This is a genomic window from Methylobacterium sp. J-026, from assembly GCF_022829585.1.
GTDB lineage: Bacteria > Pseudomonadota > Alphaproteobacteria > Rhizobiales > Beijerinckiaceae > Methylobacterium.
The window spans coordinates 1-56346 of sequence record NZ_JAKSYC010000110.1 but is presented as its reverse complement, the minus strand read 5'-3'; the positions used below and the strand labels follow the sequence as shown (position 1 = coordinate 56346).

Genomic DNA, 56346 nt, shown 5'->3' with positions numbered 1-56346 from the left:
CTGCGGTCGCGCACCGACGAGATGGCGCGCATCGTGGCCGACGGCCACCGCGGCCTCGTGGAGATGCTCGATGGGCGCACCTCCGGGCTCGGGCAGGACATCGCCCGGCACACGGGCGAGATCGCCCGCCGGATCGAGGAGAGTGCCGGCCACTTCGATGCCGGCGTGATCGGCCGCCTGCAGGCGATCGCCGACACGCTCGACGAGCGCGCCCGCCTCGTGGACGAGAGCTTCGGCGTCCAGGCCTTCGAGGCGATCCGCCTCATCGAGGCGCGTACCCGCGCGGTGGACGAGGAACTGGCCGGCCGGACCCGCGACCTCGTGGCGATGGTCGCGGACCGGACCGGCGGCCTCGACGGCGCCATGGCCGAGCGCGTCCGCGCTCTGACCGCCACGATCGAGGCGGCCACCACGGGCCTCGAGGCGTCGCTGTCGGGCCGCGCCGAGGCCCTCGTGCGGCTGGTGGACGAGCGCACCGAGAGCGCCGACGCGACGCTGGCCGCCCGCACCGAGGCCGTGCGCGCCGCCTTCGCGGAGCGCGCCGATCTGCTCGGCCGCCTCATCGACGAGCGCATCGCCGCCGTGTCGGGCGAGCTCGACGAGAAGGGCCGGGCGGTGTTCGGGGCGATCGGCGGCCGGATCACCGAACTGGCCCGCCTGCTCGACCGCGGCGGCACGTCGCTGGCCGAACTGATCGACCAGCGCGGCGAGAGCGTCCTGGCCAAGCTCCAGCAGACCATCGCGGATGCCGAGCGCATGCTCGATGCCGGCGAGGGCCGCCTGGGCCACACCCTGTCGAGCCGCACCGCCGACATCAGCGGCCTGCTCGACGACGGCGTGCGCACGGTCCACACCCTGCTCGACGACCGCACCAACCAGATCCGCGTGATGCTGGACGATCACGCCGGCACCCTGGCCGCCACCCTCGACGGCCGCATGGGCCCGATCAACGCGGCGCTGGACGGCCGCGGGCAGGCCCTGGTCGCCGCCCTGGACGGTGCGTTCGGCACCGCGACCGGGGCCCTGGACGACCGGACCCGGCAGCTCGGCAGCCTGTTCGACGAGCGGCTGGGCCACCTCGAGACCCTGGTCGAGGGGCGCGGCAACCGCCTCGCCGACACCCTCGGCGAGCGGGCCCAGTCCCTCAAAACCCTGTTCCAGGAGGCCCAGTCGGCCCTCGACGCCGTGGTAGAGGACGGCGGTGGCCGCTTCACCGCCTCGGTCGACGCGCGCATCCAGTCCCTGCGCAGCGTGCTGGAGGAGGCCCCCGCCGCCGTCTCGGCGCTGGTGGAGACCCGCGAGCGCCAGCTCGCCGCCACCCTCGATTCCCGCACGCAGCGCCTCCAGACCCTGTTCGAGGAGGCCCAGACCGGCCTGCGCGACCTCGTGGACGGGCGTGGACAGGAGGTCGCCGACGCCATCGCGACCCGGACCGAGGGTCTGCGCACGATCCTCGACACGGCGCCCGGCCAGCTGGCGGACCTGCTGGATAACCGGCTCTCGGACCTCCAGGGCCTGTTCGAGCGGGCGCAGGGCGAGATCGACCGCCTCGTGGAGACCCGCGGCCGCCAGATCGCCGGCACGATCGAGCACCGGACGCAGGCGCTCCAGGCGACCATCGAGAAGGTCAATCCCGCCATCGCCGGCCTGCTGGAGACCCGCGAGGGCCAGCTCGCCGAGCTCCTCAAGGAGCGGACCGGCGAATTGCAGCTCTTGTTCGAGCGGGTGCAGGGCCGCCTCGGCGCGATCGTCGAGGGGACCGGCCGCGACGTGTCCGAGCGGGTGGATACGCGGATCGAGGCCCTGCGGACGACCTTCGAGGAGGCGCGCGCGGCGATCGAGGGGCTGCTCGACGAGCGCAGCCGGACCCTGATCGACGCCGCCCAGGGCCGCACCGGCGCACTGGTCGAGGTGTTCGACACCCGGCTGCGCGACCTCGACGGGGTCGTGGAGGGCCGCGCGGCGGCCCTGGCGCAGGCCGTGGAGGCGCACAGCGAGGCCCTGGCCCGCGGTGTCGATGCCCGCGCCGACGCCTTCACCCAGCGGATCGACAGCCGCATGCGGCTGTTCGCGACCCTGGTGGCGCAGCGCGCCGACACGCTGGCCAACGCCTTCGACGACCGCCACGAGGCCTTCGCGGGCCTGATCGACGAGCGCACCGCGACTCTCGTGGCAGCCCTCGACGAGCGGGCGCGGGCCCATGCCGAGCAGGTCGACGCCCACAACGCGGCGCTGGCCGAGACGCTGAGCCGCCGCGAGGCGACCCTGGCGGGCCTGATCGACGACCGCACGGAGGCCCTCGGGGCCGGATTCGAGCGGCGGATCAACGCCCTGGGCACCCTCGTGGACGCCCGCGGCGAGGCCCTGTCCCGCCGCCTCGCCGAGAGCGCCGAGGTCCTGGTGCGCGCCATCGAGGAGCGGGGCGGTGCCCTCCTCGCCGGCCTCGACGACAGCGGACGCGCGGTCGGCGACACCCTGGAGGGGCATGTCGAGCGCCTGCGGGCCGCCATCGACGGGCCGATGCTCGACCTGTCCCATGCCCTGGCCGATCGGGCCGACGCCATTGAGCGGGCCCTCGCCGAGACCGGCCTGCCCCTGGCCGAGAGCCTGCGGGAGCGGACCGAGGAGCTGGCCGTGCAGTCGCGGGCCTCGGCCGAGCTGCTGCGCGCCGCCGTCGAGGACGGGGCGGGCCGCACCCTGTCGGAGCTGTTCGAGACCAACGACCGGATGGGCCGGGAACTCGGCACCCTGCTCCAGCGGATCGAGACCGCCAACGCGGCGCTCGGCGAGCTGGTCGCCGGGGCCGACACGAATCTCGGCGCGGTCGAGCGGAGCCTCGCGGACCGGATCGAGCAGGTTCAGGGGGCGCTGCAGCGCATCGCCGCCGAGACCGGAAGAGCCAGCGCGGGTGTCTCCGCGCAGGTCGAGGCCCTGCGCGGCGCCGCCGACGGGGCCCTGAGCGAGGCGTCCCGCCTGGCCGAGACCCTCGACGACCGGGGCCGCTCGCTCGGGGAGCAGACCGTCACCCATGTGGCCACCCTCGACCGGGCGGCGGCCTCGCTCGCCGCCATCGAGGAGCGGCTGGGTTCGGCCCTGTCGGGCCGCGAGACGGCGCTCACGGAGGCGCTGGCCACCTTCGAGGCCCGCGCCGCCGCCCTGGAGCAGAACGGCAACGCCCTGGCGCAGACGATCGAGCGCACGCTGCGCGCCGCCGAGGAGCGCGCCCGCAGCGTGGGCGAGACCCTGACCCGGACGGCGCAGGGCGCCGGCGCCTCGGTGACGAGCGCCTTCGCCGACCTGAAGGACAGCGCCAGCGCCGAGGGCGAGAAGGCCGCCCACGGCGTGCGGCAGGCCATCGAGGAGGCGTCCCGGGAGATGCGCAGCGGCTTCCAGGAGGCCCAGGCCAGCTTCGGCGACTCCTTCTCGGCGCTGCGCGAGATGGCGGGCTCGATCCGCGGCGAACTCGACGCGACCCGCGCCGAACTCGCCAAGGGCGTGCTCGACCTGCCCCGCGAGACGCAGGACGCCACGGGCGAGATGCGCCGGGTGGTGGCGGACCAGATCAAGGCGCTCAACGAGCTCTCGACCCTGGTCTCCCGCTCCGGCCGCTCCGTGGACGTCGCCCAGCCGCAGGCCCAGCGGCGGGTCGCCGAGGGCGGCGGCCGGGCCGCCGTGGTGCCTGCGGCCGCCCAGGCCGCGACCCAGGCCGCGATCCAGGCTCCTGCACCGGCTCCGTCCTTCGCGTCGGCACCCCCCGCCATGCCACCCCTGACGCTGCCTGCTCCCCAGGCGCGGTCGCGGCCCGCGGCGGCCGGTCAGGCGGCCCGGATCGAGGCACCGCGCACGGCCGCCCCGGCCCGCCCCGCCGGCCCTGCGCAGGCCGGGGACAAGCGGGGCTGGCTGTCCGACCTGCTGACCCGCGCCTCGCTGGACGACGATCAGGAGGCCGAACCGGGCGCCGAGGCGCTGGCCGCCGCCGCGCCGTCGGGACGGCGGACCCCGGTGGCCGCCGCCGAGACCGGGCGGATCGCCCTCGACACGATCTCGACCGACATCGCCAAGATGATCGAGCACCGGACCGCCGTCGACCTGTGGGAGCGCTACCGGCGCGGCGAGCCGAACCTGTTCGATCCGCGGATCTACACGCCCCAGGGCCGGACGACCTTCACGGAGATTCAGCGCCGCTACCGGGCGGATGCGGAGTTCCGCCGGAGCGTCGACCGCTACGTCAGCGAGTTCGAGCGCCTGCTCGGCGACGTGGTCAAGAACGACAGCGACGCCAAGCGGACCGACGCCTATCTCACCTCCGAGACCGGCAAGGTCTACACGATACTGGCCCATGCCAGCGGGCGCTTCGACGGGGCGTAGCGTGCTGTCCGCCGCAGTGGATGCCGGTTCGGCTTAGGAGAGCCCGTTCGAACAAGGAGCCAGAGCCGGTCCCCTTCGCAGCGCGACCGGGACCGGCTCTGGAAGCAGCCCTTTCAAGGTGTTTGGGCTGGGTGCATGGATCACGATCCATGGCTGTAACATCGTGAAAAAGCCGCGTGTTTCCCCTCCGCCTTTCGGGTTTGCGGCTTCACGGATCGAGCCGGGCTACTCGGGCACAGGACGGGGCGCGGGTCCCTTCTGCCGTGCGGGCTACGATGTTCACCGCGTTTCCCTCCCCCCTCTGCGGGGGAGGGTGGCCCCCGAAGGGGGGCGGGAGAGGGGAGCGACGGTGCAGAATGGGACTGTGCGCGTCATGCCGGTCGCGCCCTTTTTCGGAATCCGGGGTTCCCCTCTCCCGACCCCTGCTGACGCAGGGGCCACCCTCCCCCGCAGCGGGGGGAGGGAGGGTGTGTGGCAACGCTGGACCGGCACACCCGTCGACCGGGCGATGATACCGAACGCGAAGCGTGAATTCGCTGGTCCGCCACAGGAGAGGGGGGCTGTCGCGCCTTCCCGAGCCAATGTGTGAACATCGTAGCGATGGTGAGGAGGATCCCGCGCCTGGTCGGTGTCCCGGCACCTCCGGACACATCTTGAAAGGGCCGGGTTCTGTGACGCGTCCCGCCGGCCTGCCCCGGGATGGGCGGCGCCGTCACAGCAAGCCGAGGCCGACCAGCTCCCGCCGCAGGGCTTCGGGCATCTCGGCGAGGTCGCCCGCCGCCGCCGCGCCGAGGTCGGCCGGCGCATCGTGGGCCGTGAGGTAGCGCCAGCCCTGGAACGGGCGGCAGGGCCGGGGGGCCACCGGGACGAGGCTTGGATCGAAGACCAGGCGGCAGCGCGGGATGCCGTCCTCGCCCGTCACCGGCTCGATCGCGGTGATCGCCTGCCGGCAGGAGAGGGTCCCGCGGATCACCCAGTAGATCGAGCCCTGGCCGCTGATCTCGCGGTGCCGCTTGGGCAGGGTCCGGGTGACGTGGGACGGCGCGGCCGCCCGCCCCTCCCGGAGCGCCTCGGCCAGGACCCGCGCCTGCCGCGCTTCGAGATCGGCGATCGAGGCGGGGCCGACGCAGAGCTTGATCAGGTGCAGGGCCACGGGCGCGCGGTCTCGGTTGTCTCGGCGGGGGCCCCTGATAGAGCATGATCGGGCGAAGGGGGACCGGGTCTTCCGGACCACCTGCGCGCCGGCGGATGCCCCATCCGGGGCGCCGCCGGCCCGTTCACGATGCGGCGCGCCGGTCAGGCGAACAGGGCGAGCCGCTGCTCCGGCGACAGGGCGTCGATCTCGGCCAGGCTCAGCGCCGCCTCCCCCTGCCCTGCCTCCGTCCGCATCCCGCCCGGCGCGGGGGCGGCCGCGACGATCCCGGCCCAGTCGAGTTCGTGCGCGTCCCGGGCCGGCTCGCTGTCCGCGTCGGCCCCGATCTGGGCGCCGTCCGAGACCGGCAGGAACACGAGATCCTCGTGCAGCGCCGGGCTCCCCGGCCGGGCCACGAGGGCGGCCGCCGTCACCGCCGGGACCTCCATGCTGATGTAGCGGTCGATGTCGCTCTGGCAGAGATCGCCCGCCTCGGCCTCCCCGGCGCCGGCCCGCGCGCCTGTCCCGGCGCCGGGCGGGGACGGCACCCGCGCGGCCCTGTCGCCCCAGATCGCGATCATCGCCGACAGGCGGTCTTCGAGGTAGCGCAGGGTGTAGACGATCCGGGCGGTGCGCTGCGCCGTGAGGTCCTGGAACGAGCAGGCCGTGTAGATCGCGGTCGCGTGCAGATCGAGGGCGTCGCAGGCCGCCGCATCGGCGCCCCGCTCGCGCAGCGTCCAGGCGGATTCCTGGATCGCCTCGGCCGAGCCGAGGATGTCCGACGTCGCCCGCTCGGTCTCGCGCACGATCCCGTCGAGGGCCAGCGACGCCTGCGTCAGACGGGTCTGCTGGTGGTCCGCGGCGCTGATCGCCGCGATCTCGCTCTTGGTCCGGCTGATCGCTTCGGCCATCTCGACGAGGTTGCCGCGCATCTGTCCGAACGCCTCGTGGCCGCGGTCGGCGACGACGTTCCGCTCCAGACGGGCGATCGCCCCGAGCAGCGTCTCGGTCTCGGCCCCCCGGTTGCGGCGGGCATGCTCGGCCAGGAACCAGCGCCCGCGCTCGGAGGCGGCGATCGTCGCCGCGATGGCGTCGTACTCGGCCGGCGCGTTCGGGCTCGGGGTGGCGGGACTGGACATGAGCTTCCCTGAACGCCCGCGGCGAGCGCGACACCGCGGCAATTTGACAGGATCCGTTTAACGGGCACTTACGGGGCGGCCCGCCGCCGGGCCTCCCCGAAAGCCCCCGAGCCCGTCTTGCCCCGCCCGTCCGGCCCGGCGCGCCTGTCGCTGCTCTACGCCGTGGTCTTCACCGAGATCGGCATCGCCATGCCGTTCATGCCGGTCTGGCTCGACGCCCTCGGGCTCGATGCCGGGGTGATCGGCGTGCTGCTGGCGCTGCCGATCGCCACCCGGATCGCCGCGACCGCGCCGCTGATGAGCCTGCTCGACCGCGGGCTCGGGCCCCGCCGGATGATCCTGCTCGGCAGCCTCGCGCTCAGCCTGACCTACGCGCTGATGCCGACCGCCGCGGCGATCGCCTGGCCCTGGCTCGCCGCGCTGATCGTGCTCAACGCGGTCGCCGGCGCACCGCTCGTGCCCTGCATCGACTACCTGACGCTCGCGGCCGTGCGCCGGGACGCCCGCCTCGCCTATTCCCGGATCCGGATGGCGGGCTCCGTCGCCTTCCTGCTGGCGAACCTCGCCGGCGGGCTCCTGCTCTCGGCGCTGGGCGGCCGGCTGGCGGTGCCGCTGCTGCTCACCGGCCTCGCCCTCGGGGCAGCCCTGGTGGCGTGGCGCAGCCGCGCGGTGGCGGCCCTGCCGCAGCCCGCCGCCGGCGCCGGACGGCCGCGCCTGCCGCCGATCCTGTGGCTCTGCATCGGCGCCGCCGCGGCGATCCAGGCGAGCCACGGCGCGATCTACGGGTTCGGCAGCATCTACTGGATTGATCGCGGCATCCCGGCGGCCTGGGTCGGATCGCTCTGGGCGACCGGGGTGCTGGCCGAGATCGCGCTGTTCGCCGCCCTGCCCGCCCTGCCGGCGGCGTGGCGCAGCCCGGTGCGGCTCCTGGCCCTCGGCGGGGGTGCCGCCATCCTGCGGGCGATCGGGATGTTCCTGCTCGGCGACCGCCTGGCCGCCCTGGTGCCGCTGCAGGCCCTCCACGGCCTGACCTTCGGGGCGACGCAGCTCGGCGCCATGGCGGCGGTCTCGGCCTACGCCCCGGAGGGCGCCCGCGGACGCGCGCAGGGCACGCTCAGCGCGGTCAATGCCGGCATCTCCGTGGTCGCCACCCTGGTGAGCGGCCTCGCCTACCGGGCCGGCGGCCCCCTCGCCTTCCTGCTGATGGCGCCGCTGGCCGCCGCGGGCCTCGGGCTCGCCCTCGCCGCCCGCCCTGCGGCAGGGGTGAGGGCGGACACGGATCGTCAACCGTAATGTCGACATAACCGCCCGGCAGGGTGGTGCCTCGATCGAGGAGTGAAGTCTTGCTGAGCGAGGGCATTGTTCCCGCCGCCTTGGCGGGCGCATCGGTGCGGGACCGGACGTCGGACGGCCGGCTGGCGCTCGACGGCCGCTGGACCGCCGACCAGGCGCCCGCCGTCGAGGCCGCGGCCGCGCGCATCGCGGCGGCCGGCCGGGCCGGGCCTGTGGCCCTCGACCTGGCGGGGATCGAGCGCCTCGACACCCTGGGCGCCTGGGTCCTGGAGCGCACCCGCGCCGAGATCGAGCGGGCCGGGGGCGGCCTTACCTATCTCGGCGTGCGGTCCGAGCACCGCACCCTGCTGGGCGAGGTCCGCCTGCGCGAGCCCGAGGCGCCGCCGCCGCGGCGCCACGGCCGGATCGTGGGATGGCTCGATGCCACCGGGCGCCGGACCGTGCGCGGGGGGCAGGAATTCGTCACCGCCCTCGCCTTCCTGGGCGAGCTGATCGCCGCCTGCGGCCGCGTCGCCCTGCGGCCCGGCACCTTCCGGGGCACGGCCCTGGTCAACCAGATCGAGCAGGTGGCCCTCAACGGCACGCCGATCATCGTGCTGATCTCGTTCCTGGTGGGCGGCATCGTCGCCCAGCAGGGCATCTTCCAGCTCCAGCGCTTCGGCGCCCAGACCTTCGTGGTCAACCTGATCGGCCTGCTGATCCTGCGCGAACTCGGCGTGCTCCTGACCTCGATCATGGTGGCCGGCCGCTCGGGCTCGGCGATCACCGCCGAGATCGGCTCCATGCGCATGCGCGAGGAGGTCGATGCGCTCCGGGTCATGGGCCTCGACCCGGTCGAGATCCTGATCGTGCCCCGGGTGCTGGCCCTGATGATCGGCCTGCCGATGCTGACGCTGATCGGCGACATCGCGGCGCTCGCCGGCGGCGGCCTCACCGCGATGCTCTACGGCGGGCTGACCCTCGACCAGTTCCTGGCCCGGCTCCAGGCGGCGGTGGGCATCCACCACGTCATGGTCGGCCTGATCAAGGCGCCGTTCATGGCGCTGACCATCGGCATCATCGCGACCATCGAGGGCTTCGCCGTGGAGGGCTCGGCGGAATCGCTGGGACGCCACGTCACCGCCTCCGTCGTGAAGGCCATCTTCATGGTCATCGTCCTCGATGGCCTGTTCGCGGTGTTCTTCGCCGCGATCGACTTCTGAGGCCGCCCCGATGGATGCCTCGATGACCGCCCCCGCCCCGATCATCCGCGTGCGCGACCTCGTGGTCGGCTTCCGCGACCGCGACATCCTGAAAGGCCTGAACCTCGACATCCGGGCCGGGGAGATCCTGGGCTTCGTCGGGCCCTCGGGGCAGGGCAAGTCGGTGCTGACCCGGACGATCCTGGGCCTCAACCCGAAGCGGGCCGGCACGATCGAGGTGTTCGGCCGCGACGTGGACGACCTGACCTACGCCGAGCGGCGGCGGATGGAGCAGCGCTGGGGCGTTCTGTTCCAGCAGGGTGCCCTGTTCTCGTCGCTCACCGTCAAGCAGAACATCCAGGTGCCGATGCGCGAGCACCTGAACCTGTCCGAGCGCCTGCTCGACGAGTTCGCCCGCCTCAAGATCGAGATGGTCGGCCTGAAGCCCGACGCCGCCGACAAGCTGCCCTCGGAACTGTCGGGCGGCATGATCAAGCGCGCGGCTCTGGCCCGCTCCCTGGCGCTCGACCCCGAGATCCTGTTCCTGGACGAGCCGACCTCGGGCCTCGATCCGATCGGCGCGGGCGAGTTCGACGACCTCGTCTCGACCCTGAAGGAGACGCTGGGGCTCACCGTCTTCATGGTCACCCACGACCTCGACAGCCTCTACACCGCCTGCGACCGCATCGCGGCGCTCGGCGACGGCCAGATCATCGCGGCCGGCACCATCGACGAGATGCTGGCGAGCGACCATCCCTGGCTGCGCGCCTATTTCCACGGCAAGCGCGCCCGGGCCATCGCCACGGGCGGTGCGGCGGCCCATGCCTGACCGCTTCCCCATCCCGATCCCGCCCCGCTCCTGTCCGGGAGTTGAGGCCCGACGCCCGGACGGGTCCCGTCCGCCAGGCAGAAGAACAGGCTGAGCGCATGGAAACCCGCGCGAACTACGCCCTCATCGGGGCCTTCACCATCGCCGTCATCCTGGCGGGCTTCGGCACCGTGCTGTGGCTCTCCGGCGGCTCGTCGCGGCAGGTCAGCCAGACGGTGCGGATCGTCTTCTCCGGCTCGGTCGGGGGACTGTCGCGCGGGTCCAGCGTGAACTTCAACGGCATCAAGGTCGGCGAGGTCACCGATATCCGCCTCGCCCCGCAGGATCCGCGCCGGGTGCTCGCCCAGATCAAGGTCGAGCCCGCGACGCCGCTGCGGGCCGACACCCGCGCCCGCCTCGATTCCGCGATGCTCACCGGGGTCTCGGTGATCTCGCTGTCGGGCGGCAACGCCGATGCGCCGGCGCTGACCCCGATGGCCAACGGCGAGCCGCCGACGATCTTCGCCGATTCCTCCGACATGCAGGACATGATGGCGCTCGCCCGCCAGGTGGCGCAGCGGGCCGACGACATGCTGGCCCGCCTCGACCGGCTGGTCTCGGCCAACGAGGGCGCGATCAACCGCTCGCTCACCAACGTCGAGACCTTCTCCAAGACGCTGGCCGATGCCGGGCCGAACATCTCGGCCCTGGTCAAGGCGGTGGACGGCGCCAAGCTCGGCCACGTGATCGACAACGCCGACCGCTTCTCGGAGGCCCTGTCCAAGGCCAGCCCCGACATCGAGGGGAGCCTGCACGACGCCCGGTCGCTCGCCGCCAAGCTCAACGCCTCGGCCGACAAGATCGACGCGGTGCTCAACGGCGCCCAGGGCTTCCTCGGCTCGGCCTCGGGCCAGGAGGGCTCCAGCACCTTCTCGGAGATCCGCGCCGCCGCGGTCTCGGTGCGCGACGCCGGCAAGGCCTTCCGGGTGATGTCGGAGAACCTCGACAAGCGCACCGCCAGCATCGCGACCAATTTCGGCCGGCTCAGCGGCACCGGCCGCCGGGAGGTGGAGGCCCTGTCCGGGGACGGCCAACGGACCCTGAGCACCCTCAACCGCACGGTCCGCAGCCTGGAGCGCGACCCGAGCCAGGTGATCTTCGGCGGCAAGCCGTCGTTGCCGGAATACAACGGCGGTCGGTGAAATCACCGGTCGCCGGGCCGATGTGTCCCGTCGCACGGCACGGATGCCGCGGCGGCGTAGTTTTAACCGCATAGCTTATACAGCTCCGCCGTTCGCCGGTGGGGCTTTTCAGGTTGCGTGTATGGTCCGCTCGTCCCACATCGCCGCCGCTACGTTGCTCGCTGCCCTGCTGGGCGGCTGCGGCGGCGGCGCCGCGCCCCTCACCTTCGACCTAGCCGCCCTGCCCGCGGCCGGCCGGCCGGTCGCGGCCGTCCGCTCGATCGCGGTCTCGGAGCCGGTGGGCATCCAGCCCTTCGAGGCCGACCGGATCATCGTGCGCGAACCCGGCGGCGCCCTCTCCTTCCTGGGCGGCGGCCAATGGGCCGACCGCCTGCCGCGCCTGATCCAGACGCGGATCATCCAGAGCCTGGAGAATTCCGGTCGGCTGCGCTCGGTGAGCCGGCCCGGCGACAAGGTCGTGGCCGATTACCAGCTGATCAGCGAGATCCGCGCCTTCGACGTCCAGGCCGGGACCGGCGAGGCGGTGGTCGACCTGTCGCTGAAGCTCGTGGCCGACGGCACCGGCAAGGTGACCGCCGCCCGGATCTTCACGGCCCGGGTCCCCGTGGCCAAGATCGATGCCGGTACCAGCGCCCACGCCCTCGATCAGGCGCTGATCACCGTGCTCGCCGACGTGGTGCGGTGGGTGAATACGGGGCGGTGAGGCCGCATCGTCCGCAAACGCTCTGGCATCGTCAGACGGTGCGCCTCTGGAAGGATGGCGTCCCATCCACGCCCTCATCCTGAGATGCCCGCGCCAGCGGGCCTCGAAGGAGGTCCTTCAGGGATCGCGCGGCCGGCTGGAGGGCTCCTTCGATGTCTTCGTTGCGCTCCGGCGCGTCAGGATGAGGTGGAGGATTGGACGGGCGGGGCCTTTTCGGACACGCCCTATGATCTGCGGCTGAGCGGCCTCGCCGACGCCGGACCTGTCTCGGCGAAAGCGCGCTCTACCGCAGCGCCTTGGCCAGCACGACGTTGAACGGCCGGAAGCCGCGCCCCTGGAAGAAGCGGAGGGCCTCTTCGTTCCGCGTCCACGCGTCGAGGACGAGGCGATCCACCTGCAGAGCCGTGGCCGCGGCTTCCACCGCGCGCAGGAGCGCGGTCGCCACGCCGGCACGGCGGGCGGGTTCCCGGACCGCGATGTCCTGGATGTAGATGCGCCGGCGCGCCTGCGTGAGCACCGTGGGCGGACGTTCCTGCAACTCGTACCAGAGATAGCCGACCGGCTCGGCGGACTGCTCGGCGATCAGAAGGTCGTTCTCGGGCTTGTCGAGGAGGCTCGCGAAGAAGGCCCGCAACTCGGCCGCATCGACCTCGGCTTTGAATTCGTCCGGCTCCAGCCGCACGTGCAGCGCCTGCACGATAGCGTTCAGCGTGACCAGGACGTGCAAATCTGCCGGCGTGGCGGGACGTACGAAGACCGCCTGCTTACCAGCCATGCCGATCTAATTACGCGGCTCAAGTTCGAACGCGGGCAGAGTCTCGTCGGCTCGATACACACCGACCACGACGACCCGCTCCGGACGGTCGCGGGTGACCGCCAGGACGGCTCTCATGTCACCGGCGCGAACGAGGAAAGCCTCCTCGCCGCTGAGCATACCCAGGCGAACGACATCGTCCGAATGCGTCAGTGTTTCGCGATCCTGCGCGACACGCTCGACTCGTTGAAGAAGCCGATCCACATCGACGGTTTTGAGGCCCTGCGCGCGCATGTGATCGACGGCGTGCTGGGTGAAGACTGCGTTCATGTCTGGCGATCCCCCGGCTCGGATCCGAACATGCGCTTGATATCGTCGAGCGTGCGCAGCTTCCCGTCTCGGATATCGCGTTTTGCCGCTTCGATCATCGGCCCCACCAGTTCCTGCAACGCAATGCCCAGGACATCTGTCTCGCTCAACGCGCGACGCACCCGATTTTCAGAGCGGGCGGCGCCCCACTCGTATAACCCCATGCCCAGGAGGACGATCAGGAGCAGCTAGAACGAGCGGCTGTGTGGCGTTGCACTCCAGTCGAGAGTCTGTACTCCGTCGCGTGTCGTCGTGATCTCAAAGATGTAAGCGCCCGACAGCACGGTGCCAACCAGACCAAGCAGGCCGAGGCCGAGTGCTTTCATGAGCGGATGGTCGAAGAGCAACCGCCTGATGCGCTCCACCGAGCCGCCTCTGATTCTGATAGATCCCGTTCGGCGTTAGAGATTGTTTCAGGCAGCGCGTCCGCGCAAGACGACCGCTTGGTTCCTCACTCCATCACGGCGGCCTTCAGGATCACCACCATGGTGGCCCGCGCCGGTCCGTCGGTGCAGCGCACGAGGTGGGGCCGGTCGCAGCGGTAGCGCAGGGTCTCGCCGGCCCGGGCCCGCTGCACGATGCCGCCGATCTCCACCTCGAACGCCCCCTCGGCGACCGACAGCGATTCCACCGAGCCGCGCTGGTGCGGGTCCGAATCGAGAACCCCGCCGGGATCGGCCGTGACCTCGTACCATTGCAGCCACTCGATCGTCTTCAGCCAGCCGATGATGGCGAGCCGCACCTTGCCGTCCTCGGAAACCAGGATCGGCGTGTCCGCCCGGGAGGTCTTCTCGATGAACGGCTCCTCGTCGCCCGCCGCCAGGACGCGCTCGATCGAGACGTCGAGGGCCTGGGAGAGCCGCCAGATCGTCGCCAGGGTCGGGTTGGTCTCGTTGCGCTCGATCTGGCTGATGATCGACTTGGCCACGCCCGATTGCTCGGCGAGTTCCGAGAGCGACAGGTTGTAGGCCTTGCGCAGGCGCTGGATCGTCTTGCCAAGCTGGCCGGAGAGCACCTGCGCCCCGGTCAGCAGGTCGCGCCCGCGTCCCCGGTCGGGCCGTTCCGCCTGATCCTGCATGATCTCCGGTCCGCCTGCGCCGTTCCGTTATCCGAACGATCGTGCGCTTCTTCAAACGCAATCGCCGCCCGGGCGCAAGGCGGAGGGGGCTCGGCGCACTGGAAAGCGCCGCCGCCCGCCCGGTCTACGGCCAGAGGGCGTGGAAGTGGTGGACCGGCCCGTGGCCCGCCCCGACGCCCAGGCGGTCCGCGGCGGCGAGCGCGGCCGTGAGGTAATCCTTGGCGCCGGCCACCGCCTCCGGCAGGGTCAGCCCCCGGGCGAGGCCCGCCGCCACCGCGGCCGAGAGGGTGCAGCCGGTACCGTGGGTGTTGGCGGTGGCGATCCGCGGCGCCGCCAGGGTCCGCAGGGTCCCGTCCGCCGTCACGAGGTGGTCGATGCTCTCCCGCCCCGTTCCGTGGCCGCCCTTGATCAGCACCGCCCGGGCGCCGAGCGCCACGAGCCGCCGGGCCTGCGCCACCGCCGCGGCGTCATCCTCGGCGACCGACTCGCCGAGCAGCACCGCGGCCTCCGGCAGGTTGGGGGTGATCAGGTCGGCCCGTGCCATCAGCCGGTCCCGGAGCGCCGCCACGGCGTCGTCGGCGATCAGCCGGTCGCCGCTGGTGGCGACCATCACGGGGTCGAGGACGACGGGAATCGCCCCGGCATGGCGCGCGAGACCCTCGGCCACCGCCTCGATCACCGCGGGCCGGGACAGCATGCCGATCTTCACGGCGCGCACCGCGAGGTCGGAGAACACGCTGTCGATCTGCCGGGCCACGAACGCCGCCGGCACGTCGTGGATGCCCTGGACGCCGACGGTGTTCTGCGCGGTCAGCGCCGTGATCACGCTGGCGCCGTAGACGCCGAGCGCCGAGAAGGTCTTGAGGTCGGCCTGGATGCCGGCGCCGCCGCCGGAATCCGAGCCCGCGATGGTCACGGCGATCGGCACCGGGCCGCGGCTCATCGGGCCGCTCATCGCGTCCGCTCCGCCAGGGCGGCGTCGATCCGGGCGCGCAGGTCCCGGGCGCGCGGGCGCACCGGGTCCGCCCCGAACAGGGCGGTGATCACCGCGACGCCGTCCGCCCCGGCGGCGATCACGGCGGCGGCGTTCTCCGGGCCGATCCCCGCGATGGCGCCGAGGGGCAGGCCCGCGCCCCGGGCGAGGCGCGCCCGGAAGGCGATGCTGGAAAAGCCGTCGAGGCCCACCGGCGGGTCGGGGTTGTCCTTGCTGGTGGTGGCGAACACGCCGCCGATGCAGGCGTAGTCCACGGGCAGCCGGTACAGCTCGTCGGCCTGGGCCGCCGTCTTCACCGTGAGGCCGATGATCGCGTCCGGCCCCAGGAGGCGGCGGGCGTCGGCCGGATGGAGGTCGCCCTGGCCGAGATGCACGCCCTCCGCCCCCGCGGCGAGGGCGAGGTCGACCCGGTCGTTGACCAGCACCGGCACCCGTCCGCCCACCGCCTCCCGGATCGCCCGGATCCGCGCCAGGGCGGCGCGGGCGTCCGGGATGTCCTTCTCGCGGTACTGGAGCAGGGTGCAGCCCCCCGCCACCGCCTCGGCCCCGAGCCGCCCCAGCCGGTCGCCGTCGCCGCCGCAGATTCCGACATCGAGGAGACCGTAGAGCCGCAGGTCGACCGCGCGGCCCCCGGTCGATGCGGCGTTCGCGCGCTCTGGCATCGCTGTCGCTCGGCCCCCGCCCCGACCGGCGCCGCGCCGGCCCGTCCCGGGCGGCCCTGTTTGGGCAGCCCCCGCCGGCTTGGCAAGCGTGTCCCATGCGCCGGTGCCGCGCGGTCAACGGCGGCGTTGACGCGCGGCGATCCTGCCCCCCTATAGAGCGCGCGCCGCCGGAGCGGATGCCGGTCGGCGGACGCGCGCGCGGTGGATCAAGATCTTAGGGCGGATCGGCGGGGAGAGGCGGTCGAGGGACGATGAAGGGTGCCGCGGCGCAGACGGGTGCGCGCGGGGCGCAGGCCCCGCCGGAGCGCTCCTCCGTAGGCCTCGTCGCGGTGATCGTCGCCGCGACCGGGGGGGAGCCGCGCGCCCTCACGATCCGGGTGCCCGACCAGGCGCCGGGCCGCGGCGACGGCCTGCCGGCCGGTCCGCTGGTTCCCGAGCACGCCACCCTGGAGCGGGGCCTGCGCGCCTGGGTGGAGCGGCAGACGCACCAGCGCCTCGGCTACGTGGAGCAGCTCTACACCTTCGGCGACCGCGACCGTTCCGGGGCCTCGGACATGGCGGAGGTGCACTCCCTCTCGGTGGCCTATCTCGCCCTGGTCCGCGAGGAGCGCCCGGCCGGCCTCGCCGAGGCGGCCTGGCAGAACTGGTACCGCTACCTGCCCTACGAGGATTTCCGCAACGGTCGTCCGCCCCAGCTCGACGCCATCGCGGAACGGCTCTCCGCCTGGGCAGGGGAGCCCGAGGACCGCGCCACCCGGACCCGCCGCCTCGACCGCCTGGGCCTGACCTTCGGCATGAACGGCGGCACCTGGAACGAGGAGCGCGTGCTGGAGCGCTACGAATTGCTGTTCGAGGCCGGGCTGATCCCGGAGGCCGGCGGCAATGCCGGCCCGGCGCTCCCGAACGACCCGGCCGGCGTGCCCATGGCCTTCGACCACCGGCGGGTTCTGGCCACGGCGATCGGTCGGCTGCGGGGCAAGATCAAGTACCGCCCGGTGGTGTTCGAGCTGATGCCGCCGGAATTCACCCTGCTCCAGCTCCAGAAGACCGTCGAGGCCCTGTCGGGGACGCAGCTGCACAAGCAGAATTTTCGCCGGCTCGTGGCGCAGCAGGGGCTGGTTGAGGAGACCGAGAGCGTCACCAGCGGCGCCGCCGGCCGGCCGGCGCGGCTGGTGCGGTTCCGCCGGGAGGTGCTTCTGGAGCGGCCCGCGCCGGGGCTGCGGCTGCCGTTGCGGCGGGTGGGGTAATGGGGCTCGGCTGCTGCGGGCTGGGAGCACCCGGTCGATGATCGCCTAGGCGACGGCTTTCGCCACCATCTCCGGATGCTGCCCGATCACCCGCACGTAGGCGATGGCGAAATCCGGGGCGGCGGTCCGCGCCTGCTCCCAGTCGCGCAGCGTGCCGATCGGAACCCGGAAGCGGCTGGCGAACTCGGATTGCGACAGGCCGAGCCCGGTGCGCGTCCTGCGGATCAGGCGGGCACGCTGACCGCGGTCCAGCGCCTCGGCCGTCGTATCGAAATCCTCGGCGTCCGCCGGATCAGCCGGCAGCGCGATAGGCTCGCTCTTCACCCGTGTTGCTCCTTCTCACCGGGATGAAACGCGCCCGGTCCGCCCGCCAGACGAAAACGCCGGTGAACAGCGTCCCCTCCACCAGCCCGACCACCTTGAACCGTTCCTCTCCGTCGATCTCCCGAATGGAGGGGATGAGCAGATGATCACCGTCCTCGAAGATCCGGTCGCCGAATGCCAGGGACAGCTTGTACTTCGCGCGGTTGATCGCATCCTTGGTGGGAGCGAACCGGTCGGCCGTCATCGAGCGAGACGATACGGAATTTCCGTATGATCATCAACGGTCGCTCTCAACGCCCCTGCAATGGCCTCGGCCTGTCGCCGTGGCTTTCGGCAGGCCGAGGCCATCAAGCAGGCACAGGATTGGCCCCCCGCCCGGCACCGCAGGAGAAACCGCATGACGACCAAAACCGAAAAGCAAAAAATGCTGTCCGGCGAGCCCTACCGGCCCGGCGACCCGGAACTCGCCGCCGACGCGCGGCGCACCCGCGCCTGGATGGTCCGCTACAACGCCACCCTGGACGCCTCCCCCGACGAGCGGCGCGTCCTCCTGCGCGAACTCCTCGCCCATGTCGGCGCGGACGCGGTAATCCGGCCGCCGTTCTTCTGCGATTACGGCCAGCACATCGCGATCGGCGACGGGGTGTTCCTCAACTTCAACTGCGTGATCCTCGACGTTGCCCCCGTGTCGATCGGCGACCTCACCCAGGTCGGCCCCGGGGTGCAGTTCCTGACCGCCGACCATCCGCGCGATCCGGCGCTGCGCCGGGCGGGCGTCGAATCCGGCCGGCCCATCGTGGTCGGGGCGAATGTCTGGATCGGCGGCGGCGCGCTGATCCTGCCCGGCGTCACGGTGGGCGACGACGCCATCATCGGCGCGGGCGCCGTCGTCACCCGCGACGTGCCAGCGGGCGCGACCGTCGTCGGCAACCCGGCCCGGCCGCTGCCGCGGGGTTGACGGCGCCCCTACCCGTAGGTGTGGTCCTCGGCCGGGAACCGCCCGGCCCGGACCTCCTCGGCATAGGCCTTCACGGCCTCCTCGATATGGCCGCGCAGGCTGCCGAACTGGCGCACGAATTTCGGCGTGCGCTCGGACAGGCCGAGCATGTCCTCCAGCACCAGGATCTGCCCGTCGCAGACCGCCGAGGCGCCGATGCCGATCGTGGCCGCCGTGACCCGCGGCGATGTCGCGATGGCGCGCGCCACCGGCTCGACGATGCCCTCCAGCACGATCGCGAAGGCCCCGGCTTCGGAGATCGCCCTTGCGTCCTCCAGGAGGCGACGCTCGTCGTCGGGGGCGCGGCCCTGGACCTTGAAGCCGCCCATCGTGTTCACCGCCTGGGGGGTGAGCCCGATATGGCCCATCACCGGCACGCCGCGCTGGACCAGGAACGCCACGGTCTCGGCGAAATGCGCCCCGCCCTCCATCTTGATCGCCCCGGCGCCGGTCTCCTTCAGCACCCGGGCGGCGTTCAGGAAGGCCTGCTCCCGGCTCGCCTCGTAGGAGCCGAACGGCATGTCGACCACGACGAGCGCCTTCTCGGTGCCGCGGATCACCGCCTGGGCCTGGAGGATCATCATCTCCAGGGTCACGGGAATGGTCGATTCCATCCCGTGCATGACCATGCCGAGGGAATCGCCCACCAGGATGAAGTCGCAATAGGGGTCGACGATGCCGGCCGTGTGGGCGTGATAGGCGGTGAGCGCGATGATCTTGCGCCCCTCGGCCTTGCGCTTGCCGATATCGATCGCCCGGAGCCGGCGGGACTGCACGACCTGCGACATGGTTCAGATCCCTTTCGGTATCCGCGCGTCTCCCTCCCCCGCAGAGGGGGGAAGGAGACGCGCGTGTCAGGCCTCGTCGCGCTTCTTACACCGCCCTGCCCCCCGGGTCAGCGCCCCGCCTGCGGCTCGGTCCCCGCCTGCCAGGCCGGATCGACGCGCAAGGCCGCGGTCTCATGCTTGTCCTGCCAGCCCTCGACGCCTTCGGGGAACCAGCGGATGCCGGTATAGCCCTTGCGCACCAGCCGCTTGGCGGCGTTCCAGCTGCCCCAGCACTCCACATGGCAGAAGACCACGACGGGCTTGGCCCTGTCGTTGCCGGTCAGCGCGGCGACGCGCGCGTAGAACAGCGCCTCGCGCTCGGGCGCCAGGGGTTCGGCCCCGGCCTCGGGCAGCCAGACCGCGCCCGGGATCGAGGGGTGCACCGGCAGCCAGAGGCGGCCGGCGGGGAAGTTCGACGGCTTGCGGTCCGGCGCCGCCACGTCGATCAGCACCGGCTTGTCCGGCCCCGCCAGCAGGGCGGCGACGGCGCCGGCGTCGAGCACCGCCGCGCCCGTCAGGGTCGGCGGCGTATAGCCCTTCGGTGGACCGGCATAGAGCCCCTCCGGCTCCGGGACGTTGACGGGGGAATCGGCCGGCGCGGCGGCGAGGCCGCCGAGCGCCGCCAGGGCCGCTGCGATCCGGACGATCGGGCCTGCGGTCCGCATCGCTCAGTTCGTCGGGCTCGGCGGGGTGAAGCTGTGCTGCCAGTGCCCGCCCTGGTTGTCGGAGGCCGCCACCTGGATCGGCTTGCCGTCCGGCTTGAACGCGAAGTTGATCACCGGGTTCGAGGAGATCGAGATGTCGCCCGTCAGGGTGAAGACCGTCTGATCGCCGGCCGAGACGACGATCTTGTCGATGTAGCGGGCCGGCGTGAAGTCCCGGGTGACCTGGTTCATCTGCATGCCGGAGAAGTTCGGGTGGCGGACCATCAGCGTCGCCTCCACGGGCTGGCCGGGCTGGGCGTCGGCGAACTTCATGCGCATGTCGCCCATACCCTTCATGGCCTCCTCGTCGCTCATGCCCATCGGGGCCGAGCAGCCGCCGGACGCCTTCACGAACTGCTTGGCCTCGTAGAGCTTGCCGTCCTGCGTCTCCACCACGGCGTGCATGTCGGTGTAGTTGTTGACCCGCACGCGCAGCTTCAGCTCCGCCGGGTCGGCGGCCGGGCCGAACGCGAACCGGGCCGCGTAGGGCGCCGGGTTGTCGTCGATGATCAGCGACACCGCCTTGATCTGCCCGTCCTTGGGCATGGTCAGGGTGATCGGCACCAGGGCGGCGTCGAGGGCGCGCACGGGCGCATCGATCTTCACGAGGCTGTCGGTCGGCGTGATCGCGCGGTCGCCGAAGATCGACGTGGCGATCTCGTGCCAGCGGGCGGCCCGCTCCTGATCCGTGTCGGAGGCGCCCGCGGCCCGCGCGGCGCCGGCGAGCGGCCCGGTCACGGCGGTCGCCGCGAGGGCGAGCCCGAGGGCGAGAACGGTCCTGTTGATCCTGGAGGTCATGGCGTGTCTCCCGTCTGGTTACGATAGGGCGGTCCGGAAACTTAGTCCCACTCGAGTTCTTGGTAGGCCACGGTGACGTTGCGGCCGTTGTAGGTGTCGAACAGCGCCCACTTGTCCCGTTGACCCTTCGCGACGCTGTCGACCGCCTTCTCGATCGACACGTCCTTGGCGATCGCCGCGCGGGTGCCGTCGCGCAGCGCCGTCAGGTAGCCGGTGAGGTCGGCGAGCGCCGGGGCGAGATCCACCGTCACCGGCCCGTGGCCCGGCACCGCCCGGGCGGGGCCCATGGCCTTCAGGCGCTCGGCCTCCTTCAGCCAGCCCTTCAGGCTGCCGTCGAGGGAGGGGATGCGGTTCACGAACAGCAGGTCGGCGGGAAACAGCAGGCCGCTGCCCGAGTCGATCATCGACAGGTCCGAGGTGGTGTGGGCCGGGCCGTGCGCCGTGAAGGTCAGGCGGCGGTCGCCGAGGTCGATCTCGGCCGTGTCGGCTACGGTCATCGTCGGGTAGACCACCGGCCCGGTCCGGTCTTCGCCGAGGAGATCGCTCAGGCGCTTGCGGTAGAATTCCCCCCGGGCCGAGAGCGCCTCGGTGAGCTTGGCGTGGCCGATGAAGACCGGCTTGTCCTGCACGAACGCCCCCGCCCCGAAGACATGGTCCGGGTGGACATGGGTCAGCACCACGTGGGTGATCGGCTTGGGGGTGCGTTTGGCGATCTCGGCGCGCAGCCATTGGCCGTCGGCGAGGCTGCCGCCGGATTCGGTGACCAGCACGCCGTCCCGGCCGATGACGAAGCCAATATTGGCGATGGCGTCGGCATTCTCGGCGGTGGCGTCGGCGATCAGGCCCTTGCGCATGAAGATGCCCGGCCCGACCTCCGCCATCGTAAAAGATTCGGCGGCGCGGCCGAGGGTCGGCAGGCAGCAGAGGCACAGGCCGCCGAACAGCGCGCCGCGCCGCGATACGGTGCGGCGGCCCGCGACGACGGATTTCCACGGTTGGACGGCGGACGCCGTCATGCCGAATCCTCCTGATCTTGTTGTCTACCATTAAGTAGGTAGATCTTTGGGCGGTCAAGTGGCAGACAGGGGAACGGACGCCGGACGGTGACACGTTCGCGCGAGCCGGACGAGACGGTTCAGGCGATGCGAGACACCCGCACCGAGCTGCTGATGCAGGCCGAGACCCTGGTCCGGGGGCGCGGCTATGCCGGGTTCAGCTATGCCGACCTCGCGGAGGCGGTGGGCATCCGCAAGGCGAGCATCCACCACCACTTCCCCACCAAGGTCGATCTCGGGGCCGCCCTGGTGGCGGCCTACGCGGCCCGCTACGCCGCCGCCCTGGCGGTGATCCGCGCCGACGGTCCGGACGGGCCGGGCCGGGTGGAGGCCTACGGCAAACTCTATCTCGGCGGGGTCGAGCAGGGGCTCGGCTGCCTGTGCGCGGCGCTCGCCATCGAGGGCGAGGCCCTGCCCGAGCGCCTCCGCCGGGACATCGCGGCCTTTTTCGCGGATCACCTCGCCTGGCTGGAGGCGGTCCTGCGGGAGGGCCAAGCGGCGGGAAGCGTGCGCGCGGGCGCGGATCCGGCGGCGCTCGCCCGCTACGTCATCGCCACCCTGGAGGGGGCGCTGCTGATGGAGCGCCTGTTCGCGAGTCCCGACGCCTTCCGGGGGACGCTGGCGGTGCTGGTCGATGGGCTCAGGACGCCATGAAGCGCGCGTAGCCCGCCGCCCGCAGCTGGCAGGCCGGGCAGGTGCCGCAGCCGTAGCCCCAGGGATGCCGCTGTCCGCGCGCGCCGAGATAGCAGGTGTGGCTCTCCTCGACGATCAGGTCGACCAGCGCCGCCCCCCCCAGGGTCTCGGCAAGGCTCCAGGTCTGCGCCTTGTCGAGCCACATCAGCGGCGTGTGCAGCACGAAGCGGCGGTCCATGCCGAGGTTCAGCGCCACCTGCAGCGCCTTGATCGTGTCGTCGCGACAATCGGGATAGCCGGAATAGTCGGTCTCGCACATGCCGCCGACCACGTGGCGCAGGCCCCGCCGGTAGGCAAGCGCCGCCGCGAAGGTCAGGAACACGATGTTGCGCCCGGGCACGAAGGTGTTGGGCAGGCCCGACGCTTCGTAACCGATCGCCGCATCCCGGGTCAGCGCCGTCTCGGAGATTTTGCCCAGGGCGTCGAGGGCGATCGTGTGGTCGTCGCCGAGGCGTGAGGCCCAGGCCGTATCGATGCGACCCATCCCGTCCCGGAGCGTGGCCCGGCGGTCGAGCTCGACCCGGTGGCGCTGGCCGTAGTCGAAGCCCAGCGTCTCGACGTGGTCGAACCGGTCCAGCGCCCAGGCGAGGCAGGTCGCCGAATCCTGGCCGCCGGAGAACAGCACAAGCGCTGAGTGGTCACCCGGTCTCACGGTCTCAGTCGCCATCGTATTCCGCCCAGGACATCGGGGTCTCCGCGACCCGCACCCGGGCCAGGCCCGGCAGGTCCGGTCGCAGGCGATGCCAGATCCAGGCCGCGATGATCTCGGCGGTGGGATTCTCCAGGCCCTCGATCTCGTTGAGGCAATGGTGGTCGAGCCGGGCGAGCAGCGGGCCGAAGATCGACTCGATCTCGTAGAAGTCGATCACCCAGCCCGTGTGGGGATCGACCGGCCCGGCCACGGTCAGCTCGACCCGGTAGGAATGCCCGTGCATCCGGTGGCAGCGATGGGTCTCGGGCACGTTCGGCAGGCGGTGGGCCGCCTCGAAGGTGAAGGCTTGGGTGATCTTCATGGGCGGGGTTCGCGGGCTGGGACCGATCTCGCACCCGCAATAGCGCCGACCGGCCGTCCCGCGCAAAGGCGCTGTGTCCCGGGGCGTGCCCCGCCCCGCCCCCGACGGCCGAGGATGGCCGCTGCGGCGAAGGTCAGTCCTGGCCGCCCTCCTCCGACCACCGCGCGTACCACGCCTTGAAGATCCGCAACTGATTCTCCGCGTAGTAGCGCTGTCCGGCGCTCAACGCGTCGGAGGCGTTGAAGTGGAGCGCGTATTCCGCGTTCCCCTCCAGCACCATCAGGTGCTTGTAGTACAGGACGAGGTCGGTCCCCTCGTCGAAGCTCGACAGGATCGCGAGGGCGGCGTCGAGCTCCTCCGCCCGCCGCCGGGCCAGGACGGCGCCGGCGGCCGCCTTCTCGCACAGGGCGACGAGGTGCAGCACCTCCCGCGGCAGGACGTTGCCGATGCCCGTGATGGCGCCCCGGGCGCCGCAATTGACGTAGCCGTGCACCACCTGCGTATCCACCCCGACCATCAGGGTGATGTCGGGCGCCTGGCCGGTGATGTGCTCGGCCGCGTAGGTGAGCGCCTGGGCGCCGCCGAACTCCTTGAACCCGACGAGGTGCGGGTACCGGTCGCGCAGGCGGAAGAACAGTTCCGCCCGGGTCTCGAAGCCGTAATAGGGGCTGTTGTAGATCACCGACGGCAGGTCGACGGCCGCCTCCAGGATGCCGGCGAAATGGGCCTCCTGCGCCGCCGCCGAGCTGCCGCGCGACAGGACCCGCGGGATGATCATCAGGCCCTGCGCCCCGGCCGCCTTGGCGTGGGCGGCGAGCGCCGCTGCCCGCTTCGGGTTCTGCGCGCCGGTCCCCACGATCACCGGGACGCCTTCCGCCAGAAGCCGCTCGACGCCCGCCATCCGCTCCGCGTCGGTCAGCAGCGGCCAATCGCCCATCGAGCCGCAATAGACCACCGCCGACATCCCGGCATCGACGAGGTCCCGCCCCTTCCGGGCGAGGGCGTCGAGATCGGGCGTGCGGTCCGGCCGGCAGGGCGTCATCAGGGCTGGGATCGTGCCGGAGAAGATCTGTCGGTCGGAGGCCATCGCCGGCTCGTCTGCTGGGAGGGGGATCGTCCCCGCCGGCCTGGCGGCCTCGCGGGACGGCGCGTCTCCCCATGGCAGCAGCGGGCGATTCGGGCAAGGATTTTATACAATCAACCGCGGGATCTATGGCGTTGGCGCCGTGCCCAGAAAGGCCATCAGCGAGGCGGCGACGTGGTCGATATGGTCGGCCAGGAGGGCGCAGGCGGCCGAGGCGTGACCGTTCCGGCACAGCCGGACGATCTCCCGATGCTCGCGGTCCGCCCGCTCCAGCTCCGCCGCATCGGTGGAGAGCTGCAGGCGCGTGTAGCGGTCGCACTCCGCCAGCAGCGCGCCGACGATCCCGAGGGTGCGGGGGCGGTCGGCCCGGCTGTACAGGAGCAGGTGCAACTCCGTGTTGAGGGTGCCCCAGCGCGCGGTCGCCCCGTCGCGCAGCGCCGCCGCGTAGTCCTCCAGCAGGGCGTCCGCCCGATCGAAGTCGTCCCCGGTCAGCCGGGGCGTCGACAGGGCGAGGAGGCGTGGTTCGAGAACGCCCCGGAGTTCGAGGGCTTCGGCCGCGTCCGCCGGCGAGAGCGGGGCCACCGTCGCACCCCGGTGCGGGTGGATCCGCACGAGGCCCTCAGCCTCGAGCTGAAACAGGGCTTCCCGGACCGGGATCCGGCTGGCGCCGAACTCCGACGCGAGGCCGTCCTGGCGCAGCTGCGACCCGGCCGGATAGCGCCCATCGAGGATGCGCCGCCGGATCTCGAACCCGATCGAACTTGCGATGGTCCGGTTCTTCATGGTTCGCTCCCCATCCGTCCCGGAAGCGCCGCGGGACCCTTGACGGCAGCACTTGGGTGTTGAAATTGTATAAAATCGATCGGGCGTCGGGGCTCGATCCGGAAAGGGTGCCCGCGATGACGCTCGACCGCCGCCAGCTTCTGGCTGGGACCGCCTGCGCGGCCGCCGCCAGCCTCGGCCGCCCGTACGTCGCCCGGGCCCAGCCCGGCGGTAGCGTGCTGCGCTTCATCCCGTCGACGCCGCTGCCGTCCCTCGATCCGATCGTCGCCACGAGCTACGTCATCCGCAACCACGGCTACCTCGTCTACGACACGTTATTCGCCACGGACGAGAACTTCCGGATCCAGCCGCAGATGGTGAGCGACTGGCAGACCGCGCCCGACGGCCTGCGCTGGACGTTCCATCTCCGGGACGGCCTCAGCTTCCACGACGGCACCCCCGTCGAGGCCAAGGACTGCATCGCGTCCATAGCGCGCTGGTCCAAGCGGGACGCGTTCGGGCAGACGCTCGCGGGCTTCGTGGCGGAATACGGCCAGGCGGACGCGCGGACCTTCACCATCAGTCTGAAGCGGCCGTTCCCCCTGCTCCCGGCGGCTTTGGGCAAGCTGTCGTCCAACGTGCCCTTCATCATGCCGGAGCGCATCGCGCTCCAGGACGCGTCCAAGCCGATCGCCGACGCCATGGGCTCCGGGCCCTGGCGCTTCGAGGCGCGGGAATGGATCCCGGGCCAGAACGCGATCTACACCCGCCATGCCGGCTACCGGCCCCGGGAGGAGGCGCCGTCCTGGGCGGCCGGCGGCAAGGTCGCCAAGGTCGACCGGATCGAGTGGCTGGCGATCACGGAGGCTTCGGCGGCGGTCGGCGCGATGATCCAGGGCGCGGTCGACTGGTACGAGCAGCCGGCGATCGACCTGATCCCCGTGCTCAAGGGCAAGCCGGGGATCGAGATCCGCAACGTGCCGCTCGGGCTGATCCTGCTGATGCGGTTCAACCACACGCAGCCGCCGTTCAACAATCCCGAGATCCGCCGGGCCGTGATGATGGCCATGAAGCAGGACGACTACATGCAGGCGGTGGTGGGCGACCCGGACTACTACCGGGAGGCCAAGACCTTCTTCACGCCGGGCTCGCCGATGTCGACCGGCGCCGGCGGGGGCGCCGCCATGCAGGAGGACCTCGCCAAGGCCAAGGCGATGCTCGCCAAGGCCGGCTACAAGGGCGAGACGGTCGTGCTGCTCGCCCCGGCCGACCAGCCCATCGCCTACAACCAGTCGCTGGTGACCCAGGACCTGCTCAAGCAGCTCGGGATGAACGTCGACCTGGTCTCCACCGACTGGGGCAGCTTCATCGCCCGCCGCGGCAACCGCGGGCCCGTCGATGCCGGCGGCTGGTCGGTCTTCCACACCCTGTGGTCGGGGGCGGACGTGCTGAACCCGGCCCTGCACCCGCTGATCCGGGCCAACGGTCCGGCCGCCTGGTTCGGCTGGCCGGACGACCCGACGCTGGAATCGCTGCGGAGCGAATGGATCGCCACGGGGGACGAGGCGCAGCAGAAGGCGCTGGCCGCACGCATCGAGGCGCGGGCCTTCGAGGTCGTCCCCTACGCCCCGGCGGGGCTCGTGCAGCAGCCGATGGCCGTCAGCACGAAGCTCAAGGGCATGGTCATGGCCCCCGTCCAGTTCTTCTGGAACATCGAGAAGACTGGCTGATACCAGTCGCCCATGAGGCTGACGCCTCGTGGGCGAACCGCCGGATGAGCGGCGACGCGCGTTCGCGCTTGCCGACGGCCGAACGCTGGAAGAGTCCGTGTCTACGGCCGTCGGTATGATCGGGGATTCCAAAGGGCCGTGTCCCTTTGGTGGGGTGTCGGGGTGAAACCCCGACGCGTCAGCCCGTGGGAGCCGCCCCCTTCCCGGACACCCCCGCTTGCGCGAAGGTCGCCATGCCGGTGTGGCAGGCCAGCGCCCCCTTGAGCATGCCCATCGCCATGGCGGCGCCGGAGGCCTCGCCGAGCCGCATGCCGAGCGCCAGCAGCGGCACGAGGCCGAGCCGCTCCAGAACCTCCGCATGGACGCCCTCCGCCGAGACGTGGCCGGCGAGGCAATGGTCGAGGGCGGACGGGTCGGCGGCGTGCAGCACGGCCGCCGCGGCGGTCGCCACGTAGCCGTCGATCACCACCGGGATCCGCTGCAGCCGGGCTGCCAGGATCGCCCCCACCATGGCGGCGATCTCCCGGCCGCCGAGGCGGGCGAGCATCTGGAGCGGATCGCCGAGATGGCCGGCATGGTGGGCGAGCGCCGCCTCCACGGCCGCGACCTTCCGGCTTAAGCCCTCCCGGTCCACGCCCGTGCCGTGCCCGACCCAGTGGGCGGGATCGCCGCCGAACAGGGCGGCATAGAGGGCGGCGGCCACCGTGGTGTTGCCGATGCCCATCTCGCCGATGCCGAGGCAGTCGGTGCCCGCGGCCACCGCCTCCATGCCGAACGCCATGGTGGCGACGGTGGCGCGCTCGTCGAGGGCCGGCCCTTCGGTGATGTCGCCGGTCGGCAGGTCGAGGGCGAGGTCGAACACCTTGAAGCCGAGCCCGTAGGCCGCACAGATCTGGTTGATCGCGGCTCCGCCCGCCGCGAAATTGTCGAGCATCTGCCGGTTGACCGCGTCCGGGAAGGCCGAGACGCCCCGCCGCGTCACCCCGTGGCTGCCGGCGAAGACGCAGACCAGGGGGCGATCGAGGCTCGGCGGCGCCTTGCCCTGCCAGGCTGCCAGCCAGGACACGAGGCTCTCCAGGCGCCCGAGGGAGCCCGCGGGTTTGGTCAGGGTGGCGTCCCTTGCGGCGACGGCGTCCTGCGCCTCCTGGTCGGGTCCGGGCATCGCCCGCAGCAGGTTGCGGATATCGTCGAACGGGCTTGCCTCGGTCATGGCGGCGATGATTTCCTGTGGGCGCGGGCAGACGGAGCCGGATCGGGGCGGGTATACCGGGCCGGCCCGCGCCACCGGCGGGCGGTGCGGGAGACCGCGATGGACAGGCAGACCGGCGGCGAGGCCGACTGGCCCGGGCGCGGCGCCCTGTACGACCTCGCCGGGTGCGTGCGGTTCTACTCCCGCCTGCCCGTGCCGCAACTGCCCGGGGAGCCGGATCCGCATCGCAGTCCGGATTTCACCCGCCTGCCGCGGATGCTGCCCCTGGCCGGCGTGATCGTCGCCCTGCCGGCCGCCCTGGTGCTGGCGGCGGGTTGGTGGATCGGGCTCGGGCCGTTCCTGGCGGCGACGCTTGCCGTCGCGGTCCTGGTGGTGGCCACGGGGGCCCTCCACGAGGACGGCCTCGCCGACGTGGCGGACGGTTTCGGCGGCGGCACGACCCGGGAGCGTCGCCTGGAGATCATGCGCGACAGCCGCATCGGCGCCTATGGCGGGGCGGCGCTGGTGCTGGCGTTGGCCCTGCGCATCGGCGCCCTGGCGACGCTCCTCGACCGCACCGGCTACGCGGCCGCCACCGCGCTCGGGCTCGCCGCCGCTGTGTCGCGGGTCGCCGCCCTGGCCCCGATGGTGCTGCTGGAGCCCGCACGCCCGGGGGGGCTCTCCGCCTCGGTCGGACGCCCGGATCGGGCGAGCCTCGCCACCGCCCTCGGCCTCGGCGCGGGTCTGGCGCTCGCCGCCGTTCCGCTCGGCCTGCCCTTCGGCGGCGTCGCGCTGATGATCCCGTGCGCGGGCCTCGCGGCCCTGGGCCTGACGCGGCTGGCGCGGCAAAAGATCGGCGGCCAGACCGGGGACGTGATCGGCGCCTGCCAGCAGGTCTCCGAGATCGCCGCCCTGCTGGCCCTGGTCGCGGCGGCGGCGGGGTGACGCCCCGGCCGCGGCGCCCTGATCGGTCATGACCTGGCCACGATCCGCCGGCCAGGGTTTTCGGATGCCGCCCGCGCAAAAACCCTCCTCCCCCTGCACCGGGGTCTGCGTGCTCGAACCCGTCACCGGGCTGTGCCGCGGCTGCGGCCGGACCCGCGACGAGATCGCCGCCTGGGGCAGGATGTCGGAGCCGCAGCGCCGCACCGTCATGGCCGGGCTCGGCGCCCGGATGCGCGCGGCCCACCTGACGCCGCCGGAGGTGGCGCTGCCGTCATGATCCTGATCGGGCTCGCCGCCCTCGCGCTGGTCCTCGCCGCCCTCGTGCTCAGCGACGGCAGCGACAGCGTCGGCGGCCTGATCGGGCAGGACCAGCTCGCGAGCTTCGCCTGGACCGGGATGATCCTCATCCTGGTGGTGGCCGGGTTCTGGCGGACGTTCACCGCCTCGCTCGGCGCGAACCTGCGCGCGCTCCTGGCCTGGGCGCTGATCGGCCTCGCCCTGATCATCGGCTACGGCGAGCGGGATCGGATCCGGGGCCTCGGCGCCCGGGTGGTCGGTGCGGTGCGGCCCGGAACCGCGATCCCGGGCCCTGACGGTGCCGTCACGATCGTCCGGCGGGCGGATGGCGAATTCCGGGTCGAGGCCGAGGTGAACGGCCGACCGCAAGCGTTCCTGTTCGATACGGGCGCGAGCAGCGTCGTCCTGACCGCCGAGAACGCCGCCGCCCTCGGCCTCGCACCCGCCGCCGCGGCGTTCACGGCGCGCGTGTCCACGGCCAACGGCATCGCCTACGCGGCGCCGGTCCAGCTCGACTCGCTCAGCATCGGCCCGATCACGGAGCGGCGGCTGAACGCCATGGTGGTCAAGCCCGGCGCGCTGTCGGCCAATCTACTCGGACAGAGCTTCCTGCAACGCCTGTCGGGCTATGCGGTCCGTGGCGACCGCCTGATCCTGAGCCCGCCCTGACGGGCCTTCGGCTCAGGCCGCCCGCGCCGTGGGCACCTCCCGGGAGACCAGCGCCACGGCCTCGCGCAGGGTCGAAAGCCCGGCCTCGGGCCGCAGCCCGTGGGTCGAGAGGTGGCGCCGGTAGGCCCGGGCGCCGGGCCGGCCGTTGAACAGCCCGAGCATGTGCCGGGTCACCGCGTGGAGGCGCTCCCCGCCGGCCAGGATCGCGGCGATATACGGCTCGAACGCCTCGACCGCCGCGAAGGCGTCGGGGGCCGGTGCGGGGGTTCCGAACAGCGCGGGATCTACGCCCAGAAGCAGGGCCGGCTCGGCATAGGCGGCGCGGCCGACCATGACGCCGTCGACCTCGGCGAGGCGGGCTTGGGCGGCGTCGAGATCGCGCAGGCCGCCATTCACCGCGAGCGGCAGGCTCGGCAGACGCTGCTTCAGCCGTGCCGCCCGGCCGTAATCGAGCGGCGGCACGTCCCGGTTCTCCTTGGGTGAGAGGCCCTGGAGCCAGGCCTTGCGGGCATGGACGATCACCCCGTCGACGCCCGCGGCCACCACCGCGTCGGCCAGGGCGTCGAGGGCCGCCTCGGGATCCTGATCGTCGACCCCGATGCGGCACTTGACCGTCACTGGCACGGCGACCGCCGCCTTCATGGCGGCCACGCAGTCGGCGACCAGGGCCGGCTCGCGCATGAGGCAGGCGCCGAAGCGGCCGTCCTGCACCCGGTCCGAGGGGCAGCCGACATTGAGGTTGACCTCGTCGTAGCCGAATTCCGCAGCGATCCGCGCGGCCCGCGCCAGCTCTGCCGGGTCCGAGCCGCCGAGCTGGACGGCGACCGGGTGCTCGACCTCCGAGAAGCCGAGCAGGCGCTCACGCGGACCGTGCAGCACCGCCCCCGTTGTCACCATCTCGGTGTAGAGCCGCGCGTGCGCCGAGAGCGTCCTGTGGAACGCCCGACAGTGGCGATCCGTCCAGTGCATCATCGGGGCGACGGAGAAGCGCCAGCCGGCGAGAGGGTCAGGGTCTTTCGGGGCGGCAATCACGTGCTGTCGCTTTCGTCATGTCCCGCGCCTCACCGTGCGCCATCGGGCCTCGGATGGATCGCCATCCACCCGTGTTGTGCGTGCCGCGCCGCGATGGGACGCCCGCGCGTGAGATCCGGGCGTTGGGTTATCATGCCCGGATAGTCCTCAAAAGAGCGGGGGGCGGCTCGTCGCGGAAGCGGGCCTGCGGCCGGCGCGTCGAGGAGACACCCTGTATCTTCTCCCGGGCCCCTGCGGCCGGCCCTGCGCGCCAGCGTCTTGACCGGCCCGCAATCACCGCCCGCCGGATGAAAGCCTGCCTCCGTGACGGCGGCGCGCGTCGAACCGGCCGGGATCCATCAGAACGCGCGCCCCCGAAGCGACCGCCGGTTCAGCCCCGGAGCCCGTCACCCCCCTCCCCCGGGCGGGCCGGTCGGCCAGGGCAAAGCCCCGACGCCGAGCTGGCCATTCAAGCCGCCGATCGCGGCGGTGTCGACACGGCCACCGCCGCGATCGGGGCATTCGCATCGGCGTGATCGACGCGCAGACGGGCCGTCGCCCGTCGAGGGCACCGATCAACCTGCACATTCCCTCACGCTCGATGGCTGGTGATATAATTCGATCCCTCAACGAAACATAGGATACTTTTTCAGCGAAGGCGAAATCCAAATAACTGAACGCCAAAGACATGTTTTACAAATTGAAAAAAACGAATTGAACATCAAAAAATCTCTAATGTGAAACAGAGATTGTATGAAATTTTTGAGACGCGGAAAAATAAGATACAAAATTGCCTATTATAAAAATCTACCTGCGTAATGAAATAATACAAATGGAATATTTGCTTCAAAAAAACCAAAGTTTACTTGATTGGTTGTTATAACAACCCTTGGTTTTCTCGGCTTAACTTGACAGAGCGACGATTTTTGAAGCTAAGCACACCCCTTCAGCGTAACGGCGGCGGGGTCGATCGCATGCATCAACCGCTCAGATTGCTCCTATCCGGCCCTGGCTTGATCGGCCTCGTCCATGCGGCGCGAATCCGCGAGCGGGACGATTGCGTCCTGGCCGCGATCGTCGCTCCGGACAGGAACGGCCACCGCGACGCCGCCGAGGGCATCGGGGCCAGTTTCCACACCACCATCGAAGACGCGCTGGCGGGCTCCCGCTTCGATGGTGCGATCATCAGTTCACCCAACGGGAACCACGGCCCGCAGGCGCTTGCCTGCATCGCAGCCGGTCTGCCGACGCTGGTGGAGAAGCCGCTATCCGATGACCTCGTCACCGCACAGGCGATCGTGGAGGCGTCGGAGAAAAGCGGCGTGCCGGTGATGACTGGACATCACCGGGCGCACAGCCCGTTGCTGCAGCGGGCCCGCGCGTTCGTCCAGGCGCCGGAATTCGGCCGGCTGGTGACCGTCCAGGGCTCGGCCCAGTTCTACAAGCCCACCGAATATTTCGCGGACGGACCTTGGCGAAGCAGGCCGGGCGGGGGGCCGGCCCTCATCAATCTGATCCACGAGATCGGCATCATGCGGTCGCTATGCGGCGAGGTGGAGCGTGTTGTCGCGCTCGCCAGCAATGCCGTGCGGGGGTTCCCCGTTGAGGACACCCTCGCGGTGGGGCTGCGCTTCCACAACGGATGCCTCGGCACTTTCATCCTCTCGGATGTCGCAGCCAGCAGCAAGAGTTGGGAGATGACCAGCGGCGAGAATACAGCATATCCATACTATGAGGATGAATATGCCTACCATCTGGCGGGTACAAATGGATCGCTCGATTTCCAAAGTATGAAGGCAAGACTTTATTCGAGTGCCGAAGCACCATCCTGGTGGCGACCCTTCGAGAGCCGCGAACTCGAGACCGACCGGGCCGACCCGCTGGAGCGCCAGATCGCCCATTTCATCGACGTGATCCGCGGTCGGGCCACGCCGCTCGTGTCTGCACGGGATGGCTACAACAACATGGTGGTGCTGGACGCGATCCTACGGGCCGCGAAGGACGGCCGGACCGTCGTTGTGCCGCACTAAATGTACCCAGATCTATCAGTGCTCCCGAGCACTGCAGAACGGAAACTTGGATTATGAGACCGGTACTCTTGCTGGATCCGGCGTTCTCCGCGCTGCCCATATACGATTACCTTGCTCATAGGGGCATGGACCTCTGGGTCATGGGCTCGCGCGCAGATGACATCCTGGCCAGGAAGGCCGGGGCCCGTTGGGTGCAGCAGGACTATAGCCAACTGGAGGCCGTGAAGATCTGGCTCCGCGAACACCATTGCGGACTCGTCGTTCCGGGATGCACGGATGTCTCGCTCGCGGCCGCGGCCGCCACCGCTGTCTCCCCCCATATCGATCCGCCGTCCGTGATCGACGTCCTGAGCGACAAGAGGAAGTTTCGCGAACTCTGCCGCGAACTTGGCTTACCAGCGCCCCCCGTGGTGCCTGAGACCGCATTTCCCCGCGCCGGTCTTTTCATCTGCAAGCCGGCCGATTCTTTCAGCGGGCGCGGTATCACGATCTTCGACGGCAACAATCTTGGAGATTTCGCCGCCGCCCGTCGTGCGGCGACCGGGACGAGCCCGACCGCCTCGATCCTCGTCGAGGAGTTTATCGCCGGTCCGCTCTACAGCTACACAGTTTTCGTGGAGCAGTTTGAGGCCACGCAGGCTTTTTTCGTCCAGGAAGGTTCCTCCGCCAACCGTTTTGCCGTCGACACGAGCTTCGTCGTCCGGGACATGCCCGCGGCGCTGGCATCGGCTTTCGCCGCCTATGTCCACCGGATCAGCGAGTACCTCGACCTGAAGGACGGGCTTCTCCACATCCAGTTCGTCCTGCGGGACGGGCAGCCGTACCTCATCGAGGCGACCCGCCGCTGCCCCGGCGATCTCTACGCGCTCCTGATCGAATACGCGACAGGTTTCCCCTACGCAGCCCGCTATGCGTCCTACTTCATCGGGGAGACAGTGACGGGCTCCTCGGATCTCGACCGTTTCGTCGTCCGGCATACGGTCACGTCGACTCGAAGCGGCATCAATTCCGGCTTGGAATTGAAGCATCCGCTGCCGCTCCGCGCCTTTTATCCGATCCAGCGAATGGGCGAGGCCCTTCTTCCGGATCAGAAGGCCAGATCTGGCGTCCTCTTCCTCGAAACGACTTCTGCCGAGGCCGCAAACGATCTCTACGAGTCCTTTTTGAGCCGCGAGATCTACGAAGATTGTCCGACGACGGAGGATCAACTTCCAAAGGAGGGGTATGATTAGGGATGTGCTTGCGTATAATTAAGTATTCGGCTTGCACACAATTTCAACGGTCAAATTCAAATGATGCCGGCATTCTCGCATCCCATCTTCATAACCAAGCCGATGTTGCCGCCTCTGTCGCAACTGTCCTCGGGGATGGAGCGCGTCTATCAGAGCGGAAACGTTACGAATATGGGCCCCATGCATCAGGAATTGGAACTCGAACTGCGCGCCGTGCTGGGCGGCCATAATTTAGTCTTGTACAATAACGGCACGATCGCGCTGATGGCTGCGTTGCAGGCGCTTGACCTGCCGCCCGGCTCTGAAGTCATCACGACTCCGTTCTCCTTTGCAGCCACCACCCATTCCATCAAGGCCGTCGGGTTGCAGCCGGTCTTCGCCGATATCGAACCGGAACACCTGACCCTCGATCCTGTCGAAGTTCGCAAGAAGATCACGGATCGCACCCGCTGCATCCTGGCCGTGCACGTTTACGGATTCCCGTGCCGGCTCGATGAACTTGCCGCCATCGCCGCGGAGCATGACCTTCGGCTCATCTACGACGCGGCGCATGCCTTCGCCGCGACAGTCGGCGGTCGATCCATCGCCGATTTCGGTGACGCAAGCGTGTTTTCTTTCCACGCCACAAAACTCTTCAACACGATCGAGGGTGGAGCGGTGAGCACCGGTTCACTAGAGCGCTACGACCGTCTTAAAAACTACCGGAATTTCGGCATCATAGACGAAGATACCGTGGATAGCGTCGGCTTGAACGGCAAAATGAGCGAAGTCCATGCTCTCTTCGGGCTGTTGAATCTCCGAACCTACCAGCAGGAATTGTCCCGGCGCCGGGATGTCAGGGCGATTTACACCGAAGAGCTATCGCCCGTGCGGCAGGTCCACATCCCGGATTATCCCGCCTGCGTCGGCGGATCTTATCAGTATTTTCCGATCAGGATTGAGCAATTCCGAGATGTGATATATCACGAACTTAAAAGATTTAATGTATTCAGTCGCAGATATTTCTACCCGCTCATCGCCGATTTCAAACCCTATCGCCACCTCGCTCCCCTCGACAGTCTACCGGAGGCCAGGAAGGCAGCCCAGGACGTTCTCTGCTTGCCTTTCTACGGTGATCTGGCAGATGGAACGGCGCGCAGTATCGCTCACTTGGTGCGATCCATCATCGACAGGCATGCGCGATAGGCCAACACGGCGGCTATCGTGGAGGCCGCAGGGTGTAACGGCAGGTTTCACGGAGCGCCTGTCGTACATCATCGTTCATGCGAGGTAATTTATGCGCGGTTCAGCGTCGAATTATGACTTGAGATCGCTCGATCCTGACGTCATGGAGCTCGTGAAGAAGAATTTCGATCCCTATTTCTACTTAATAAAAAATCCGGATGTCAAGAAATCCGGGTTGGATCCGTTCACGCATTTCCTTCAAAACGGCGCTTCCGAGTTGCGAGATCCAAATTCCGGGTTCTCGACTGCCGCCCATATGAAGGCGCACAAAGATGCAATTCCCGACGGGATGCATCCGTTCGTTTATTATCTTACGGCGCTTCGAGGCGAAACGACGATTGACGACCTTAAAAGTCAGGTCAAAGAGATCGAGCATTACTTCGATCGCGATTTCTACTTGGGACAAAACTCGGATGTCAGCCAAGCCGACTTCGGTCCGGAAGAGCATTATCTGCTCCACGGTCAAGCTGAGGGACGCGACCCCAGCGCGAGCTTCGCGACGCGCTGGTACCGGGCGCAGTACATGGTCGGTGAACCAGCCGCACTTAACCCGATGCTTCATCTCATCCGGTATGGAATGGACCGCGTATATCCGGCCCGCCTAGTCGTGTCAGATGAGGAGCTCGTCGCGTTAGAAGCCGGCTTCGACGCGGATTTTTACCGTCGCAGCTATCTGGATCCGTCCGAGACCTCGATTGAGCCCATTCGACATTACCTCACGATCGGGTGGTTGCTCGGATTTGATCCGAATCCAAATTTCTCGACGTGGTTTTATCTCAAGATTTATCGCAGTCGGCTCAAAGTCGGCACCAATCCGTTCGTGCATTACATGCTGCAAGGCAAGCAGGAGAACTATGTCAGTTCGCACCGGCTCTCTGAAGCCGAACGGCTGCCTGAGTTGTTCGAGGCCTTCGATCCCGATTTTTACTTGAGATGTCATCCAGAGATCCGAACTGTGGGCCTCGATCCGTTCGAGCACTACATGCTCATCGGGTGGAAAGACGGTTGGGATCCGAATGCTGAATTCTCGACGATTTTCTACGCGAGAGCTTATGCCGATGTAACCGAATCGGGCCTTGCGCCGTTCTTGCATTATGTAAAACATGGCCAGCAACGTGTTGCCAAGTCACGGCGACCTTACCTTGAGGTGGCGCCTGGAATCGACCGCTTCTCAACGGATCAGATCTTCGCCCGCTATCAAGATATGACGTTCCCTCTACATCTTGAGACAACAAAGCGGCTCATCGTCATGGTTGTGCCGCAACACGATGCCATGAGTGGAGGCATCTTCTCGATGTTCTCGATCGCGAAGACTCTTCGGAGCTTGAAGCGGGAGCACGGCTATGACGTCGTCGTGATGACCGCTCCGAACCTCGAGGGGGCGACCTATGCGCGACAGACAAATTTCCGCAACGATGAGAATGTGTTTCGATTCGATCAGCTTACATACTGTCAGGGCGTTGAGGAATTATATATTCATATACCGGAGTATACTGCACCAGGATTTATTGATCGATACTCGGGGGACGTCATACGCTATCTGTCATCGCGGAAAAGATTATATATCAACTTGCTTAATCAGAACATCGAACTCATGCCGGATGCCAGCACCTTCGTGGCGTTGCGTCGCTTTGCCGACGAGCTCAGTCAATCGGTCGCGCATCACGCCTACTTCAACCAGGCGGAAGCCGATCGCCGAAATCTGCCGACCTTGCTGCTGCCGGCTTATACGGATCTCCGCGGTTACCGAAAGATTCCGGCAAAGCATAAGAGCGAGCTTATGATCTACTCGCTCGATGACGCTATTTACAAGACGAGCTGTCTGAAGCGTGTGCGGGAGGCGTTCCCGCATTGCCAGCTGATCGAGGTGCGCGGCATGCCCTTCGATCATTACATGGAGTTGGCGACCCGCTGTCGCTTCTCGATCTCGTTTGGCGAGGGCTTCGATGGCTACGTTGCACAGCCGATCTTCCAAGGCGGTATTGGGATAACGATCTTTCGCAAGGAGTTTTTCCCATCGGAAGATTTTCTGCGGTTCCCCAATTTCTTTGAGAGCGCAGAAGCTCTGATCGATGGTATCGTCCCGTTGATGACGCGCTTAGGGCGGGATTGTGCCGCCTACGATCGTCTCAACCATGCCCTGGTCGCCGAATACGACAAGCTCTACAGCTTGGAAGATTATGAGCGACGGGTGAGCATGCTGGCCGAACGGAAGTTCGAGATCTTTCCTCGGCGGATGGTCTGATCGCGGCGGCTCGAGGCGGCCGCTGTCGCAGGTGCCGGGTCACCCACGCCGCACCGTGGCGTCCGGTCGTTCGGGCGCGCACGGGGAGACCCGCGTGCCGTTCCGGCCGCGGCGGCGCCCCGACCCGGTCGCGGATGGTTCGCCGCGACCGGGTCTCCCGCGCGCGATCGAGGGGCGCTGTCAGAGCACCGGCATCGCCCCCGCCACCGTGATGAGCGCGCCCGACGTATAGCTGCTCTCGTCCGAGGCCAGCATCACGTAGGCCGAGGCGAGCTCGGCCGGCTGGCCGGGGCGACCGAACGGCACCTGGCTGCCGAACGAGGTCACCGCATCCTGGCTCATGCCGGACGGGATGAACGGCGTCCAGATCGGCCCGGGCAGCACGCCGTTCACGCGCACGCCCTTCTCGGCGAGCAGCTGTGCCAGGCTGAGCACCATGTTGCTCAGGGCGCCCTTGGTGGCGCTGTAGGCCATGAGCGACGGCATCGGGTGCTTCGAGTTGACCGACGAGGTGAAGATCACCGAGCTGCCGGGTTTCAGATGGGCGAGCGCCGCTTTGGTCACGTAGAACGGTCCGAACACGTTCGTGCGGAAGTGATTCTCGAAGATGCTGTCGTCGATGGCGTCGAGACCCTGGTTCGGCTGCTGGAACGCGCCGTTGTTGACCAGCACGTCGAGGCGCCCGAAACTCTCCACGGTGCGGGCGACGATCTGGCGCCCGTAGGCGGGATCCTTGAGGTCGCCCGGCAGGAGCAGCGCGCGCCGGCCCGCCTTCTCGATCCACTGGCCCACCGCCTCCGCATCCGCCTGCTCCTCCGGCAGGTAGGAGATAGCGACGTCCGCGCCCTCCCGGGCGAACGCGATGGCGACCGCGCGGCCGATGCCGCTGTCGCCGCCGGTGATCAGCGCCGCCTTGCCGGTGAGCTTGCCCGAACCCGCATAGCTCGCCTCGCCGTGATCGGGTTCCGGGGCCATGCGGCCGGTCTTGCCGGGGAAGCTCTGCGGCTGCGCCTCGAAGGGCGGGCGGGGGTACTTGTGCAGCGGGTCGGTGGTCACGCGTCGTCTCCGTTTGGAATGCCGGTCCAACCAGGAAGCCTCCGGGGTGTTCCGGCCCTGCGGCACCTCCGCGCCCGCGGCTGCGGGATGTGCCTGTCCGGCGCGACGACACGGAACCCGGCCCAGACGGCGCATCGACACAGCGCAGCAACAGGCGCCCGTCAGTCTCGGCGCGGAGGAGACGCCACGATGACTGAATTCCAGCCGGAGGATCGCGCCGCCCGCGTGATCGATCGTGTCCTGCTCGGCGCAGCGATGCTCTCGCTCACCTTCGGCCTCGCCACGGGCCTCTGGGGCCTGCTGCAGTGAGCCCGGTGCGGGATGCCGCCGGGATGTGCGGCACGTGATCCGGATCGGACAACCCGGCCGGCGCCGGTCGGGGATCGACCGCACCGCCGCCGCACTGATCGCCGTCGGACTCACGGTCCTCGTGCTCGCGCTCCTGCTCGCGGGTTTCCCGTGACGGGCTGCGGCGCCGGGGCGTGGACGCGATGCTGAACCGAGCCGTGCTTGCGGCCGTCGTGCTCGCGGCGGCCGCGTTCCTGATCTACTTGGCCAACCTCGCCCGCGAGGCCCTGTCGCCGAACGAGCCCTACGCCGCCAGCATCGGGCTGACCCTCGACCAATGTATCGCCGCGCAGGACGGTCTCTCGACCGCGGAGGCCCGCGGCTATTGTCGGCGCCCCGTGCCGAAGCGCCTCTGAATCGCCCCGGATCGCACGCGGTCCGGGGGGCCGGGATCGCCCCCCGGAAATGGGGACCTCCCAACGCCGCCCCTCATTCAGGCGACGTGAATCCGCTCCACGACCAAGCCGCCAGCGACGTGCGAGCGGCCTGCTAACTCACCTCCACCTGCACCACCCCCGGCACGGTCCGGAGCTGGCCCGCGAGCGTCGGGGTCGCCTGGAACTTGCCCGGCAGCCGGATCTCGACCTCGCGCTCCCCGCCGTCGAGCTTGAGGATCAGCGACACCTCGCTCTCGCCGCGCATCGACAGCCGCTGCTGCACCGGACCGACCCCGCGGGGGTCGCTCAGGTGGATGCGGATGCCCTTCTGGTGGCGGGCCACCGCTTGGTCGAGGGGCTCGGCGGTGAGGATGCGGGCACGGACATCCTCGCCCTCCAGGTTCGCCTGGAGCTGCAGCACCAGGGGGCGGCCCGGTTCGAGGATGTCGCGGTACTGGCCAAGGCCCTCGGAGAAGATGATCGCCTCGAAATGCGCCGTCCGGTCCGAGAGGGTGACGATGCCCATCTTGTTGCCGGTCTTGGTGCGCCGCTCGGCCCGGTCGAGCACCGAGGCCGCGACCCGGCCGACGCTCGAGGTCCCGGCCCGCACCGCCCGGCAGAAATCGGCCCAGCTCTGCACCCGCAGCTTGTCGAGCAGGTCGCCGTACTCGTCCAGCGGGTGGCCCGAGACGAAGAAGCCGATCGCCGCGTATTCGCGCTTGAGCGTGTCGGCCATCGGCCAGATCTCGTGGGGCGGGATGCGCAATGACACGTCGTCCGCCACGACGCCGCCGAACATGTCGGTGACTCCGGCGGATTCGGCCTCCGCCGCGCTGGCGGCGAGCTTCATCATCGGCTCCACCGCCGCGAAAGCCCGGGCCCGGTCGGGCTCGATGCAGTCCAGCGCCCCGGCCTGGACGAGGCTCTCCAGGGTGCGCTTGTTGATCATCCGCGGATTGATTCGGCGGGCGAGGCAGTCGAGGTCCTTGAACGGCCGGTCGCCGCGGGCCTCCACCAGCGCCCGCACCGCCTCGCGGCCGACGCCCTTGATGGCGGCGAGCGCGTAGAAGATCTTTCCGTCGCGGACCTCGAACACCTCGCCGGAGGTGTTGATCGAGGGCGGCTCGACGGTGATCTTGAGGCGCTGCGCGTCCTGGCGGAATTCCGCGAGCTTGTCGGTGTTGTCGATGTCGAGGGTCATGGCGGCCGCCAGGAACTCGACCGGATGGTTCGCCTTCAGGTAGGCGGTCTGGTAGGTCAGCAGCGCGTAGGCGGCCGCGTGGCTCTTGTTGAAGCCGTAATCGGCGAACTTGGCGAGCAGGTCGAAGATCTCGTTGGCCTTGGCCTTGGTCAGGCCGCGCTCGATGCAGCCCTTCAGGAACCGGTCGCGCTGCGCGTCCATCTCGGCGCGGATCTTCTTGCCCATGGCGCGCCGGAGCATGTCGGCCTCGCCGAGCGAGTAGCCGGCCAGGACCTTGGCGATCTCCATCACCTGTTCCTGGTAGACGATGATGCCGAACGTCTCCTTCAGCATCGGCTCCAGCTTCGGGTCCGGGTACCAGGACGCCTCGTTGCCGGCGTCACGGCCGAGCTTGCGCTCGCAATAGACCGGGATGTTGGCCATCGGGCCCGGCCGGTAGAGCGCCACGAGCGCGATGATGTCCTCCAGCCGGTCGGCCTGCATCTCGCAGAGCGCCTTGCGCATGCCGGCCGATTCCACCTGGAACACGCCGACGGTCTCGCCCCGGCCCATCGGCTCGTAGGTCTTCGGGTCGTCGAGCGGCAGGCCCGCGAGATCGATGTCGATGCCGCGCTTCTTCAGGAGATCCGTGCAGCACCGCAGCATGGTCAGGGTTTTGAGCCCCAGGAAGTCGAACTTCACCAGCCCTGCCTGCTCGACCCACTTCATGTTGAACTGGGTCACCCGCATGCCGGTCTTCGGATCGCGGTAGAGCGGGACCAACTCCTCCAGGGGCCGGTCGCCGATCACCACCCCGGCCGCGTGGGTCGAGGCGTGGCGGTGCAGACCCTCGAGCTTCTTGGAGATGTCGATGAGCCGGCCGACGATCGGCTCCTCCTCCATGGCCTGCTGGAGCTTGGGCTCGCCCTCGATCGCCTGGGCGAGGGTCACCGGGTTCGCCGGGTTCTGCGGCACCAGCTTGGTCAGCTTGTCGACCTGCCCGTAGGGCATCTCCAGGACGCGGCCGACATCGCGCAGCACGCCGCGGGCGAGAAGCGTGCCGAAGGTGATGATCTGCCCGACCTGCCCCTCGCCGTAGCGCTGCTGCACGTAGCGGATCACCCGCTCGCGGCCCTCGACGCAGAAGTCGATGTCGAAATCCGGCATCGAGACGCGCTCGGGGTTGAGGAAGCGCTCGAACAGCAGGCCGAAGCGCAGCGGGTCGAGGTCGGTGATCAGCAGCGACCACGCCACCAGCGAGCCGGCACCGGAGCCGCGGCCCGGCCCCACCGGGATATCGTGGTCCTTGGCCCACTTGATGAAGTCGGAGACGATCAGGAAGTAGCCCGGGAACTTCATCGACACGATGACGTCGAGCTCGAAGGCGAGGCGCTTGCGGTAATCGTCTTCGGAGAAGCCGGGCGCGGTGCCGTGCTGCTTCAGGCGCAGTTCCAGTCCGGCCTCGGCCTGACGGCGCAGTTCGGTTGGCTCGTCGGCCGAGACCGCCTGGGCACCCGCCTCCGAAGCCTCGGCCAGCGCGTCGGCCATCGGGGGCTTCTCGCCCGCCGCCACGGCGCCGAAATTCGGCAGGATCGGCTTACGGGTCCGCGCCCGCACGGCGCAGCGCATGGCGATCTCCACCGTGGCCTGGAGGGCCTCCGGCAGGTCGCGGAACAGTTCGGCCATCTCGGCCCGCGTCTTAAAGGCGTGGCTCGGCGTCACCCGCCGGCGGCGCTCGTCCGAGACGATCCGCCCCTCCGCGATGGCCAGCAGGGCGTCATGGGCGTCGTAATCGTCGGGCTTGGCGAAATAGGGCTCATTCGTCGCCACGATCCCGAGGCCGTGACGGCCGGCGAGGTCGAGGAGCGCGGTCTCGACCCGCCCCTCCTCGGACTGACCGTGGCGCTGGAGCTCGACATAGAGCCGGTCCTCGCCGAAGGCCTCCTTGAGGCGCTTCAGGCGGGCAAGCGCCAGTTCGGGCCGGCCCGCCCGGAAGGCCGCGTCGAGGGGGCCCGACAGGCCGCCGGTGAGCGCGATCAGCCCGTCCGAGGATCCGACGAGCGCCGCGGCATCGAGGCGGGGGGACTCGCCGAGCGCGGTGTCGAAATAGGCGCGGCTCGCGAGCCGCAGCAGGTTGGCGTAGCCGGCCTCGTCCTGGGCCAGCAGCACGATGCTGTGGCTCGTCGGGGCGTTTCGCTGGTGGGGATCCGCGGCCTCGAACGCCACCGAGAGCTGCACGCCGGCGATCGGCTGCACGCCCTCCCCGGCCGCCTTCTCGGAGAATTCGAGCGCCCCGAACAGGTTGTTGGTGTCGGTGAGCGCCAGGGCCGGCTGCCGGTCGGCGACCGCGGCCTTGATCAAGGTACCGACCTTTAGGGCACCTTCGAGCAGGGAATAGGACGAATGGACATGGAGGTGGACGAAGCCGACCTCCTTGAGCTGACGTGGCATGGCCGACCTTGTACAGGGATCGCCCAGCATCCCCCCTCGCCGTCACCAAGTCGACGTAGGCCGGGCCATCGGCCGACGATATCCACCGGTCGTGCCCCTTGAGCACCAGTTCCGGCCGCCCCTGTGGATAATCGGTCGCCGAAGGGTGATCGCCTGTGCATAAGCCCTCCGTGGCGGGAACCGGGCGGCCATCGGCGAAAACCCGCTAACGCACCGGTGCCAAGGCTATCGCCCACGCCCCCACCGCCGCGAACAGCATCCCGAACGCCATGAGTTCGATCATCAGCTCGACCATCCCGGTCAGGACCAACCGCTTCTGCATCGCCGTGCCTCCCGTGTGCCCGGCCCAGTATGTTCATGTTTTGTTCCAAGGAAAGGGCCGGCGCGCGTCAGGCGGTCACGTCTTGGGGTTACGGTAAAAAGTGTCTTGATGCGCATCGGGCGGGCTGGCATGCCCCGCCCTCGAAACGAGCCCGTCACCGCATTGGGGGGGTCGTAAGGAGCAAGCCATTCCCGCGCATCCGACGGCCGAGAGCTTCGACGTCGCCTTGGTGGCCGTGGGCACACATGGCGACGTGCTGCCGTTCATCGCGCTGGGGCATGAGCTGCTCGCGCGCGGTCACGGCGTCTCGCTGGCCGCCCCGGCCCCGTTCGAGGCGATGGCGCGCCGGGCCGGCCTCGCGTTCCAGCCCCTCGGGACGGTGGCCGATTACGAGGCGGTGATCCGCCAGCCGGATCTGTGGCATCCGCAACAGGGCTTCCGGCCCATGTTCGACTATGCCCTGCGCATGGCGGAGGCGACCTGTCTGTGGCTGGGGGCGACCCGGGCGCGCGGAGTGAACCTGCTGGTGGTCGCCTCGCCCCTCGGTTGGGGCGCACGACTCGCCCAGGATCTCTACGACCTCCCGACCGCGACGCTGCACGTGATGCCGTTCCTGATCGAGAGCCGGTCCGATCCCCCCCGTCTCCCCGGGCTCGCCCTGCCGCGGCTGCTGCCGGCGGCGCTCCGGGCCTACGTCAACCTCGGGGTCGACCGGTTCGCGGTCGGTCCGTTCACGCTGCCGCCGCTGAACGCCCTGCGCGCGCGCCTCGGACTCGATCCGGTCCACCGGCTGCGGCACTGGTGGAACAGCCCGACGCGCATGCTTCTGATGTTCCCGGACTGGTACGCGGCTCCGCAGGCGGATTGGCCCACCCAGGCGGTGCAACTCGGCTTCCCGCTGGTGGACCGGTTCGGCGACGTGCCCACCATGCCGCCGGAGCTCGACGCCTTCCTGGCGGCGGGCGACGCGCCGATCGTCTTCACCTACGGCTCGGCGATGCGCCAGGGGGCCGGCTTTTTCGACACCGCGGTGCAGACGTGCCGCCGCATGGGTCGGCGCGGCGTCCTGCTCGCCCCCCAGGGCGGCCAGATCCCCAAGCCACTGCCGGACGGGATCATCCACCTGCCCTACGCGCCCCTGAGCACCCTGCTGCCGCGCAGTGCCGCCCTGGTTCATCACGGTGGCGTCGGGACGGTGGCGCAGGCGCTGGCGGCGGGGATCCCGCAACTCGTGGTCCCGGTGGCGTTCGACCATTTCGACGAGGGGCGGCGGCTCAAGGACCGGGACCTCGGCGCGACCGTGAGCCGCCGCGCCTTCCGCCCCGCTCGGGCGTCCCGGATCCTGCGCCGGCTGCTCGCCGATCCCGCGGTGGCGCGCGCCACCGCGGCGGCCCGGGCACGGATGGCGGAGGGCCGCGACGCGATCACCGAGGCCTGCGACCAGGTGGAGGCCCTGGCGGCCGCGCGCGCCGCGGCGACGCATGCGGGGCGCGGCCGCGGATCGCCACCCGCGCCTTAAGCGGGCGCGGCACCGCTCCGGTTCCGGAGCGATGCCGCGGGATCACGGGCCCAGCAGCACGATCGCCGAGCCGATCAGGGTCATGACGACGCCGCCTGCGAAAGCGCCGATCATGACATAGGAGAAGGGCTTGAGCGTCACCCGTCGCCGCGCCGGATCAGCAGCGGTGACCGCCCGCGGTCTGGCCGTACTGCTTGACCGGCCGGGTCTGCTGGTTGGCGTTGCCCTCGGCGGCCGAACTCATCGGGCAGCCCTCGTAGAGCGGCGTATCGTGGACGCCGAGGCCGAGCCCGAGCGCGCCGGTGGTCTCGGGTGCGGCGGTGGTGAAACCGGTCCAGCGGGCCCCGTCGGAGGCCAGGGCGGACGGGAGCGGCGCGGCGGCGAGCATGAGCGCAGTGACGGCAACAGCAATGCTAGTCTTCATGGTGTCTCTCCAAATTTTATGCAGGGCGATCGTCTCAGATCGGCACTGCTTGTCCTCAACAACTGCAATATAGTTGGAAGATAAACTTCGCGGCGTGACGGGCCGCACGTGGCACGACGGATTAAAACGCGCGGGCGCTCTGGCGTGTCGGGCGCAGGTCCGGCGCCCTCCGGGCCCGCCGGTGCGTGTGCCCGTCCTCAGTCGAGCGGCGTGATCAGCCCGTCGCGGATCGTCACCCGGCGGTCCATGCGGGCGGCGAGGTCCAGATTGTGGGTCGCCACCAGGGCCGCGAGACCCGAGGCCCGCACCAGCGCCATCAGCACCGAGAAGACGTGGCCGGCCGTGCCCGGGTCGAGGTTGCCGGTGGGCTCGTCGGCCAGCAGCAGCCGCGGCCCGTTGGCCACCGCCCGGGCGATGGCGACGCGCTGCTGCTCGCCCCCCGACAGCTCCGCCGGGCGGTGCGGCAGCCGCTCCTTGAGGCCGAGGAAGCTCAGGAGCTCGGTGGCCCGGCTCTTCGCCTCCGGCGCCTTCAGGCCGCGGATGAGCTGCGGCATCACCACGTTCTCCAATGCGGAGAACTCCGGCAGGAGGTGGTGGAACTGGTAGACGAAGCCCATCTCCTCGCGCCGCAGGCGGGTGCGCTCGGAATCCGCCATCGCGGCGGTGGGCTGGCCGCCGATATAGACCTCCCCCCCGTCCGGCCGCTCCAGGAGCCCGGCGAGGTGGAGCAGCGTCGACTTGCCGGCGCCGGAGGGCGCCACCAGGGCCACCAGCTCCCCCGGCCAGATCGCGAGATCGGCGCCGCGCAGGATTTCCAGCGCCCCCTCGGCCTGGGCATAGCGCCGCTCGACGCGGGAAAAGAACAGGGCCGGCACCGGCTGGTCGCCGGCGATCTGGCTCGAGTCGGTCATGCGCGGGTGGCCCGTCAGCCGTAGCGGAGGGCCTGCACCGGATCGAGCCGGGCGGCGCGCCAGGAGGGATAGAGCGTCGCCGCGAGCGACAGCAGCAGCGCGGTGATCACCACGGCGGTGATCTCCTTCGGGTTCATCTGGGCCGGGATCTCCGCCAGGAACCGGACGGTCGGATCCCAGGCCCCCGGAAACAGCACGTGCTGGATCGGCTTGATGTTGAGGGTGATCAGGACGCCCAGCGCCAGCCCGCCGAGCGTCCCGACGACGCCGATTAGCGCACCGTTGATCAGGAACACCCGCATGATCGTGCCGGGCGTCGCCCCCATGGTGCGCAGGATCGCGATGTCGCTCGACTTGTCGCGCACCAGCAGGATCAGGCCGGAGACGATGTTGAGCGTCGCCACCACCACGATCAGGCTGAGGATCAGGAACATCACGTTGCGCTCGACCTCCAGTGCCCCGAAGAAGGTCCGGTTGCGCTGGCGCCAGTCGGTCAGCAGGATCGGGCGCTCGGCCGCCATTTCCAGCGGTTCGCGCATCTCGCCGACATGGTCGGGCTCGTCGACGTAGATCTCGATCATGCTGACGTCGCCGTCCTTGTTAAAGAACGCCTGCGCCTCGGCGAGGGGCATGAACACGAAGGTCTGGTCGAACTCCGTCATGCCGACCTCGAACACCGCCTTGACGGTGTAGCTCTTGGTCCGCGGCGCGGTGCCGAATGGGGTCGAGGAGCCCTTGGGCGTCACCAGCGTGATCGTGTCGCCGGCCTGCAGGCCCAGCGTGTCGGCGAGGCGCCGGCCGATCAGCACGCCGGTGCCGTCGTCAAAACCCTCCAGGGTGCCGCCGCGGATCGAGGACGAGACCGCCGCCAGGGCGTCGAGGTCGGCGGCGCGCACGCCGCGGATGATCACGCCCGAGCCGCCGTATTGCGACGAGGCGAAGGCCTGACCCTCCACCAGCGGCACGGCGGCGCGCACCCCCGCCACCTTGGACAGGCGCTCCGACAGGTCGGTCCAGTCGTTGAACGGCCGGTCGATCGGCGTGGCGAACAGGTGACCGTTGATGCCGACGATCTTCGACAGGAGCTCTGCCCGGAAACCGTTCATCACCGACAGGACGATGATCAGCGTGGCGACGCCGAGGGCGATGCCCAGTACCGAGAAGAATGCCACTACCGAGACGCCCCCGCCCCGGCGCCGCGCCCGCAGGTAGCGGCCGGCGAGGATCCACTCGAACGGCGCGAACGGCGCGGTCCCCTGCTGGCGGAACGAGGCCGCGAAGCCCCTCACCCGGTCGATCGCCGCGGATGCCGCCATCGGAGCCCTCAGACGCGCCGGATTCGCGCCAGCAGGTCGACGATCGCGAGGCTCTCGCGCTCGCCGCCGGCGCGCCGCTTCAACTCGACCTTGCCCTCGGCCAGCCCCTTCGGCCCGACGATCACCTGCCAGGGCAGGCCGATCAGGTCGGCGGTGGCGAATTTCGCACCCGGGCGCTCATCGCGGTCGTCGTAGAGGACCGTCAGGCCGGCGGTCTCGAGATCCGACTGGATCTGCGCGCAGGCGGCGTCGGTGGCGGCATCACCGACCTTGAGGTTGATCAGAGCCACGTCGAAGGGTGCCACGGAATCCGGCCAGATGATCCCGGCCTCGTCGTGGCTGGATTCGATGATCGCCGCCACCAGCCGGCTCGGGCCGATGCCGTAGGAACCCATATGGACCGGCCGCTCGATCCCGTCCGGCCCGGCGACCTTGGCGCCCATCGGCTCGGAATATTTCGTGCCGAAATAGAAGATATGCCCGACCTCGATGCCGCGTGCGGCGAGGCGGCTCTCCTCGGGGACCTCCGCGAAGGCCGCCGGCTCGTGCATGTCCTCGGTGGCGGCGTAGTGCGAGGTCCAGGCATCCACGATGCCCTGGAGGCCGGCGACGTCGTCGAAATCGACCGTTTCCGGCGGGATGGCGATGTCGAGATAGGCCTTGTCGCAGAAGACTTCGCTCTCGCCGGTCTTGGCCAGGATGATGAACTCGTGGGACAGGTCGCCGCCGATCGGGCCGGTCTCGGCGCGCATCGGGATCGCCTTGAGGCCGAGCCCCACGAAGGTGCGCAGGTAAGCCACGAACATGCGGTTGTAGGCGTGACGGGCGCCGGCCTGATCGAAGTCGAACGAGTAGGCGTCCTTCATCAGGAACTCGCGCGAGCGCATCGTGCCGAAGCGCGGCCGCACCTCGTCGCGGAACTTCCACGAGATCTGATAGAGGTTCTTCGGGAGATCCTTGTACGACCGGACGCTCGCCCGAAAAATCTCGGTGACCATCTCCTCGGCGGTGGGGCCGTAGAGCATCTCGCGGTCGTGCCGGTCCTTCAGGCGCAGCATCTCCTTGCCGTAGGCGTCGTAGCGGCCGGATTCCTTCCAGAGTTCGGCGGACTGCACCGTCGGCATCAGGATCTCGATGGCGCCGGAGCGGTCCTGCTCCCGGCGGATCACCGCGCAGACGCGCTCCAGCACCCGCAGGCCGAGCGGCAGCCACGCGTAGATGCCGGCGGCCTCCTGGCGGACCAAGCCGGCGCGCAGCATCAGCCGGTGCGAGACGATCTCGGCTTCCTTGGGCGTCTCGCGCAAGGTCGGCATGAAGTAGCGGGAGAGACGCATATCGTCCGGTCTTGGATGTTGGATCCGGCCGGGAGGAGCCGCGGCGCGCCGGCACACAACACGCCGGAGACGCAAATTACAAGCACTGCACGACCACGGCGCGGCGTAATCGCGGCGAACCGGAGGCGCCCTCGCCTTTCAGCCGCCCGCTGGCCGAAACAGAGGCGATCTGCCCGTTTGCCGGCAAGAAAGCGCAGATTTTTCGCTTGGACCCGGTGACAACACGAATTGTTGTTCCTATAAGCGTCCGGCGATGTTTGCGATGCCCGGAAGAGGCGGCGCAAGGTCCGAGTCTCGGGAGGAAAAACGACCGCCCCGCAGGAAATGCGGAGGACTTTAATGGTCGAGCCAGTGAAGCTTGAAAGCAAGGCCTCGGGCCTTGCTTTTTTTATTTCAGGCGCAGCGACGCGGCGGGGCTTCTCCGGGGCCGGCCGCGGCGGCCCGGGACGCTGTGAAGACTGGTGAAAGCGCGGAGAAGACGCGGCTTCGGCTCGCGTCGGGCAGGCCGTTAACCCGGCAGGCTGTTGCGCCGCCCATGATGGGCTCAGCAGCCTGGGTGAGCCCGCCATGCACTTCGAGATTCGCCAAGCCGAAACGGGCTGGGCCTGGATCCTCCGCAACGAGGCCCGTGAGACGATCGCCGAGTCGGATCAGACCTTCCCGTCGGCCGCGCAGGCCTCCGCGGCGGCCCTGGCCTTCGCGCATCTCGTGGCGCGGGCGGGCAAGTCGCTGACGGTGACCTCGTCCTCCGGAACGCTACTCTGAGCCTGTCACAGCCCCGTCAGTGGGAACACCGCCAGCGCGATGAGGAAGGCGGCCCCCGCGACCAGCGTCGTCCAGATCGCCTTCTCGCGCAGTCGCGGCGCCGCGGGTGCGCCCGGATCCTGGCCCGGCACGATGTGGGTCGCCCGGCGTTCGGGCTGGTTGCGCAGGGGCAGGATCGCGAAGAGCAGCGTCCACCACACCACGAAGTAGAGGGCGATGGCGCCGCCCACGGTCAGCTTGAACAGGCCCACCCCCGCCGCCACGAAGGCCGCGACCAGCACCGTGATGACGACGAGCGTCACCGGCGTCGAGCGGGCCAGCGTGGTCATCATGGGCTTCAGACCTGCTCCAGCTCGACCAGGGTGCCCAGAAAGTCCTTCGGGTGCAGGAACAGGACCGGCTTGCCATGGGCGCCGATCCGCGGCTCGCCGGTGCCGAGCACGCGGGCGCCCTGCGCCTTGAGCGTATCGCGGGCCGCCAGGATGTCGTCGACCTCGTAGCAGACGTGGTGAACGCCGCCGCCCGGGTTGCGGGCCACGAAGGCCGCGATCGGCGAGTCCTCCCCGAGGGGCGCCATCAGTTCGACCTTGCTGTTCGGCAGTTCGACGAACACCACGGTGACACCGTGCTCGGGCTGCTGCAGCGGCGGCGTGACCGTGGCGCCCAGCGTATCGCGGTAGACCGCGCAGGCGGCCTCGAGATCCTGCACCGCGATGGCGACGTGGTTGAGACGGCCGATCATGTTTGGTTCCTCCCCACGAGAGAAGCCCTCTTTTCGAGGGCGATTTTGTTCGGCTGGAGGCTCAGCCGCCACTGGCGGACGCTACGTGCCCCCCTCCCGGGCGGGAAAGGGGACGCGCGTTGCATCCGGCCAGCGTCGGATGAGCCGGTACCTCCTGGACACTAGAGCGCCCTGAAATCGGCAGCCAGTCTCAAACCTCCACGACCTGCACGTGGCAGGCCGGCTTCTTGCCCCAGACCTCGTTGACGGCGGTGCGCACCGCCCGGTCGACGCCCTTCTCGACGCCCTCCGAGTCCTTGAGCTTGCCCCGGGACATCCCCGACAGGGTCCGAGTGACCGCGTCGACCACGGTCTCGATCAGCGGGTCGCCGGACCGGCCGCGGTTGGGCAGGCCGATGATGTCCACCGCCGGCTCGCCGAGCACCACGCCGTCCTCGTCGATGGCGATGGCCACCGAGACGAGCCCGGCCTGCATGAGCTTGCGCCGCTCCGGGATCGCCCGGTCCTTCTCGTCGATCAGGACGTCGCCGTCCTTGAACAGGCGGCCGGCCTTCACGTGGTCGATCACCGCGGGCGTGCCGGGGCTCAGGCGGATCAGGCTGCCGTTGCGGGCCTTGACCACGTTCTGGACGCCCTGCGCCCGGGCGAAGCGGGCATGCTCGTCGAGGTGAAGCGCCTCGCCGTGGACCGGGATCGCGGTGCCGGGGCGGGTCCACTTGTACATCTCGACCATCTCGTCCCGGCGCGGGTGGCCGGAGACGTGGACGAGCTCGGTGCGGTCGGTGATCACCTCGACGCCCTGCTCGATCAGGTCGTTGATGATCGACCCGACATCGCGCTCGTTGCCCGGAATCGCCCGTGAGGAAAAAATCACCCGGTCGCCGGCGGTCAGGCCGATATCCGGATGGTCGCGCCGGGACACGCGGGCGAGCGCCGCCCGCGGCTCGCCCTGCGAGCCGGTGAGCAGGGCCACGACCCGTTCGCGGGGCAAGCTCTTCCAGGAATCCGCCCGGCGGAACTCGGGCAGCCCGTCGAGGTAGCCGCACTCGCGGGCGACGTCGATCACCCGGTCCATGGCCCGGCCGACCGCGACGATCTCGCGGCCGCAGGCCACCGCGGCCTCGGCGACCGCGCGGATGCGGGCGACGTTCGATGCGAAGGTGGTCACCGCCACCCGGTGGGGGGCGTCCGCGACCAGCGTCTTGAGGGTCTGGGCCACCTCGCGCTCGCTCGGCGAGAAGCCTTCGCGCACGACGTTGGTGGAATCGCAGACCAGCGCCAGGATTCCCTCGTCGCCGAGGGCCGTGAACGCCTCCGGCGAGGTGACCTCGCCGGCCACCGGGGTCGGGTCGATCTTCCAGTCGCCGGTATGGACCACGAGGCCCGCGGCGGTGCGGATCGCGATGGCATTCGATTCCGGGATCGAGTGCGAGACCGGGACGTATTCGAGCTCGAACGGCCCGATGGTGATGCGCCGGCCGGGCTTGACCTCCCGCAGGTCAACCTTCGGCGCACCGGGTTCGGAGAGGCGGCGGGTCTCCAGCAGGTTCTTGGCGAAGCGCGTCGCGTAGACCGGCACCTTGAGCCGCGACCACAGTTCCGAGATCGCGCCGATATGGTCCTCGTGCGCGTGGGTGATAAAGATCCCGAGCAGGTCCTTGCGCCGCTCCTCGATGAAGGAGAGGTCGGGGAACATCAGGTCGATGCCCGGCATGTTCTCCTCGCCGGCAAAGCCCATGCCGCAATCGACCATGATCCACTTCCGGCCCTTCTCCGGACCGAACCCGTAGAGGGCCGCATTCATCCCGATCTCGCCCACGCCGCCGAGCGGCAGGAAGACCAGCTCCTCCTGTCCCATCACCATCTGTCGTCGTCCAAACTCAGGCCGCCGTCGCGGCCGATCCGAAATGCACCTCGCCCGCCGTCACGGTATGCCGGTTCCCATCGGGGGCGAGGATCACGAGCCGCCCCCCCTCGTCGATCGTCTCGAACACGCCCCGCAGGATGCGCCCGCCGCTGTGCACCGCGATCTCCGATCCGAGACCGGCGGCCCGCGCAAGCCAGTCGGCGCGCAGGGCAGCGAAATTCCGTCCCCGGTCCCAGGCGCGCGCCTGCGCGGCCATCCGGTCCGAGAGATGTTCCAGTAGCGCTTCGGCGCCGCCCGCGTAACCCATCGCGGCCAAGCTCGTCGCGCCAAGTCCCTCGGGCGCTGCCGCGACGTTGACGCCGAAGCCGATCACTGCGGCGCGCCGGCCCCCCGGCAGGGTCTCGGCTTCCAGCAGCAGGCCGGCGAGCTTGGCCCGACCGCGTAGCACGTCGTTCGGCCATTTGAGTTGGAAAGATCGGGTGCCGGGCTCCGATCCGGTATCCGGCAGGGTGCCGCAGGCCGCCTCCAGCGCCTCGATCAAGGCGAGGCCGGCCACGAATCCGAGCTCGGCGAGGTGGTCCGGCGCCACACCGGCCACCGGCCAGAGCACGCTCGCCGCGAGGTTGCCCGGCAGGGACGCCCAGGCATTGCCCCGCCGGCCGCGGCCCGCCTCCTGGCGATGGGTCACCACCCAGAGCGGTCCGGTCTCACCGGCCCGCGCCTGAGCCATCGCCTCCGTGTTGGTGGAGCCGAGGGTGTCGTGGACGTGCAGGCGGTGGCCCTGGGCGCGGGCCTCGGGCCCGAGTCGATAGCGCAAGGCGATCCTAGAACAGCGACCGGGCGGCGCGGCCGGCGGCGCCGACCAGCGGTCCCGGGAGCAGGAAGAACAGCACCACCACGACGCTCGACAGCGCCAGGACCACGCGCAGGCCCGGGGCCATCGCCTCGTAGGGCTCCTTCGGCTCGTCGAAATACATGATCCGCACGATGCGCAGGTAGTAGTAGGCGCCGACCACGCTGGTGACCACGCCGATCACCGCCAAGGTGACGAGCCCCGCCTTGATGGCGGCGGCGAACACGTAGAACTTCGCGAAGAACCCGGCCAGGGGCGGGATGCCGGCGAGCGAGAACATCATTGCGGCGAGGCAGAAGGCCAGCCAGGGATGGGTGCGCGATAGGCCGGACAGATCCTCGATCGACTCGAACATCACGTCCCGACGCCGGAGCGACAGGATGATCGCGAAGGTGCCGAGCGTCATCGCGAGGTAGATGATCATGTAGGTGACGAGCCCGCTGATCCCCTCCTCCGAGCCGCAGGCCAGTCCGATCAGGGCGTAGCCGATATTGGCGATCGACGAGTAGGCCATCAGGCGCTTGATCGAGCTCTGGCCGATGGCCGCGAAGGAGCCGAGCGCCATCGACACCACCGAGACGAAGATGAAGATCTGCTGCCAGATCGCCGTCACGTCCGGCATGGCGCCGATGAACACCCGGACCGTCATCGACACCGCCGCCATCTTGGGCGCGGTGGCGAAGAAGGCGGTCACCGGGGTCGGCGAGCCCTCGTAGACGTCGGGGGTCCACATGTGGAACGGAACCGCCGACATCTTGAAGCAGACGCCGGCCGCCAGGAACACGATCCCCAGCACGATGCCGAGACCGGCATTCTCGTTCAGCGCCGAGACGATGCCGGGGAAGGAAACAGTGCCGGTGAAGCCGTAGACCAGGGAGGCGCCGTAGAGCAGCATCCCGGAGGAGAGCGCACCGAGCACGAAGTATTTGAGGCCGGCCTCGGTGGACTTGGCGTCGTCCCGATGGAAGGCCGCGATCACGTAGGCGGCGAGCGATTGCAGCTCCAGGCCCAGGTAGAGCGCGATCAGATCGTTGGCCGAGACCATCACCATCATGCCGATGGTGCACAGCACGATCAGCACCGGGAATTCGAACCGGTCGATGCGCTCGCGCTTGAAGAAGTCGTGCGCCAGCAGGATCGTCGAGGCCGAGCCGAGCAGCACCAGCGACTTCATCACCTTGGAGAAGGAATCCGACACGAAGGCGCCCGACAGGGTCGTGACCCGGCCATGCACCGGCTGGGAGATCACCACCGAGAGGGCGACGAGCAGGAGCACCAGGGCGCCGACGCTCACGGTCTCGGCCGAGCGCTCGCCGCGCCAAGCGCCGTAGAGGATCAGGACCAGGACGCCGATGCCGAGGATCAGCTCGGGCAGGAGCGGCGCCAGCGAGGGCAGGACGGAGTGGACGGTGGGCATGGTGTCCGCCTCAGCGCGGGATCGGCAGCGCGGCTGCGGCCGTCTGGGTGTTCGAGAGGGCGGCCTTCATGCTGGCCATCAGCGCGTCGGTCGAGGGCGCGAACACGTCGAGCACCGGGGCCGGATGCACGCCGTAATAGATCGTCAGCGCGACCAGCGGCGCCAGGATGATCTTTTCGCGCAGATCCAGATCCAGGATGCCCTGGAGGTTCGGCTTCTCCAGCTTACCGTAGATCACCCGGGCGTAGAGCCACAGGGCGTAGGCCGCCGACAGGATGATGCCGAAGGTCGAGAAGAAGGCGACGTTCGGGTTTGCCTTGAAGGCGCCGAGCATCGACAGGAACTCGCCGACGAAGCCGGAGGTGCCGGGCAGGCCGACATTGGCCATGGTGAACACCATCATGGCCACCGCGTAGAGCGGCATCCGCTTGACGAGGCCGCCATAGGCCGAGATCTCGCGGGTGTGCATCCGGTCGTAGACGACGCCGACGCAGAGGAACAGCGCCCCCGACACGATGCCGTGCGAGATCATCAGGAACAGCGCGCCCTGGATGCCCTGCTCGTTCAGGGTGAACAGGCCCAGCGTTACGAAGCCCATATGGGCCACCGACGAGTAGGCGATCAGCTTCTTAATGTCGGTCTGCATCATCGCGGTGAGCGAGGTGAAGATGATCGCGATCACCGAGAGGGCGAAGACCAGAGGCGCGAAGTCGTGGCTCGCCACCGGCAGCATCGGCAGCGAGATCCGGATGAAGCCGTAGCCGCCCATCTTCAGGAGGATGCCGGCCAGGATCACCGAGCCGGCGGTGGGCGCCTCCACGTGGGCATCGGGCAGCCAGGTATGGACCGGCCACATCGGCATCTTCACCGCGAAGGAGGCGAAGAAAGCGAGCCACAGCCAGGTCTGCACCTGCACCGGGAAGCGGTACTGCAGCAGGGTCGGGATGTCGGTGGTACCGGCCTGCCAGTACATCGCCATCACGGCGAGCAGCATCAGCACCGAGCCGAGCAGGGTGTAGAGGAAGAACTTGAAGCTGGCATAGACCCGGCGCTGCCCGCCCCAGATGCCGATGATCAGGAACATCGGGATCAGGCCGGCCTCGAAGAACAGGTAGAACAGCAGCAGGTCGAGCGACTCGAACACGCCGATCATCGTCGTCTCGAGGACGAGGAAGGCGACGAAATACTCCTTCACCCGGAAGTGGATCGAGTGCCACGAGGCACCGATGCAGAACGGCATCAGGAAGGTGGTCAGCAGGACGAGCGGGATCGAGAAGCCGTCGACGCCGAGCTTGAACCGGATCGTCTCGGCGAGCCACGGATGGCTCTCGACCAGCTGGAAGCTCGCCGAGGCGGCGTCGTAGCGGCCCCAGGCCACCAGCGAGAGCACGAAGGTGACGATCGTGGTGGCGAGCGCAGCCCAGCGGCTGTTGCGCGCGACGGAAGCCTCGTCGCCGTTCAGCGTCAGGATGAAGGCCGCGCCGCAGAGCGGCACGATCAGCAGGCCGGAGAGGATGCCGAGGCCGAGCATCAGTGAACGATCCTGTATCCGAGATCCGATCCGGCCGACGCCGCACCTCCCTCCCCCCTCTGCGGGGGAGGGTGGCCCTCGCGTGAGCGAGGGTCGGGAGAGGGGAGCCCGGCTTCCAAAGGAGCCAAAGCGAACGTGAAGGCCGAAGCCCGGTCCTGCACCGTCGCTCCCCCC

At 69.6% G+C, this 56346-nt stretch carries 53 protein-coding genes (1 of these 53 only partly in view); 20 read left to right on the top strand and 33 right to left on the bottom strand.

The window, feature by feature from the left end:
- On the top strand, nt 1-4368 hold the 3' portion of the coding sequence (locus tag MKK69_RS10650) for a hypothetical protein (protein ID WP_243967775.1). It extends 2952 nt beyond the left edge of the window; only the last 4368 of its 7320 coding nucleotides appear in the window; its start codon lies beyond the left edge, outside the window; it ends in the stop codon at nt 4366-4368.
- Nucleotides 4369-5080: 712 nt separating this feature from the next.
- Here MKK69_RS10650 and MKK69_RS10645 read toward each other — a convergent pair.
- Together MKK69_RS10645 and MKK69_RS10640 are read right to left on the bottom strand one after the other, a co-directional pair.
- The gene (locus tag MKK69_RS10645) at nt 5081-5521 is read right to left on the bottom strand and encodes a DUF1489 family protein (protein ID WP_243967773.1); all 441 of its coding nucleotides are present in this window, start codon (nt 5519-5521) and stop codon (nt 5081-5083) included.
- A gap of 143 nt (nt 5522-5664) precedes the next feature.
- Nucleotides 5665-6639, bottom strand: a complete 975-nt coding sequence (locus tag MKK69_RS10640) for a hypothetical protein (RefSeq protein ID WP_243967772.1) — start codon at nt 6637-6639, stop codon at nt 5665-5667.
- A 117-nt stretch (nt 6640-6756) separates the two neighbouring features.
- On the opposite strand from MKK69_RS10640, the gene MKK69_RS10635 reads away from it, so the two are divergent.
- The 5 genes from MKK69_RS10635 (at nt 6757) to MKK69_RS10615 (ending at nt 11826) form a co-directional block, all read left to right on the top strand.
- The gene (locus tag MKK69_RS10635) at nt 6757-7932 is read left to right on the top strand and encodes an MFS transporter (protein WP_243967771.1); all 1176 of its coding nucleotides are present in this window, start codon (nt 6757-6759) and stop codon (nt 7930-7932) included.
- Between the two features lie 65 nt (nt 7933-7997).
- Nucleotides 7998-9134, top strand: coding sequence for an ABC transporter permease (locus tag MKK69_RS10630; RefSeq protein ID WP_409564796.1), 1137 nt, complete (start codon nt 7998-8000; stop codon nt 9132-9134).
- A 22-nt stretch (nt 9135-9156) separates the two neighbouring features.
- Complete coding sequence (locus MKK69_RS10625) at nt 9157-9942, top strand: ABC transporter ATP-binding protein (protein WP_243967769.1); 786 nt, start codon at nt 9157-9159, stop codon at nt 9940-9942.
- A gap of 98 nt (nt 9943-10040) precedes the next feature.
- On the top strand, nt 10041-11123 hold the full coding sequence (locus MKK69_RS10620; protein WP_243967768.1) for an MlaD family protein: 1083 nt from the start codon (nt 10041-10043) through the stop codon (nt 11121-11123).
- 121 nt (nt 11124-11244) lie between these two features.
- On the top strand, nt 11245-11826 hold the full coding sequence (locus MKK69_RS10615) for an ABC-type transport auxiliary lipoprotein family protein (RefSeq protein WP_243967767.1): 582 nt from the start codon (nt 11245-11247) through the stop codon (nt 11824-11826).
- Nucleotides 11827-12109: 283 nt separating this feature from the next.
- On the opposite strand, the gene MKK69_RS10610 is transcribed toward MKK69_RS10615, so the two are convergent.
- The 7 genes from MKK69_RS10610 to thiE form a co-directional block, all read right to left on the bottom strand.
- A complete protein-coding gene (locus MKK69_RS10610) occupies nt 12110-12601 on the bottom strand; it encodes a GNAT family N-acetyltransferase (RefSeq protein ID WP_243967766.1) in 492 nt (163 codons plus the stop codon).
- A gap of 6 nt (nt 12602-12607) precedes the next feature.
- Entirely contained in the window at nt 12608-12910 is a 303-nt protein-coding gene (locus MKK69_RS10605) for a hypothetical protein (RefSeq protein ID WP_243967765.1), read from the bottom strand.
- A complete protein-coding gene (locus MKK69_RS10600; RefSeq protein WP_243967763.1) occupies nt 12907-13059 on the bottom strand; it encodes a hypothetical protein in 153 nt (50 codons plus the stop codon). The genes MKK69_RS10605 and MKK69_RS10600 overlap by 4 nt, the downstream gene beginning before the upstream one ends.
- 78 nt (nt 13060-13137) lie before the next feature.
- Nucleotides 13138-13314 (bottom strand): hypothetical protein, encoded by a 177-nt coding sequence (locus MKK69_RS10595; protein ID WP_243967761.1) that lies wholly within the window; start codon nt 13312-13314, stop codon nt 13138-13140.
- A gap of 86 nt (nt 13315-13400) precedes the next feature.
- Complete coding sequence (locus MKK69_RS10590; protein ID WP_243967760.1) at nt 13401-14027, bottom strand: helix-turn-helix domain-containing protein; 627 nt, start codon at nt 14025-14027, stop codon at nt 13401-13403.
- Between the two features lie 124 nt (nt 14028-14151).
- Nucleotides 14152-14982: a bifunctional hydroxymethylpyrimidine kinase/phosphomethylpyrimidine kinase gene (thiD, locus tag MKK69_RS10585; protein WP_243967759.1), complete on the bottom strand. Its 831-nt coding sequence runs from the start codon at nt 14980-14982 to the stop codon at nt 14152-14154.
- Nucleotides 14979-15683 carry a thiamine phosphate synthase gene (thiE, locus tag MKK69_RS10580; protein ID WP_243967758.1) on the bottom strand — a complete coding sequence of 235 codons (705 nt, stop codon included), beginning with the start codon at nt 15681-15683 and terminating at the stop codon, nt 14979-14981. The genes thiD and thiE overlap by 4 nt, the downstream gene beginning before the upstream one ends.
- Before the next feature lie 251 nt (nt 15684-15934).
- On the opposite strand from thiE, the gene MKK69_RS10575 reads away from it, so the two are divergent.
- Nucleotides 15935-16930: an NUDIX hydrolase gene (locus tag MKK69_RS10575; protein ID WP_243967757.1), complete on the top strand. Its 996-nt coding sequence runs from the start codon at nt 15935-15937 to the stop codon at nt 16928-16930.
- 45 nt (nt 16931-16975) lie between these two features.
- Here the strand turns inward: MKK69_RS10575 and MKK69_RS10570 are convergent, their stop codons facing one another.
- Both MKK69_RS10570 and MKK69_RS10565 read right to left on the bottom strand, forming a co-directional pair.
- Nucleotides 16976-17254, bottom strand: coding sequence for a helix-turn-helix domain-containing protein (locus tag MKK69_RS10570; RefSeq protein WP_243967756.1), 279 nt, complete (start codon nt 17252-17254; stop codon nt 16976-16978).
- Complete coding sequence (locus MKK69_RS10565; protein ID WP_243967755.1) at nt 17223-17498, bottom strand: BrnT family toxin; 276 nt, start codon at nt 17496-17498, stop codon at nt 17223-17225. Before MKK69_RS10565 ends, MKK69_RS10570 begins: the two co-directional genes overlap by 32 nt.
- Nucleotides 17499-17651: 153 nt before the next feature.
- Here MKK69_RS10565 and MKK69_RS10560 point away from each other — a divergent pair, with 153 nt between their 5' ends.
- Nucleotides 17652-18212, top strand: coding sequence for a sugar O-acetyltransferase (locus MKK69_RS10560; RefSeq protein ID WP_243967754.1), 561 nt, complete (start codon nt 17652-17654; stop codon nt 18210-18212).
- 8 nt (nt 18213-18220) lie between these two features.
- Here the strand turns inward: MKK69_RS10560 and panB are convergent, their stop codons facing one another.
- The 4 genes from panB to MKK69_RS10540 form a co-directional block, all read right to left on the bottom strand.
- Nucleotides 18221-19039, bottom strand: coding sequence for a 3-methyl-2-oxobutanoate hydroxymethyltransferase (gene panB, locus MKK69_RS10555; protein ID WP_243967752.1), 819 nt, complete (start codon nt 19037-19039; stop codon nt 18221-18223).
- A gap of 107 nt (nt 19040-19146) precedes the next feature.
- Nucleotides 19147-19743: a rhodanese-like domain-containing protein gene (locus tag MKK69_RS10550; protein ID WP_243967751.1), complete on the bottom strand. Its 597-nt coding sequence runs from the start codon at nt 19741-19743 to the stop codon at nt 19147-19149.
- A gap of 3 nt (nt 19744-19746) precedes the next feature.
- A complete protein-coding gene (locus MKK69_RS10545) occupies nt 19747-20580 on the bottom strand; it encodes a quinoprotein dehydrogenase-associated SoxYZ-like carrier (protein ID WP_243967750.1) in 834 nt (277 codons plus the stop codon).
- A gap of 41 nt (nt 20581-20621) precedes the next feature.
- A complete protein-coding gene (locus tag MKK69_RS10540) occupies nt 20622-21596 on the bottom strand; it encodes a quinoprotein relay system zinc metallohydrolase 2 (RefSeq protein ID WP_243967749.1) in 975 nt (324 codons plus the stop codon).
- 126 nt (nt 21597-21722) lie between these two features.
- On the opposite strand from MKK69_RS10540, the gene MKK69_RS10535 reads away from it, so the two are divergent.
- Entirely contained in the window at nt 21723-22289 is a 567-nt protein-coding gene (locus MKK69_RS10535; RefSeq protein ID WP_243967782.1) for a TetR/AcrR family transcriptional regulator, read from the top strand.
- Here the strand turns inward: MKK69_RS10535 and queC are convergent.
- The 4 genes from queC to MKK69_RS10515 all read right to left on the bottom strand — a co-directional run bounded on the left by queC (nt 22276) and on the right by MKK69_RS10515 (nt 25208).
- Nucleotides 22276-22995: a 7-cyano-7-deazaguanine synthase QueC gene (gene queC / locus MKK69_RS10530; RefSeq protein ID WP_243967748.1), complete on the bottom strand. Its 720-nt coding sequence runs from the start codon at nt 22993-22995 to the stop codon at nt 22276-22278. The genes MKK69_RS10535 and queC overlap by 14 nt on opposite strands.
- Nucleotides 22985-23341, bottom strand: coding sequence for a 6-carboxytetrahydropterin synthase QueD (queD, locus tag MKK69_RS10525; protein WP_243967747.1), 357 nt, complete (start codon nt 23339-23341; stop codon nt 22985-22987). Before queD ends, queC begins: the two co-directional genes overlap by 11 nt.
- A gap of 133 nt (nt 23342-23474) precedes the next feature.
- On the bottom strand, nt 23475-24428 hold the full coding sequence (locus MKK69_RS10520) for a dihydrodipicolinate synthase family protein (protein WP_243967746.1): 954 nt from the start codon (nt 24426-24428) through the stop codon (nt 23475-23477).
- Nucleotides 24429-24551: 123 nt separating this feature from the next.
- Nucleotides 24552-25208, bottom strand: coding sequence for a GntR family transcriptional regulator (locus tag MKK69_RS10515; RefSeq protein ID WP_243967744.1), 657 nt, complete (start codon nt 25206-25208; stop codon nt 24552-24554).
- 116 nt (nt 25209-25324) lie between these two features.
- Here MKK69_RS10515 and MKK69_RS10510 point away from each other — a divergent pair, with 116 nt between their 5' ends.
- On the top strand, nt 25325-26917 hold the full coding sequence (locus MKK69_RS10510; RefSeq protein ID WP_243967743.1) for an ABC transporter substrate-binding protein: 1593 nt from the start codon (nt 25325-25327) through the stop codon (nt 26915-26917).
- A gap of 178 nt (nt 26918-27095) precedes the next feature.
- On the opposite strand, the gene cobT is transcribed toward MKK69_RS10510, so the two are convergent.
- Nucleotides 27096-28127 carry a nicotinate-nucleotide--dimethylbenzimidazole phosphoribosyltransferase gene (gene cobT / locus MKK69_RS10505; RefSeq protein WP_243967742.1) on the bottom strand — a complete coding sequence of 344 codons (1032 nt, stop codon included), beginning with the start codon at nt 28125-28127 and terminating at the stop codon, nt 27096-27098.
- 99 nt (nt 28128-28226) lie between these two features.
- Between cobT and cobS the strand changes: the two genes are divergently transcribed.
- The 3 genes from cobS (at nt 28227) to MKK69_RS10490 (ending at nt 30017) form a co-directional block, all read left to right on the top strand.
- The gene (gene cobS, locus MKK69_RS10500; protein WP_243967741.1) at nt 28227-29051 is read left to right on the top strand and encodes an adenosylcobinamide-GDP ribazoletransferase; all 825 of its coding nucleotides are present in this window, start codon (nt 28227-28229) and stop codon (nt 29049-29051) included.
- Nucleotides 29052-29115: 64 nt separating this feature from the next.
- Nucleotides 29116-29328, top strand: coding sequence for a DUF1289 domain-containing protein (locus tag MKK69_RS10495; protein ID WP_243967781.1), 213 nt, complete (start codon nt 29116-29118; stop codon nt 29326-29328).
- Nucleotides 29325-30017 carry a TIGR02281 family clan AA aspartic protease gene (locus tag MKK69_RS10490; RefSeq protein ID WP_243967740.1) on the top strand — a complete coding sequence of 231 codons (693 nt, stop codon included), beginning with the start codon at nt 29325-29327 and terminating at the stop codon, nt 30015-30017. Before MKK69_RS10495 ends, MKK69_RS10490 begins: the two co-directional genes overlap by 4 nt.
- A gap of 12 nt (nt 30018-30029) precedes the next feature.
- Here the strand turns inward: MKK69_RS10490 and dusA are convergent, their stop codons facing one another.
- Nucleotides 30030-31049: a tRNA dihydrouridine(20/20a) synthase DusA gene (gene dusA / locus MKK69_RS10485; RefSeq protein WP_409564795.1), complete on the bottom strand. Its 1020-nt coding sequence runs from the start codon at nt 31047-31049 to the stop codon at nt 30030-30032.
- Between the two features lie 953 nt (nt 31050-32002).
- Between dusA and MKK69_RS10480 the strand changes: the two genes are divergently transcribed.
- The 4 genes from MKK69_RS10480 to MKK69_RS10465 all read left to right on the top strand — a co-directional run bounded on the left by MKK69_RS10480 (nt 32003) and on the right by MKK69_RS10465 (nt 37759).
- A complete protein-coding gene (locus MKK69_RS10480; RefSeq protein ID WP_279598300.1) occupies nt 32003-33058 on the top strand; it encodes a Gfo/Idh/MocA family oxidoreductase in 1056 nt (351 codons plus the stop codon).
- Between the two features lie 125 nt (nt 33059-33183).
- The gene (locus MKK69_RS10475) at nt 33184-34290 is read left to right on the top strand and encodes an ATP-grasp domain-containing protein (protein WP_243967738.1); all 1107 of its coding nucleotides are present in this window, start codon (nt 33184-33186) and stop codon (nt 34288-34290) included.
- A 60-nt stretch (nt 34291-34350) separates the two neighbouring features.
- Nucleotides 34351-35475 (top strand): DegT/DnrJ/EryC1/StrS family aminotransferase, encoded by a 1125-nt coding sequence (locus tag MKK69_RS10470; protein ID WP_243967737.1) that lies wholly within the window; start codon nt 34351-34353, stop codon nt 35473-35475.
- A gap of 142 nt (nt 35476-35617) precedes the next feature.
- Nucleotides 35618-37759 carry a hypothetical protein gene (locus tag MKK69_RS10465; protein ID WP_243967736.1) on the top strand — a complete coding sequence of 714 codons (2142 nt, stop codon included), beginning with the start codon at nt 35618-35620 and terminating at the stop codon, nt 37757-37759.
- 180 nt (nt 37760-37939) lie between these two features.
- Here MKK69_RS10465 and MKK69_RS10460 read toward each other — a convergent pair whose 3' ends face one another.
- On the bottom strand, nt 37940-38815 hold the full coding sequence (locus tag MKK69_RS10460; protein WP_243967735.1) for an SDR family oxidoreductase: 876 nt from the start codon (nt 38813-38815) through the stop codon (nt 37940-37942).
- A 491-nt stretch (nt 38816-39306) separates the two neighbouring features.
- Between MKK69_RS10460 and MKK69_RS10455 the strand changes: the two genes are divergently transcribed.
- Entirely contained in the window at nt 39307-39519 is a 213-nt protein-coding gene (locus MKK69_RS10455; RefSeq protein ID WP_243967733.1) for a hypothetical protein, read from the top strand.
- A gap of 133 nt (nt 39520-39652) precedes the next feature.
- On the opposite strand, the gene dnaE is transcribed toward MKK69_RS10455, so the two are convergent.
- Nucleotides 39653-43171 (bottom strand): DNA polymerase III subunit alpha, encoded by a 3519-nt coding sequence (dnaE, locus tag MKK69_RS10450; RefSeq protein ID WP_243967732.1) that lies wholly within the window; start codon nt 43169-43171, stop codon nt 39653-39655.
- A 551-nt stretch (nt 43172-43722) separates the two neighbouring features.
- Here dnaE and MKK69_RS10445 point away from each other — a divergent pair.
- Nucleotides 43723-45012: a glycosyltransferase gene (locus MKK69_RS10445; RefSeq protein WP_243967731.1), complete on the top strand. Its 1290-nt coding sequence runs from the start codon at nt 43723-43725 to the stop codon at nt 45010-45012.
- 157 nt (nt 45013-45169) lie between these two features.
- On the opposite strand, the gene MKK69_RS10440 is transcribed toward MKK69_RS10445, so the two are convergent.
- From MKK69_RS10440 to proS, 4 genes are all read right to left on the bottom strand, one after another.
- A complete protein-coding gene (locus MKK69_RS10440) occupies nt 45170-45436 on the bottom strand; it encodes a hypothetical protein (RefSeq protein ID WP_243967730.1) in 267 nt (88 codons plus the stop codon).
- A gap of 197 nt (nt 45437-45633) precedes the next feature.
- Nucleotides 45634-46347, bottom strand: coding sequence for an ABC transporter ATP-binding protein (locus MKK69_RS10435; protein ID WP_243967729.1), 714 nt, complete (start codon nt 46345-46347; stop codon nt 45634-45636).
- 14 nt (nt 46348-46361) lie between these two features.
- A complete protein-coding gene (locus MKK69_RS10430) occupies nt 46362-47663 on the bottom strand; it encodes a lipoprotein-releasing ABC transporter permease subunit (RefSeq protein WP_243967728.1) in 1302 nt (433 codons plus the stop codon).
- An 8-nt stretch (nt 47664-47671) separates the two neighbouring features.
- Nucleotides 47672-48997: a proline--tRNA ligase gene (gene proS / locus MKK69_RS10425; protein ID WP_243967726.1), complete on the bottom strand. Its 1326-nt coding sequence runs from the start codon at nt 48995-48997 to the stop codon at nt 47672-47674.
- A gap of 567 nt (nt 48998-49564) precedes the next feature.
- On the opposite strand from proS, the gene MKK69_RS10420 reads away from it, so the two are divergent.
- Nucleotides 49565-49762 (top strand): hypothetical protein, encoded by a 198-nt coding sequence (locus tag MKK69_RS10420; RefSeq protein ID WP_243967724.1) that lies wholly within the window; start codon nt 49565-49567, stop codon nt 49760-49762.
- A gap of 5 nt (nt 49763-49767) precedes the next feature.
- Here MKK69_RS10420 and MKK69_RS10415 read toward each other — a convergent pair whose 3' ends face one another.
- The 6 genes from MKK69_RS10415 to MKK69_RS10390 all read right to left on the bottom strand — a co-directional run bounded on the left by MKK69_RS10415 (nt 49768) and on the right by MKK69_RS10390 (nt 56172).
- Nucleotides 49768-50094, bottom strand: a complete 327-nt coding sequence (locus MKK69_RS10415; RefSeq protein WP_243967723.1) for a DUF1467 family protein — start codon at nt 50092-50094, stop codon at nt 49768-49770.
- 5 nt (nt 50095-50099) lie between these two features.
- The gene (gene mce, locus MKK69_RS10410) at nt 50100-50504 is read right to left on the bottom strand and encodes a methylmalonyl-CoA epimerase (protein ID WP_243967722.1); all 405 of its coding nucleotides are present in this window, start codon (nt 50502-50504) and stop codon (nt 50100-50102) included.
- 190 nt (nt 50505-50694) lie between these two features.
- Nucleotides 50695-52368 carry a ribonuclease J gene (locus tag MKK69_RS10405; protein ID WP_243967721.1) on the bottom strand — a complete coding sequence of 558 codons (1674 nt, stop codon included), beginning with the start codon at nt 52366-52368 and terminating at the stop codon, nt 50695-50697.
- 16 nt (nt 52369-52384) lie between these two features.
- A complete protein-coding gene (locus tag MKK69_RS10400; RefSeq protein ID WP_243967720.1) occupies nt 52385-53188 on the bottom strand; it encodes a biotin--[acetyl-CoA-carboxylase] ligase in 804 nt (267 codons plus the stop codon).
- Between the two features lie 7 nt (nt 53189-53195).
- Nucleotides 53196-54641, bottom strand: a complete 1446-nt coding sequence (gene nuoN, locus MKK69_RS10395) for an NADH-quinone oxidoreductase subunit NuoN (RefSeq protein ID WP_243967719.1) — start codon at nt 54639-54641, stop codon at nt 53196-53198.
- Nucleotides 54642-54651: 10 nt separating this feature from the next.
- Nucleotides 54652-56172 carry an NADH-quinone oxidoreductase subunit M gene (locus MKK69_RS10390; protein WP_243967718.1) on the bottom strand — a complete coding sequence of 507 codons (1521 nt, stop codon included), beginning with the start codon at nt 56170-56172 and terminating at the stop codon, nt 54652-54654.
- Nucleotides 56173-56346 lie beyond the last annotated feature (174 nt).

Excerpts from the sequence above, each read along its gene's own strand:
- MKK69_RS10640 (WP_243967772.1), bottom strand. The coding sequence starts at position 6,639 with ATGTCCAGTCCCGCCACCCCGAGCCCGAACGCGCCGGCCGAGTACGAC.
- MKK69_RS10625 (WP_243967769.1), top strand. The coding sequence starts at position 9,157 with ATGACCGCCCCCGCCCCGATCATCCGCGTGCGCGACCTCGTGGTCGGC.
- MKK69_RS10620 (WP_243967768.1), top strand. The coding sequence starts at position 10,041 with ATGGAAACCCGCGCGAACTACGCCCTCATCGGGGCCTTCACCATCGCC.
- MKK69_RS10615 (WP_243967767.1), top strand. The coding sequence starts at position 11,245 with ATGGTCCGCTCGTCCCACATCGCCGCCGCTACGTTGCTCGCTGCCCTG.
- MKK69_RS10610 (WP_243967766.1), bottom strand. The coding sequence starts at position 12,601 with ATGGCTGGTAAGCAGGCGGTCTTCGTACGTCCCGCCACGCCGGCAGAT.
- MKK69_RS10605 (WP_243967765.1), bottom strand. The coding sequence starts at position 12,910 with ATGAACGCAGTCTTCACCCAGCACGCCGTCGATCACATGCGCGCGCAG.
- MKK69_RS10590 (WP_243967760.1), bottom strand. The coding sequence starts at position 14,027 with ATGCAGGATCAGGCGGAACGGCCCGACCGGGGACGCGGGCGCGACCTG.
- thiD (WP_243967759.1), bottom strand. The coding sequence starts at position 14,982 with ATGAGCGGCCCGATGAGCCGCGGCCCGGTGCCGATCGCCGTGACCATC.
- thiE (WP_243967758.1), bottom strand. The coding sequence starts at position 15,683 with ATGCCAGAGCGCGCGAACGCCGCATCGACCGGGGGCCGCGCGGTCGAC.
- MKK69_RS10575 (WP_243967757.1), top strand. The coding sequence starts at position 15,935 with ATGAAGGGTGCCGCGGCGCAGACGGGTGCGCGCGGGGCGCAGGCCCCG.
- MKK69_RS10565 (WP_243967755.1), bottom strand. The coding sequence starts at position 17,498 with ATGACGGCCGACCGGTTCGCTCCCACCAAGGATGCGATCAACCGCGCG.
- MKK69_RS10560 (WP_243967754.1), top strand. The coding sequence starts at position 17,652 with ATGACGACCAAAACCGAAAAGCAAAAAATGCTGTCCGGCGAGCCCTAC.
- panB (WP_243967752.1), bottom strand. The coding sequence starts at position 19,039 with ATGTCGCAGGTCGTGCAGTCCCGCCGGCTCCGGGCGATCGATATCGGC.
- MKK69_RS10550 (WP_243967751.1), bottom strand. The coding sequence starts at position 19,743 with ATGCGGACCGCAGGCCCGATCGTCCGGATCGCAGCGGCCCTGGCGGCG.
- MKK69_RS10545 (WP_243967750.1), bottom strand. The coding sequence starts at position 20,580 with ATGACCTCCAGGATCAACAGGACCGTTCTCGCCCTCGGGCTCGCCCTC.
- MKK69_RS10540 (WP_243967749.1), bottom strand. The coding sequence starts at position 21,596 with ATGACGGCGTCCGCCGTCCAACCGTGGAAATCCGTCGTCGCGGGCCGC.
- MKK69_RS10535 (WP_243967782.1), top strand. The coding sequence starts at position 21,723 with ATGCGAGACACCCGCACCGAGCTGCTGATGCAGGCCGAGACCCTGGTC.
- queC (WP_243967748.1), bottom strand. The coding sequence starts at position 22,995 with ATGGCGACTGAGACCGTGAGACCGGGTGACCACTCAGCGCTTGTGCTG.
- queD (WP_243967747.1), bottom strand. The coding sequence starts at position 23,341 with ATGAAGATCACCCAAGCCTTCACCTTCGAGGCGGCCCACCGCCTGCCG.
- MKK69_RS10520 (WP_243967746.1), bottom strand. The coding sequence starts at position 24,428 with ATGGCCTCCGACCGACAGATCTTCTCCGGCACGATCCCAGCCCTGATG.
- MKK69_RS10515 (WP_243967744.1), bottom strand. The coding sequence starts at position 25,208 with ATGAAGAACCGGACCATCGCAAGTTCGATCGGGTTCGAGATCCGGCGG.
- MKK69_RS10510 (WP_243967743.1), top strand. The coding sequence starts at position 25,325 with ATGACGCTCGACCGCCGCCAGCTTCTGGCTGGGACCGCCTGCGCGGCC.
- cobT (WP_243967742.1), bottom strand. The coding sequence starts at position 28,127 with ATGACCGAGGCAAGCCCGTTCGACGATATCCGCAACCTGCTGCGGGCG.
- cobS (WP_243967741.1), top strand. The coding sequence starts at position 28,227 with ATGGACAGGCAGACCGGCGGCGAGGCCGACTGGCCCGGGCGCGGCGCC.
- MKK69_RS10495 (WP_243967781.1), top strand. The coding sequence starts at position 29,116 with ATGCCGCCCGCGCAAAAACCCTCCTCCCCCTGCACCGGGGTCTGCGTG.
- MKK69_RS10490 (WP_243967740.1), top strand. The coding sequence starts at position 29,325 with ATGATCCTGATCGGGCTCGCCGCCCTCGCGCTGGTCCTCGCCGCCCTC.
- MKK69_RS10480 (WP_279598300.1), top strand. The coding sequence starts at position 32,003 with ATGCATCAACCGCTCAGATTGCTCCTATCCGGCCCTGGCTTGATCGGC.
- MKK69_RS10475 (WP_243967738.1), top strand. The coding sequence starts at position 33,184 with ATGGACCTCTGGGTCATGGGCTCGCGCGCAGATGACATCCTGGCCAGG.
- MKK69_RS10470 (WP_243967737.1), top strand. The coding sequence starts at position 34,351 with ATGATGCCGGCATTCTCGCATCCCATCTTCATAACCAAGCCGATGTTG.
- MKK69_RS10465 (WP_243967736.1), top strand. The coding sequence starts at position 35,618 with ATGGAGCTCGTGAAGAAGAATTTCGATCCCTATTTCTACTTAATAAAA.
- MKK69_RS10455 (WP_243967733.1), top strand. The coding sequence starts at position 39,307 with ATGCTGAACCGAGCCGTGCTTGCGGCCGTCGTGCTCGCGGCGGCCGCG.
- dnaE (WP_243967732.1), bottom strand. The coding sequence starts at position 43,171 with ATGCCACGTCAGCTCAAGGAGGTCGGCTTCGTCCACCTCCATGTCCAT.
- MKK69_RS10440 (WP_243967730.1), bottom strand. The coding sequence starts at position 45,436 with ATGAAGACTAGCATTGCTGTTGCCGTCACTGCGCTCATGCTCGCCGCC.
- MKK69_RS10435 (WP_243967729.1), bottom strand. The coding sequence starts at position 46,347 with ATGACCGACTCGAGCCAGATCGCCGGCGACCAGCCGGTGCCGGCCCTG.
- MKK69_RS10430 (WP_243967728.1), bottom strand. The coding sequence starts at position 47,663 with ATGGCGGCATCCGCGGCGATCGACCGGGTGAGGGGCTTCGCGGCCTCG.
- proS (WP_243967726.1), bottom strand. The coding sequence starts at position 48,997 with ATGCGTCTCTCCCGCTACTTCATGCCGACCTTGCGCGAGACGCCCAAG.
- MKK69_RS10420 (WP_243967724.1), top strand. The coding sequence starts at position 49,565 with ATGCACTTCGAGATTCGCCAAGCCGAAACGGGCTGGGCCTGGATCCTC.
- MKK69_RS10415 (WP_243967723.1), bottom strand. The coding sequence starts at position 50,094 with ATGATGACCACGCTGGCCCGCTCGACGCCGGTGACGCTCGTCGTCATC.
- mce (WP_243967722.1), bottom strand. The coding sequence starts at position 50,504 with ATGATCGGCCGTCTCAACCACGTCGCCATCGCGGTGCAGGATCTCGAG.
- MKK69_RS10405 (WP_243967721.1), bottom strand. The coding sequence starts at position 52,368 with ATGGTGATGGGACAGGAGGAGCTGGTCTTCCTGCCGCTCGGCGGCGTG.
- nuoN (WP_243967719.1), bottom strand. The coding sequence starts at position 54,641 with ATGCCCACCGTCCACTCCGTCCTGCCCTCGCTGGCGCCGCTCCTGCCC.
- MKK69_RS10390 (WP_243967718.1), bottom strand. The coding sequence starts at position 56,172 with ATGCTCGGCCTCGGCATCCTCTCCGGCCTGCTGATCGTGCCGCTCTGC.